The 55,622-nt window shown below is 64.3% G+C and carries 55 protein-coding genes and 1 pseudogene (1 of these 56 running past the window's edge); 38 read left to right on the top strand and 18 right to left on the bottom strand.

Features of this window, described 5'->3' with window-relative positions; translation table 11 throughout:
* The 5 genes from ptsP to AB0323_RS18150 form a co-directional block, all read right to left on the bottom strand.
* Positions 1 to 407, bottom strand: the 5' end (the start) of a protein-coding gene (ptsP, locus tag AB0323_RS18170; protein ID WP_366178575.1) for a phosphoenolpyruvate--protein phosphotransferase. 1,303 nt of this gene lie to the left of the window's left edge; only the first 407 of its 1,710 coding nucleotides appear in the window; its start codon is at positions 405 to 407; its stop codon lies off the left edge, out of view.
* Positions 408 to 441: 34 nt separating this feature from the next.
* On the bottom strand, positions 442 to 2,487 hold the full coding sequence (locus tag AB0323_RS18165; RefSeq protein ID WP_366178574.1) for a fructose-specific PTS transporter subunit EIIC: 2,046 nt from the start codon (positions 2,485 to 2,487) through the stop codon (positions 442 to 444).
* Between the two features lie 2 nt (positions 2,488 to 2,489).
* A complete protein-coding gene (locus AB0323_RS18160; RefSeq protein WP_366178573.1) occupies positions 2,490 to 3,497 on the bottom strand; it encodes a hexose kinase in 1,008 nt (335 codons plus the stop codon).
* Positions 3,494 to 4,306 carry a DeoR/GlpR family DNA-binding transcription regulator gene (locus AB0323_RS18155; protein ID WP_366178572.1) on the bottom strand — a complete coding sequence of 271 codons (813 nt, stop codon included), beginning with the start codon at positions 4,304 to 4,306 and terminating at the stop codon, positions 3,494 to 3,496. Before AB0323_RS18155 ends, AB0323_RS18160 begins: the two co-directional genes overlap by 4 nt.
* Before the next feature lie 236 nt (positions 4,307 to 4,542).
* Positions 4,543 to 4,734: a hypothetical protein gene (locus AB0323_RS18150; RefSeq protein WP_366178571.1), complete on the bottom strand. Its 192-nt coding sequence runs from the start codon at positions 4,732 to 4,734 to the stop codon at positions 4,543 to 4,545.
* Between the two features lie 719 nt (positions 4,735 to 5,453).
* On the opposite strand from AB0323_RS18150, the gene AB0323_RS18145 reads away from it, so the two are divergent.
* On the top strand, positions 5,454 to 6,191 hold the full coding sequence (locus tag AB0323_RS18145) for a GAF and ANTAR domain-containing protein (protein WP_366178570.1): 738 nt from the start codon (positions 5,454 to 5,456) through the stop codon (positions 6,189 to 6,191).
* A 9-nt stretch (positions 6,192 to 6,200) separates the two neighbouring features.
* Here the strand turns inward: AB0323_RS18145 and AB0323_RS18140 are convergent, their stop codons facing one another.
* Positions 6,201 to 6,632, bottom strand: coding sequence for an SRPBCC domain-containing protein (locus AB0323_RS18140; RefSeq protein ID WP_366178569.1), 432 nt, complete (start codon positions 6,630 to 6,632; stop codon positions 6,201 to 6,203).
* A gap of 318 nt (positions 6,633 to 6,950) precedes the next feature.
* Here AB0323_RS18140 and AB0323_RS18135 point away from each other — a divergent pair, with 318 nt between their 5' ends.
* From AB0323_RS18135 to AB0323_RS18070, 14 genes are all read left to right on the top strand, one after another.
* Positions 6,951 to 9,002: a hydantoinase/oxoprolinase family protein gene (locus tag AB0323_RS18135; RefSeq protein WP_366178568.1), complete on the top strand. Its 2,052-nt coding sequence runs from the start codon at positions 6,951 to 6,953 to the stop codon at positions 9,000 to 9,002.
* A 10-nt stretch (positions 9,003 to 9,012) separates the two neighbouring features.
* Positions 9,013 to 10,686 (top strand): hydantoinase B/oxoprolinase family protein, encoded by a 1,674-nt coding sequence (locus AB0323_RS18130; RefSeq protein WP_366178567.1) that lies wholly within the window; start codon positions 9,013 to 9,015, stop codon positions 10,684 to 10,686.
* Between the two features lie 25 nt (positions 10,687 to 10,711).
* Entirely contained in the window at positions 10,712 to 11,734 is a 1,023-nt protein-coding gene (locus tag AB0323_RS18125; protein WP_366178566.1) for a sugar ABC transporter substrate-binding protein, read from the top strand.
* A gap of 90 nt (positions 11,735 to 11,824) precedes the next feature.
* Entirely contained in the window at positions 11,825 to 13,351 is a 1,527-nt protein-coding gene (locus AB0323_RS18120; protein WP_366178565.1) for a sugar ABC transporter ATP-binding protein, read from the top strand.
* 9 nt (positions 13,352 to 13,360) lie between these two features.
* Positions 13,361 to 14,344 carry an ABC transporter permease gene (locus AB0323_RS18115; protein ID WP_366178564.1) on the top strand — a complete coding sequence of 328 codons (984 nt, stop codon included), beginning with the start codon at positions 13,361 to 13,363 and terminating at the stop codon, positions 14,342 to 14,344.
* Between the two features lie 84 nt (positions 14,345 to 14,428).
* The gene (locus AB0323_RS18110) at positions 14,429 to 15,781 is read left to right on the top strand and encodes a hydantoinase/oxoprolinase N-terminal domain-containing protein (RefSeq protein WP_366178563.1); all 1,353 of its coding nucleotides are present in this window, start codon (positions 14,429 to 14,431) and stop codon (positions 15,779 to 15,781) included.
* The gene (locus tag AB0323_RS18105) at positions 15,778 to 16,860 is read left to right on the top strand and encodes a DUF917 domain-containing protein (RefSeq protein WP_366178562.1); all 1,083 of its coding nucleotides are present in this window, start codon (positions 15,778 to 15,780) and stop codon (positions 16,858 to 16,860) included. Before AB0323_RS18110 ends, AB0323_RS18105 begins: the two co-directional genes overlap by 4 nt.
* Positions 16,853 to 18,388 (top strand): helix-turn-helix domain-containing protein, encoded by a 1,536-nt coding sequence (locus tag AB0323_RS18100; protein ID WP_366178561.1) that lies wholly within the window; start codon positions 16,853 to 16,855, stop codon positions 18,386 to 18,388. The genes AB0323_RS18105 and AB0323_RS18100 overlap by 8 nt, the downstream gene beginning before the upstream one ends.
* Positions 18,385 to 18,840, top strand: coding sequence for a GAF domain-containing protein (locus AB0323_RS18095; protein WP_366178560.1), 456 nt, complete (start codon positions 18,385 to 18,387; stop codon positions 18,838 to 18,840). The genes AB0323_RS18100 and AB0323_RS18095 overlap by 4 nt, the downstream gene beginning before the upstream one ends.
* A gap of 62 nt (positions 18,841 to 18,902) precedes the next feature.
* Complete coding sequence (locus tag AB0323_RS18090; protein WP_366178559.1) at positions 18,903 to 20,117, top strand: amidohydrolase family protein; 1,215 nt, start codon at positions 18,903 to 18,905, stop codon at positions 20,115 to 20,117.
* Positions 20,118 to 20,192: 75 nt separating this feature from the next.
* Positions 20,193 to 20,810 (top strand): phospholipase, encoded by a 618-nt coding sequence (locus AB0323_RS18085; RefSeq protein ID WP_366178558.1) that lies wholly within the window; start codon positions 20,193 to 20,195, stop codon positions 20,808 to 20,810.
* Between the two features lie 154 nt (positions 20,811 to 20,964).
* Positions 20,965 to 21,975, top strand: a complete 1,011-nt coding sequence (locus AB0323_RS18080; RefSeq protein WP_366178557.1) for a LacI family DNA-binding transcriptional regulator — start codon at positions 20,965 to 20,967, stop codon at positions 21,973 to 21,975.
* Positions 21,976 to 21,992: 17 nt separating this feature from the next.
* On the top strand, positions 21,993 to 22,730 hold the full coding sequence (locus tag AB0323_RS18075; protein WP_364542223.1) for an HAD-IA family hydrolase: 738 nt from the start codon (positions 21,993 to 21,995) through the stop codon (positions 22,728 to 22,730).
* Between the two features lie 41 nt (positions 22,731 to 22,771).
* Complete coding sequence (locus AB0323_RS18070; RefSeq protein WP_366178556.1) at positions 22,772 to 25,153, top strand: glycosyl hydrolase family 65 protein; 2,382 nt, start codon at positions 22,772 to 22,774, stop codon at positions 25,151 to 25,153.
* A 13-nt stretch (positions 25,154 to 25,166) separates the two neighbouring features.
* Here the strand turns inward: AB0323_RS18070 and AB0323_RS18065 are convergent, their stop codons facing one another.
* The 3 genes from AB0323_RS18065 to AB0323_RS18055 are packed head-to-tail and all read right to left on the bottom strand — an operon-like array spanning position 25,167 to position 27,387.
* Positions 25,167 to 26,456, bottom strand: coding sequence for a macrolide family glycosyltransferase (locus AB0323_RS18065; RefSeq protein WP_366178555.1), 1,290 nt, complete (start codon positions 26,454 to 26,456; stop codon positions 25,167 to 25,169).
* Between the two features lie 37 nt (positions 26,457 to 26,493).
* The gene (locus tag AB0323_RS18060) at positions 26,494 to 27,207 is read right to left on the bottom strand and encodes a DNA alkylation repair protein (protein WP_366178554.1); all 714 of its coding nucleotides are present in this window, start codon (positions 27,205 to 27,207) and stop codon (positions 26,494 to 26,496) included.
* Between the two features lie 33 nt (positions 27,208 to 27,240).
* Positions 27,241 to 27,387, bottom strand: a complete 147-nt coding sequence (locus AB0323_RS18055) for a hypothetical protein (RefSeq protein ID WP_364542230.1) — start codon at positions 27,385 to 27,387, stop codon at positions 27,241 to 27,243.
* Positions 27,388 to 27,519: 132 nt separating this feature from the next.
* On the opposite strand from AB0323_RS18055, the gene AB0323_RS18050 reads away from it, so the two are divergent.
* From AB0323_RS18050 to AB0323_RS18035, 4 genes are read left to right on the top strand one after another with little or no spacing between them, the layout of a single operon-like run.
* Positions 27,520 to 28,323 (top strand): hypothetical protein, encoded by an 804-nt coding sequence (locus tag AB0323_RS18050; protein WP_366178553.1) that lies wholly within the window; start codon positions 27,520 to 27,522, stop codon positions 28,321 to 28,323.
* A complete protein-coding gene (locus AB0323_RS18045; RefSeq protein ID WP_364542235.1) occupies positions 28,307 to 29,056 on the top strand; it encodes a 5-oxoprolinase subunit PxpA in 750 nt (249 codons plus the stop codon). Before AB0323_RS18050 ends, AB0323_RS18045 begins: the two co-directional genes overlap by 17 nt.
* A complete protein-coding gene (gene pxpB / locus AB0323_RS18040) occupies positions 29,031 to 29,681 on the top strand; it encodes a 5-oxoprolinase subunit PxpB (RefSeq protein ID WP_366178552.1) in 651 nt (216 codons plus the stop codon). The genes AB0323_RS18045 and pxpB overlap by 26 nt, the downstream gene beginning before the upstream one ends.
* Positions 29,681 to 30,574 (top strand): biotin-dependent carboxyltransferase family protein, encoded by an 894-nt coding sequence (locus AB0323_RS18035; RefSeq protein WP_366178551.1) that lies wholly within the window; start codon positions 29,681 to 29,683, stop codon positions 30,572 to 30,574. The genes pxpB and AB0323_RS18035 overlap by 1 nt, the downstream gene beginning before the upstream one ends.
* A gap of 270 nt (positions 30,575 to 30,844) precedes the next feature.
* Here the strand turns inward: AB0323_RS18035 and AB0323_RS18030 are convergent, their stop codons facing one another.
* A complete protein-coding gene (locus AB0323_RS18030) occupies positions 30,845 to 32,206 on the bottom strand; it encodes a DUF445 family protein (protein WP_366178550.1) in 1,362 nt (453 codons plus the stop codon).
* A gap of 50 nt (positions 32,207 to 32,256) precedes the next feature.
* On the opposite strand from AB0323_RS18030, the gene AB0323_RS18025 reads away from it, so the two are divergent.
* Positions 32,257 to 33,156 carry a glycerophosphodiester phosphodiesterase family protein gene (locus AB0323_RS18025; RefSeq protein WP_366178549.1) on the top strand — a complete coding sequence of 300 codons (900 nt, stop codon included), beginning with the start codon at positions 32,257 to 32,259 and terminating at the stop codon, positions 33,154 to 33,156.
* Between the two features lie 62 nt (positions 33,157 to 33,218).
* On the opposite strand, the gene AB0323_RS18020 is transcribed toward AB0323_RS18025, so the two are convergent.
* Positions 33,219 to 33,956: a fumarylacetoacetate hydrolase family protein gene (locus AB0323_RS18020; protein ID WP_366178548.1), complete on the bottom strand. Its 738-nt coding sequence runs from the start codon at positions 33,954 to 33,956 to the stop codon at positions 33,219 to 33,221.
* Positions 33,957 to 34,125: 169 nt separating this feature from the next.
* On the opposite strand from AB0323_RS18020, the gene AB0323_RS18015 reads away from it, so the two are divergent.
* From AB0323_RS18015 to AB0323_RS18005, 3 genes are read left to right on the top strand one after another with little or no spacing between them, the layout of a single operon-like run.
* A complete protein-coding gene (locus tag AB0323_RS18015) occupies positions 34,126 to 34,620 on the top strand; it encodes a hypothetical protein (RefSeq protein ID WP_366178547.1) in 495 nt (164 codons plus the stop codon).
* Complete coding sequence (locus AB0323_RS18010) at positions 34,617 to 35,369, top strand: AzlC family ABC transporter permease (RefSeq protein WP_366178546.1); 753 nt, start codon at positions 34,617 to 34,619, stop codon at positions 35,367 to 35,369. The genes AB0323_RS18015 and AB0323_RS18010 overlap by 4 nt, the downstream gene beginning before the upstream one ends.
* Positions 35,366 to 35,677, top strand: coding sequence for an AzlD domain-containing protein (locus AB0323_RS18005; protein ID WP_366178545.1), 312 nt, complete (start codon positions 35,366 to 35,368; stop codon positions 35,675 to 35,677). Before AB0323_RS18010 ends, AB0323_RS18005 begins: the two co-directional genes overlap by 4 nt.
* Before the next feature lie 55 nt (positions 35,678 to 35,732).
* Here the strand turns inward: AB0323_RS18005 and AB0323_RS18000 are convergent, their stop codons facing one another.
* Positions 35,733 to 36,353: a helix-turn-helix domain-containing protein gene (locus AB0323_RS18000; RefSeq protein WP_366178602.1), complete on the bottom strand. Its 621-nt coding sequence runs from the start codon at positions 36,351 to 36,353 to the stop codon at positions 35,733 to 35,735.
* A 70-nt stretch (positions 36,354 to 36,423) separates the two neighbouring features.
* Between AB0323_RS18000 and AB0323_RS17995 the strand changes: the two genes are divergently transcribed.
* Positions 36,424 to 36,750, top strand: coding sequence for a thiamine-binding protein (locus tag AB0323_RS17995; RefSeq protein ID WP_366178544.1), 327 nt, complete (start codon positions 36,424 to 36,426; stop codon positions 36,748 to 36,750).
* A 29-nt stretch (positions 36,751 to 36,779) separates the two neighbouring features.
* On the opposite strand, the gene AB0323_RS17990 is transcribed toward AB0323_RS17995, so the two are convergent.
* Complete coding sequence (locus AB0323_RS17990; protein WP_366178543.1) at positions 36,780 to 37,766, bottom strand: Abi family protein; 987 nt, start codon at positions 37,764 to 37,766, stop codon at positions 36,780 to 36,782.
* Positions 37,767 to 37,982: 216 nt separating this feature from the next.
* On the opposite strand from AB0323_RS17990, the gene AB0323_RS17985 reads away from it, so the two are divergent.
* The 3 genes from AB0323_RS17985 to AB0323_RS17975 are packed head-to-tail and all read left to right on the top strand — an operon-like array spanning position 37,983 to position 40,132.
* A complete protein-coding gene (locus tag AB0323_RS17985; RefSeq protein ID WP_366178542.1) occupies positions 37,983 to 38,666 on the top strand; it encodes an O-methyltransferase in 684 nt (227 codons plus the stop codon).
* A gap of 15 nt (positions 38,667 to 38,681) precedes the next feature.
* Positions 38,682 to 39,185 (top strand): GNAT family N-acetyltransferase, encoded by a 504-nt coding sequence (locus tag AB0323_RS17980; RefSeq protein WP_366178541.1) that lies wholly within the window; start codon positions 38,682 to 38,684, stop codon positions 39,183 to 39,185.
* 56 nt (positions 39,186 to 39,241) lie between these two features.
* Positions 39,242 to 40,132, top strand: a complete 891-nt coding sequence (locus AB0323_RS17975; RefSeq protein ID WP_366178540.1) for a fused MFS/spermidine synthase — start codon at positions 39,242 to 39,244, stop codon at positions 40,130 to 40,132.
* A gap of 74 nt (positions 40,133 to 40,206) precedes the next feature.
* Here the strand turns inward: AB0323_RS17975 and AB0323_RS17970 are convergent, their stop codons facing one another.
* The gene (locus AB0323_RS17970; RefSeq protein ID WP_366178539.1) at positions 40,207 to 41,103 is read right to left on the bottom strand and encodes a LysR family transcriptional regulator; all 897 of its coding nucleotides are present in this window, start codon (positions 41,101 to 41,103) and stop codon (positions 40,207 to 40,209) included.
* Between the two features lie 129 nt (positions 41,104 to 41,232).
* Between AB0323_RS17970 and AB0323_RS17965 the strand changes: the two genes are divergently transcribed.
* The 8 genes from AB0323_RS17965 (at position 41,233) to AB0323_RS17930 (ending at position 50,491) form a co-directional block, all read left to right on the top strand.
* On the top strand, positions 41,233 to 42,621 hold the full coding sequence (locus AB0323_RS17965; protein ID WP_366178538.1) for an MFS transporter: 1,389 nt from the start codon (positions 41,233 to 41,235) through the stop codon (positions 42,619 to 42,621).
* Complete coding sequence (locus AB0323_RS17960) at positions 42,618 to 43,361, top strand: 3-hydroxybutyrate dehydrogenase (protein WP_366178537.1); 744 nt, start codon at positions 42,618 to 42,620, stop codon at positions 43,359 to 43,361. Before AB0323_RS17965 ends, AB0323_RS17960 begins: the two co-directional genes overlap by 4 nt.
* 46 nt (positions 43,362 to 43,407) lie before the next feature.
* On the top strand, positions 43,408 to 44,550 hold the full coding sequence (locus tag AB0323_RS17955) for a GGDEF domain-containing protein (protein WP_366178536.1): 1,143 nt from the start codon (positions 43,408 to 43,410) through the stop codon (positions 44,548 to 44,550).
* 163 nt (positions 44,551 to 44,713) lie between these two features.
* Complete coding sequence (locus AB0323_RS17950; RefSeq protein WP_366178535.1) at positions 44,714 to 46,150, top strand: glycoside hydrolase; 1,437 nt, start codon at positions 44,714 to 44,716, stop codon at positions 46,148 to 46,150.
* A 44-nt stretch (positions 46,151 to 46,194) separates the two neighbouring features.
* On the top strand, positions 46,195 to 47,529 hold the full coding sequence (locus tag AB0323_RS17945; protein ID WP_366178534.1) for an extracellular solute-binding protein: 1,335 nt from the start codon (positions 46,195 to 46,197) through the stop codon (positions 47,527 to 47,529).
* Positions 47,530 to 47,575: 46 nt separating this feature from the next.
* Complete coding sequence (locus AB0323_RS17940; RefSeq protein ID WP_366178533.1) at positions 47,576 to 48,457, top strand: sugar ABC transporter permease; 882 nt, start codon at positions 47,576 to 47,578, stop codon at positions 48,455 to 48,457.
* On the top strand, positions 48,454 to 49,359 hold the full coding sequence (locus tag AB0323_RS17935; RefSeq protein WP_366178532.1) for a carbohydrate ABC transporter permease: 906 nt from the start codon (positions 48,454 to 48,456) through the stop codon (positions 49,357 to 49,359). The genes AB0323_RS17940 and AB0323_RS17935 overlap by 4 nt, the downstream gene beginning before the upstream one ends.
* A gap of 121 nt (positions 49,360 to 49,480) precedes the next feature.
* Positions 49,481 to 50,491: a LacI family DNA-binding transcriptional regulator gene (locus AB0323_RS17930; RefSeq protein ID WP_366178531.1), complete on the top strand. Its 1,011-nt coding sequence runs from the start codon at positions 49,481 to 49,483 to the stop codon at positions 50,489 to 50,491.
* Here the strand turns inward: AB0323_RS17930 and AB0323_RS17925 are convergent.
* Both AB0323_RS17925 and AB0323_RS17920 read right to left on the bottom strand, forming a co-directional pair.
* Positions 50,469 to 50,699 (bottom strand): helix-turn-helix domain-containing protein, encoded by a 231-nt coding sequence (locus AB0323_RS17925; protein ID WP_366178601.1) that lies wholly within the window; start codon positions 50,697 to 50,699, stop codon positions 50,469 to 50,471. The two genes, AB0323_RS17930 and AB0323_RS17925, sit on opposite strands and share 23 nt — an antisense overlap.
* A gap of 2 nt (positions 50,700 to 50,701) precedes the next feature.
* Positions 50,702 to 50,986, bottom strand: a complete 285-nt coding sequence (locus tag AB0323_RS17920) for a hypothetical protein (protein ID WP_366178530.1) — start codon at positions 50,984 to 50,986, stop codon at positions 50,702 to 50,704.
* Between the two features lie 253 nt (positions 50,987 to 51,239).
* Here AB0323_RS17920 and AB0323_RS17915 point away from each other — a divergent pair, with 253 nt between their 5' ends.
* Positions 51,240 to 51,911: a hypothetical protein gene (locus tag AB0323_RS17915; RefSeq protein WP_366178529.1), complete on the top strand. Its 672-nt coding sequence runs from the start codon at positions 51,240 to 51,242 to the stop codon at positions 51,909 to 51,911.
* Between the two features lie 28 nt (positions 51,912 to 51,939).
* Here the strand turns inward: AB0323_RS17915 and AB0323_RS17910 are convergent, their stop codons facing one another.
* Positions 51,940 to 52,575 carry a LysE family translocator gene (locus AB0323_RS17910; protein WP_366178528.1) on the bottom strand — a complete coding sequence of 212 codons (636 nt, stop codon included), beginning with the start codon at positions 52,573 to 52,575 and terminating at the stop codon, positions 51,940 to 51,942.
* 72 nt (positions 52,576 to 52,647) lie between these two features.
* A complete protein-coding gene (locus AB0323_RS17905) occupies positions 52,648 to 54,120 on the bottom strand; it encodes an amino acid permease (protein ID WP_366178527.1) in 1,473 nt (490 codons plus the stop codon).
* Between the two features lie 297 nt (positions 54,121 to 54,417).
* Between AB0323_RS17905 and AB0323_RS17900 the strand changes: the two genes are divergently transcribed.
* A complete protein-coding gene (locus AB0323_RS17900) occupies positions 54,418 to 55,221 on the top strand; it encodes an IclR family transcriptional regulator (RefSeq protein WP_234753996.1) in 804 nt (267 codons plus the stop codon).
* A gap of 189 nt (positions 55,222 to 55,410) precedes the next feature.
* Positions 55,411 to 55,622, top strand: a pseudogene (locus AB0323_RS17895) (urocanate hydratase); the annotation flags it as partial.

Raw genomic sequence — 55,622 nt, 5'->3', positions numbered from 1 at the left:
ACGTCCAGGACGTCGGCCACGCGCTCTGCCATGTAGCCGCCGAGGGCCTTCAATGAGTCGGCAACCGTGGCGGCTGCCTCCCAGATGGCCCGTTCAGCGGTACGTGCGCCGCCTGGGGCCTCGGGGGAGAGGAGCCTGATGGCCGATTTCACCAGCATGGGATCGGCGGCCATCAGGGCAGTTGCTTCCAGGACCTCTTTGCCTTCGCCGGACGCTGTGGCGGCTCGGGCACGGAGTTCCGCCTGCACGGCCTTGGCGGCATCCTTGATGCGCTGGCCCTGCGATTCGACGGTAACGTCCGCAGGAATGTTGACGTTCACGTGGGGCTCTTGGACCGGCTTCGGCATCTGCCGCACCGGCCCCAGAACACGCCCGGGGGCAACGCCTACACCTGAAAAGGTCTGCATGGATTAGTCCTCTATTTGCTTGCTGACGGTGGGGTCAGGCTGCGACGGCGACCGGAGTCTGCTCTGCCTCAACCGGCTTCCGGACTGCCCAGCGCTTGAGTGCGAGCAGGAGGAAAGCTGTGATGACGGCGCCGACTGCGATCGAGCCGAAGAACAACAGGAAGTTGTTCATAGCGAAGAAGACGAAGATTCCGCCGTGCGGAGCCTGAGAGGTGACCCCGAACGCCATGCTCAAGGCACCCGTCACTGCGCCGCCCACCATGCTGGCCGGGATCACGCGGAGTGGGTCGGCAGCTGCGAACGGGATAGCGCCTTCGGAGATGAAGGAGGCGCCCAGCAGCCAGGCGGCCTTGCCGTTTTCACGCTCGGCCAGGCTGAAGCCCTTCTTGTTGAGCACGGTTGCCAGTGCCATGGCCAGCGGCGGCACCATGCCGGCCGCCATAACGGCAGCCATGATCTGCCAAGGAGCCTGGTTGGCCACGCTTCCGGCCCCAAGGCCGGCCACGGCAAAGGAGTAGGCAACCTTGTTGACGGGACCGCCCAGGTCGAAGCACATCATGAGGCCCAGGATGATGCCGAGAACGATGGCAGAAACGCCCGTCATGCCAGAGAGCCAAGTGTTGAGGCCCTTGGTGATGGCAGCGATGGGGCCGCCGAGAACCAGGAACATCAGCCCGGATGCAACGATCGAGGCCGCTAGCGGGATGATGACCACGGGCATGAGGCCGCGCAGCCAGCGGGGAACCCTGAAGGTGCCGATCCAATGTGCAGTGACACCAGCCAGCAGGCCGCCGACGAGGCCGCCCAGGAAGCCGGCGCCCATGTAGCCTGCAACAGCGCCGGAGACGAAACCAGGAGCGATGCCGGGCCGGTCCGCGATGCCGTAAGCGATGTAGCCCGCCAAGGCAGGGACGAGGAAGCCAAGCGACAAGGCGCCGATCTTGAACAGCACGGCGCCTAGGTAAGCGCCCAGTGGGCCCCAAGCGTGCGCGGGGAACTCGGTGGGCAGGCTGCCAAGGGTGTTGGCGCCAAGAATCTTGTCGGCCGCACCGGCGATCTCATAGCCGCCCAACAGGAAGCCCAAAGCGATCAGCAGGCCACCACCGGCGACGAACGGGATCATGTAGCTGACACCGGTCAGCAGGACCTTCTTGACCTTGGTGCCGAAATGCTCGCTAGCGGCTTCGGATGCGTGTTCGGCGTTCTCTTCGGCACCGAAGTGCGGAACGCGGTGCGCGTGGGGGTCGGAGGAGGCGGCGATGGCTTCCTGAACCATCTTGGCCGGCTCGTCAATGCCGCGCTTTACGGGCGCGTTGATGACCGGCTTGCCGGCGAAGCGCTCCTTTCCGCGGACATCGACGTCTACTGCGAAGATCACGGCGTCCGCGGCGGCAATGACTGACGGGTCCAACGCGGTGAATCCGCCCGAGCCCTGGGTTTCAACCTGAAGGTCGACGCCCATTTCCTTGGCCGCAGCCACGAGGGAATCGGCTGCCATGTAGGTGTGGGCGATGCCGGTGGGGCAAGCCGTGACGGCTACGATGCGCTTGGGTCCAGCCGCAGAAGCGGCACGGGCCGGGGCAGCCTCGGCGACGGGTGCTGCCGACTCTGCCGCATGCGCAGCCGGCTTGTCCGCCAACGCGCCTTCAACCAGGTCGACGATGTCCTGCCCGGTGGCAGCCGCGCGGAGGGCCGCCGTGAAGTCCTTCTTGATGAGGGAGCGGGCCAGCTTGGAGAGCAGCTTCAGGTGCTCCTGGTCCGCTCCTTCCGGTGCAGCGATGAAGAAGATGATGTCCGCGGGGCCGTCCTTGGCACCGAAGTCCACTTTCTGGGAGAGCCGGGCCATCGCCAAGGCGGGTTCAGTCACGGCGACTGAGCGGCAGTGCGGGATGGCGATGCCGCCCGGTACGCCCGTGGCGGTCTTCTGCTCGCGGGCGAAGGCGTCCGCGAAGAGCCCCTCAACCTCGGAGGCGCGCCCGGCTGCAGCAACTTTGCCTGCCAGGAAGCGGATGACATCGGCGGGAGAATCGCCGAGGTTCTGGTCAAGGGAGACCAGTTGGGGGGTGATGAGCTGGGTCACTGTTAGTCCTTCTGAAGGGCCGTGATGGATACGGCGTCGGGAGTTGTTTGGTGGACCGCCGGGACAGTGGAGCCCGGCAGCGAAGCAGCGGCGGCACCATGTGCCACAGCCTGACGGAGGCAGTCCTGCGAGGTTCCGCCGTTGGTGGCGGCCAGCAGGTAGCCAGCAAGGGATGAATCGCCGGCACCAACTGTGCTGACGGCTTGGATCGGCGGATGCGTGGCAAACCACGCGCCGTCGGCGGTTACCAGGACGGCGCCCTTGGAACCGAGTGTTGCGAGTACTGCACCCACACCGCTGCCGACGACGGCGGCGGCTGCCCTGGCGGCAAGGCCCGGGTCCGCTTCCAGTTCGTCAGCCGTGTGGACGTCGGTGAGGCCCGCTGCGGCGGCCAGTTCGGCCAGTTCTTCCGCGTTGGGCTTCAAGAGATCGGGCTTGCCACTGATGTTGCCGAGTGAATCGCCACTTATGGCGGCAACCAGCGGGGCCCCGGAGGAATCGATCGCGATACGCGGCGGTCCGCCATTTGCCGGATCGTTGTGCGTGGAACGGAGCCGGCGGGCGACCGTGGCGTAAAAATCCGCCGGAACTCCTGGTGGGAGCGATCCGGCGAGTACCACCCAGCTCGCGCCACGGGAGCGGTCCAGCAGCAGCCCGATCAGGGCTTCCTGCTCGTCCAGGCTCAACTCCGGGCCGGGTTCGTTGATCTTGGTGGTGACGCCGTCCGGTTCGGTGAGCGTCACGTTGCTGCGCAGCGGCGCACTGATGGGAAGCGCCGCGTAGGGGACACCGTCGTCGAGCAGTCCAGCGAGGACGGGATCGGAATCCCCGCCAGGCAGGACGGCAACGGTGTCCAGGCCCGAGGCGACCAGCGCCCGGGAGACATTGACGCCCTTGCCACCGGAGTGCTGGTGGACGGCGACGGCACGTTGAACCTCGCCGCGGGCCAAGGGGGCTGGAAGCTCCACGGTGCGGTCCAGGCTCGGGTTGGCGGTCAGGGTGACGATCATGCGATCACCACGTCGACGCCGGCCTCGGCCAAAGCGGCGGAGAGCTCCTCGGAGGGTTCGTGGTCAGTAATCACGGTGTCCACATCTTTCAGGGCAGCGAACTGGACCAGGGTTTCCGCGTCCAGCTTGGAGGAATCCGCGAGGACGACGACGCGCCGTGCGGACGTGACGAAGGCGGCCTTGACGGCGGCTTCTTCGGGGTCAGGGGTGCTGAGCCCGAACGTGGCGTGGATACCGTTGGCGCCGACGAAGGCGATGTCCGGGCGGAGCCGGGAAGCGGCCTCGACCGTGGACTGCCCGACGGCGGCCTGGGTGAGCCCGCGGACGCGGCCGCCCAGGATCTGGAGGGCGATGTGCGGGTTTCCGGAGAGCCGTCCGGCGATGGGGATGGCATGGGTGATGACCACGAGTTCTTCACGCGGGGTGTTCCCGTTGGAGGACGCCGTGCGCTGTGCGGTGCGCTGGTCCAGCAATCGGGCGAGGGCCTCGGTGGTGGAGCCGGCATCGATCAGGATGCTCCCGGCCGCGTTCTCGGGAATGAGGGCAAGGGCGGCCTCGGCGATGCGGACCTTTTCCGGCTGGCGCTGGATGGCCCGTTCAACCACGCTTTCCTCGCGGGTGCTGAGGCGGTCCGACGGGACTGCCCCGCCGTGCACGCGGCGAAGATTGCCGGCGGATTCGAGGGCAGCCAGGTCGCGGCGGACGGTCTCCGTAGTGATGCTGAATCGATCCGCAAGGTCTGTGACGCTGACCCGCCCACGCTCGGCCACGAGCTCGGAGATCAGCTGTTGGCGCTCCTCGGCAAACACATACCCTCCATTGCGTACAAGCGATCTGGTACACCAGTGACAGCGATCACATGATGTGGAATTGCTTGACTCTATCTTTGTTCATGTTGGTCTGTCAACAGAAAACAACATAAACAAAGATTGTGGGTTTGGTTTTGCTTGGTGAGAGGTGGTTTTGGGGCGTGCTCTGGGGCGCTCTGAGGTGCTCTGGATGCCGGAATGATCCAGCAGAATCTATCGCTGGACCGGGAAGTGCCCTACGGCCACTCGATTTCGCGCGGACCGGGGTAGTCGATGGGGAGGTTGTCCGGGTCAGGGGGGTCGGGCAAACGCGACCGGGTAGAGGAATCGGCGGTTTGCCACTGCTTGTTCCTCTGTTGACCCAGCTCATCGGGCTTTTGCCGCGAGTCCTCCTCGGGGCGGCGAGGGTGTGTACTTTCAACCTTCATGGTGCTTCCTTCGGGTAATGCCGCAAGTCGTGGCTAAGCAGGTATTTCCAACTCGAACCCGCAACCGCATCTCAAGATCTTGGTGCGGAGAAGGGCTTCTTGGGGAGAACTGCGCGATCGGGGCCGGCCCGTCTGCGGTGCTTCGAAGCGTCGCAGCGCGGTTTTCACTTCACGGAGGGGTTCGCCGCAGTGGAAATAGTGTTTTCCGAACTCCAGGAGGCCATCCTGAATCCCCCGACGATTCAGGATGGCCCCCGCCTGCTGGACGGTGGCTGCATGGCTGTAGGACAACCCGCAGGAAGTGCACGTGTAGAAGACGGCAAGCTGTTGGGAAGACCTTGGAGTTCGGGCCTGGATGGATTCGATGGCCAGGTGCTTGTCTGTTCCGCAGGCGGCACACCAAAGCGGAGCAGCGCCGGGTTGATGTGGTTCGTGAGGAATCGCGGATTCGGAGAGGGTGGACATCGCCTAGCCCCGCGCCGGTAACAGGAATTTGCTCATCGGGCAGCACCTTCACGCTGAGTGACATGGCGCCCGGCTGCTTGAGCGAAAACAGGCCGAAGACCTCGGCCTTGTCCGGACTTCTGCACGGACTGTAGAAGAATTGTGCACTGCTCGTCCACTGTGCGCAAGAGCGGCGGGGCATTTGTCCAAGTGGCGGACCTTGTTTTGGCAGGCTCTTTTCCTCCATTGCCGCCCCGCTGCCCGTAGACTGAGCCATGGACGAAATAGGCTTGAACGCGTCGGTCGTGGGCCGTCTCCAGGATCTGGTCCTCGACAGCGAAGACGTTAGCGGCTTCCTCGAAGACCTTGCGGTATTCACGGCGTCGTCGGTGTCCGCTGCACGCGCTCAAGACGTCCTGTGTGGCGTTACGTTGAGCAGACGCCGCCGATCGATGACGGTGGCGGGAAGCAGCCGCGAAGCGCGCCTCATTGACGAAGTGCAGCAAGCATACGGAGACGGACCGTGCCTGGAAGCGATGAGAACCGGGAAGTCCGTACTCGTTTCTGACACATCCGCGGACTCGCGGTGGCCCGAATACTGCGCAACGATCGCCGAACGCGGGCACCTGGCCGTGCTCTGCGTCCCCCTGGGCCTGGAAGAAGGCGCGACGGCGGCTATCAACCTTTTCGCCCCGCAGCGCGATGCCTTCGACGAAGCCTCTGTACACAGCTGCGAGCAGTTCGCAAACCAGGCAGAAAAGGCCTTGAAGCTGGCTGTCCGGATCGGTGCCACGCAACAACGTGCGGAAGACCTCGAGCAGGCAATGCGTTCCCGGACCGCCATCGATCTGGCGACTGGCGTCATCATGGGCCAGAACAGGTGCAGCCAGGAGGAAGCCTTCAGGATTCTGACCAAGGCCTCAAATGGCAGGAACCAGAAACTGAGGGAAGTCGCGGAATCCCTCTTGCTGTCCTTGTCGAACGAAACGCCGGTCCTGCATTTCGAGCCTTAAGCGACTCTGCTAGCTGCGCTCCGCGATGTTTTTGACACTCTCCACGAGGCTGTCCCACATGCCCTTCGAATGCGCGGCTTCATCCGGACTGGCGTTGTTGTCCTGGGCCAAGGTCAGCTTCGTCATCCCGCCTGCAGGCTCAAGCGTCCACGTCAGGGTGTGGTAGTTCTCCGGGGTGTCGTCTTGTCCGGACAGCGGACTGAAATGGGTGTTCACCAGTCGCTTCCCGGGCTCGAATTCCAGGATGGTGCCCTTGTCTTCGTACTCCTTGCCCTTCCAGATACCGCGCCAGACGATGGGCCCGCCGACCGTCCAGTCTGTGACTACCTCTGTCCCGAACATGAACTCCTTGATGGCTTGGGGATCCGTAAGCACTGACCAGACGCGATCAGCGCTTGCCTGGATCATGATGGATGAACTCGCTGTGAAGTTGCCCGCCATATCAGTCTCCTATTCCGTGGTCGGCGCCCCGGCGCCGGCGCAACAGAGTTTACGCCCGACGTGGACAGGCCAGCGGAGGCTTGCCAAAATGCGCTTCCGAGCACGCCAAGAGATTCCGGCTGATTTCATTTAGGCTCGCAGCACATCCAAGAATTGTGGCTCTGAACTGGGGCGATAGTCAGAGTTCGATGGTCCTTAGGCAGTTCGCCTTCCGGGTGCATGCAGCATCGTGCAGTTTGCCCATGTCCGGGAAATGCCGGGTCCGTAGCGTGATGTCCCACACATTGAGTTCCCATTCAGAACCATGAGGAGACATACATGCCGAACTACAGGGTGTCCATGGACATCGGTGGAACGTTTACCGACATTGTCGCGTACGATCAGCACGCCGGAACCTATGCTGCCACCAAATCATCCACGACGCCGGGGAATCTGAGCGCGGGGGTCATTGCGGGCCTTGAGTCCATTGTCGATGACCTGTCCGACATCGAGTTCCTGGTCCACGGCACCACGCAGGGATTGAATGCCTTCCTTGAGCGGCGCGGCGTGCCGGTGCTGCTGCTGGCGACCGCCGGCGTCGAGGACACGTATCACATTGCCCGCGGCCCGCGTCTTGAGCTTTACAACGCCCAGTACCGCAAGCCTTCCCCGCTGCTCGAGCGCAAGGATGTCATCGGTGTCGGGGGGCGCCTTGACGGGCAGGGCCTGGAGATCAGGCCGTTGGATGAAGTTGCTGTCCGTCAGGCAGGGCGCCGGGCTGTGGAGGAGGGTTACGGCGCGGTCGCGGTCGCTTTCCTGTTCAGCTACAAGAACCCTGCCCACGAGCTCCGGGCCCGGGAAATCCTGCTCGAAGAACTCGGCGAGGATTTCACGGTGTCGCTGTCCCACGAGGCCGCGAAGGAATGGCGCGAATACGAGCGCACGTCCTCGGCCGTGGTCGAGGCCTATACCGGGCCGGTGGTCCGGAACTATCTCCTGGACCTGGAAGAGAAGCTCGCTGACCGGGGCGTGGAAGCTCCGCTGCACATCATGCAGTCCTCCGGCGGGGTGCTCACGGCCGAGTCCGCGCGGAAGCGGCCCCTGCAGACGCTGCTCTCGGGCCCGGTCGGGGGCGCCATGGGCGATGTCGAGCTGGCCGGTGTTTCGGGAAACCGCAACCTGATCGGCGTGGACATGGGCGGGACGTCCTTCGATGTTTCCCTGGTGGTGGACGGCAAGCCCGACGTCTCCACGGAGGCGCATCTGGAAGGCCTTCCGATGCTCATGAGCGTGGTGAACATCCACACCGTGGGTGCCGGCGGCGGCTCGGTCGCCTGGCTCGAAGCCGGTGGCCTGCGGGTCGGGCCGCGTTCCGCGGGAGCCACGCCCGGGCCTGCCTGCTACGGCCGCGGAGGCACGGAACCCACCGTCACCGACGCCAACCTGGTGCTCGGGCGCGTGGACCCGGACTGGTTCGCCGGCGGACAGGTCGCCCTGGACCGCGAAGCGGCGATCACCGCCCTCAAAACGGTGGGCGACCGGCTCGGCCTGGACCCGGTTGCGATGGCCGAGGGGATCTGCGACGTCGCGAACTCCCAGATGGCCCAGGCGATCCGGACCATCACGATCTCCCGCGGGATCGAACCCCGCGACTTCTCCCTCGTGGCCTTCGGAGGCGCCGGCCCCATGCACGCCGTCTTCCTCGCCAAGGAACTGGGCATCCCGGAAACGGTCGTTCCCCGGTTCCCCGGCGCGTTCTCGGCCTGGGGCATGCTGCAGACCAACATCCGCAAGGACTTCTCGGAGCCGTATTTCTACCTCGACGAGGATATCGACGCCGCCCACATGGCCGGCGTGCTGCGGTCCATGGAGCGTGAGGGCCTGGGCTCCCTGGCCTCCGAGGGGGTACCGGAGGGCAGCCGCCTCACCAACGCATCGGTCGATGTCCGCTACCAATCGCAGGAATTCTCCCTGAACGTTCCGCTCGCCTCCGCTGACGAACCGGAAACCACCGGTTTCGTTGCCGCTTTGTCCGCGCGTTTCTCCGCGATGTACCACGAGCGCTACGGGCATTCAAACCCCGGGGCGCCCATCGAAATCGTAGCGCTGCGGACACAGGCCGTGGGCGACCTGGGCCGACTTGAAGCGCCCCGCTTCGCCACCGCACGGGGCCCTGAGTTCAAGCACGATATCCGCCCGGTGGTCTTTGACCACGTCGAGCACGACACCATCGTGGCCCGCCGCGACGACCTGGCCGCCGGCCACGCCTTCGAAGGCCCCGCCATCATCGTGGAGCAGACCGCCACCACCGTGGTGCCCCCCGGCTTCGACGTGACCGTCGACGAATTCGGCTCCCTGATCATCCGCACCCAAGACGACGAAGGAAACTGAGGCACCACCAATGACCATCACTGCAGTCAAGACCCTGGATCCGGTCACCGTGGAGATCATCCGCAACGCTCTCACCAGCGCCGCGGACGACATGAACGCCACCCTCATCCGCTCCGCCTACTCACCCATCCTCTACGAAGGCGGGGACTGCGTCGTGGCCCTGCTGGACACCGGGCACCGCGTGCTCGGACAATCCGCCGGGCTGCCCCTGTTCCTCGGCAACCTCGAAACCTGTTCCATCGCGGTCGAAGAACTGTACGGGCGCGAGGTCTGGAAGGAAGGGGACGTCTGGATCCTCAACGATTCCTACCTGGGCGGAACCCACCTGAACGACGTCACCATCTTCGCCCCGATCTTCGACGACGGCGAGGTGGTCGGCTTCGCGGCCACCCGCGCGCACTGGATGGACATGGGCTCCAAGGACGTCGGCGGCTCCATGGACGCCACCGACATCTTCCAGGAAGGCTTCCGGATGGGCCCGGTCAAACTGATCGAGGCAGGCATCGAAACCTCCGTGGTGGACCTCATCCGGACCAACGTCCGCTTCCCCTACCAGACCATCGGCGACATGCACGCGATGATCGCCGCCCTCCGGATGGGCACCACCCGCATGAAGGAACTCGTGGGCCGGTACGGCATGGACCAACTGGACGCCGCCCGGGACGAGATCTTCCGCCAGACCGAGGAAATCGAACGCGAAACCGTCCGCAACATCCCCGACGGCGTCTACGAAGCCGAAGGCGTGCTGGACAACGACGGCATCAACCTGGAAACCCCGATCCCGATCAAGCTCAAGATCACCGTCTCCGGCGACACCGTTGACTTCGACGTCACCGGATCAGCGGACCAGACCACGGGACCGGTCAACTGCGGCGCCGCCCAGGCCGTCTCGGCCCTGCGGGTCGGCTACAAACTCCTGGTCAGCCCCGAATCCAACTCCAACGGCGGATCCTTCCGGCCCCTGACCACCCAGGTGCGGTCCGGCTCCGTTCTGGGCGCGGTCGCGCCCGCACCGTGCCAATGGTACTTCTCCCACCTCGGCCTACTGATCGACCTCGTGTCCAAGGCCATGGCCCCGGCCATGCCCGAACGCGTCGCCAGCGCCAGCCACGGCGACTCGATGATCATCACCGCCGCCGGCTTCGATCCGCGCTTCGGCCGGAACTTCGTCACCATGGAAGCCACCCTGGGCGGCTGGGGCGCCTGGCAAGGCACCGACGGCGAATCCGCCATGATCAACAACGTCAACGGCTCCCTCAAGGACCTGCCCATCGAAATGCTCGAGACCCGCTACCCGTTCCGCATCAACGAGTACTCCATCCGCCCCAACTCCGGCGGCCCCGGCCAATACCGCGGCGGCAACGGAGTCATCCGCGAATACGAATTCCTCGCCGACTGCGTCGTCGGGCTCTGGTTCGAACGGTCCAAAACCCCCGCCTGGGGACTCTTCGGCGGCTCAGACGCCCAAGGCCCCGAGGTCGTCTTCAACCCCGGCCGCAGCGACGAGGTCCGCACCCTGAAAGCCAACGCCCGCAAAGTCAAAGCCGGCGACATCGTCCGGCTCGCCGTAGGCGGAGGCGGCGGCTTCGGAGACGTCTCCCACCGCTCCCGCGAAGAGATCACCTACGACATCGTCAACGGCTTCATCACCGAGGACTTCGCCAAGAGCCACTACGGATACTAAGCCCCGCCCACAGAAAGACACCCCAATGAAAAACATCAAGCAATCAGCCGCAGCCGCGGCGCTCATCGGGCTAGCCCTCCTGACGTCAGCCTGCAGCCCACCCACGCAAGCGGCCGCAGGACCAGCTTCAACGGCGGACGCCGGTAAACCCCTCAACGTCGGATTCTTCGGCTTCGCCAAGTCCAACGGCTTCGCCCAAGGAACCTTCCTCGGCGTCCAGCAGGCGGCCAAGGCCAACAACGCCAGCGCCACGTTCGTAGATCCGAACTTCAACGCCCAGACCCAGGTCCAGCAGATCCAGGACGCCGTCACCTCAAAACAGTTCGAGGTGATGGTTGTCCAGGCGAACGACAACCAGGCCCTCATCGCCCCACTGCAGCAGGCCGTCCAAGCCGGCATAACTGTGGTGGTCGAGTTCTCGGTTGTCGGCCCGAAGTTCGACACTATCCAGCCCCAGGTCCCGGGCGCAATCAGCATCGTCGACCTTCCCACCAGCAACGGCAAGATGCTCGGCCAGATGGGCAAGGATGCCTGCGCCAAAGTCGCCAAAGACACCTGCAAGGTGGCCTACCTCGAGGGATTCAAGTCCCTGCCGCTGGACAACGCCCGGACCGAAGCAGTGAAAGCTGAGCTGGCCACTGATCCGAAGGTCAAGCTGGTGGCCAGCGTCGAAGGTGGATACACCCAGGACAGCGGCCGGCAGGCGTTCCAGAACGTTTCCCAGGCCAACCCGGACGTCGATGTCGTCATCGGCGCATCCCAGGCGATCACGGGTGCGGCGGCCGCGGCCGGCAATAGCAACATCAAGTTCATCGGCAACGGCGCGTCCACTTCGAATGTCGAGGCTGTCCGGTCCGGTAAGTGGTTCTCCATTTACGTGAGCGACGTGGTGGCGAACGGCGCCAAGGCCACGGAACTCGGCCTTGCCAAGGCCCGGGGACAGCAGGTGGAAACGGCACTGGACGAGGCGAGCTTGGCTCCCAACAAGGCCAAGGGCACGAAGGAAGCCCTCGACGCCGTGAACTACGTCTCGAAGTACTCGGACTAGCCGGCTTATCCCCCCGCGTTGTCGTGTCCTGCCGGGGCTGAGGTCCCGGCAGGACCGGCCAAAACTTCCATTCCATCTCCCGAGGTCAAAATGGCTATACAACAGTTGGATTCACCAGAGCGAGTCAATCGGAGCGCCGCTCCGGAAATCACCGTCTCCGGAATCGGAAAGCGGTACGGTGCCAGCACTGTCCTGCGCGATATCACGTTGTCGGTGGCTCCGGGGGAAATCCACGGCATCATGGGGGAAAACGGTGCTGGCAAGAGCACGCTGCTGAAGATCCTCGGCGGCGCCATTGCGGCAGATTCCGGCGTCGTCAAGCTTGACGGCCGGGAGGTGAAAATCACCGAGCCCCGGGACGCCATCGCACAAGGAATTTCCCTCATATCCCAAGAACTGGCACTCATTCCCGGCCTTTCAGTGCTGGAGAACGTCTTCCTGGGCCGATGGGCCAACACGGGAAGTCTGCTCCGTTCGCGGCGGGACGCCGATCACTTGGATCGACTTCTGGCCGAGACCGGCTTTGAGCTTGACCCCCGGGCGATGGCAGGGGACCTCCCCATCGGTCAGCAGCAGCAGGTCGAAATCCTGAAAGCCCTCGCCCGTGGCGCCAAGGTGCTGTGCATGGATGAGCCGACGGCGGTCCTGAACGAGGCGGAGAAAGCACAGCTGTTGAAGGTGATCAGGAACCTCGCGCGTTCAGGCACCACCGTCATCCTCGTATCGCACTATCTGGAGGAAGTCCTGGGTTTGGTGGATCGCGTGACCATCCTCCGTGACGGACAGCACATCACCACCGAAGACGCCTCGATGCACACGCCGGAGTCGCTCGTCGGCTTGATGGTCGGCAGGGAGGTCGATTTCCTCATCCCTGAGGTTCGGCCGGTGCCTGCGGAAGCAAAAACGGTGGTCCAGGTGGCGGGACTGAGCAGCTCAAAAGTGCAAGACGTCTCCTTCACGGTCCGCCAGGGCGAAATCCTGGGCATCGCGGGCCTGGTCGGCAGCGGCCGTAGCGAGACACTGCTTGCCATGTTCGGTGCTGATCGAATCACCGGTGGACATGTCCAGGTCAACGGCCGACGCCTGCGTGCCAACTCCATCCGGGAAGCCATCAAAGCCGGAATGGCCCTCGTCCCCGAGTCGCGGAAAGAACAGGGACTGGTCATGTCCCGACCGGTGGAGGAAAACATCGCCCTTTCCACCTTGTCGGGCCGATCATTGAGCGGTTTCGTCAGGGTAGCCCGGGAAAAGGCCGCCGTATCGGAGATCAGCCATTCCGTCGACCTGCGCGGCGCCCGCCGCGGCTCGCTGATCGCCGATTTGTCCGGAGGAAACCAGCAGAAGGCGCTCTTCGCCAAGTGGCTGCTCAATCCTCCGGCGGTGCTGCTGGTGGACGAACCCACGCGTGGTGTCGACATCGCGGCCAAGGCGCGCATCCACGGCATGATTGCCGACCTCGCAGCAAAGGGCACGGCTGTCGTCGTCGTCAGCTCCGAACTCGAGGAAGTCATCGGCCTGTCCCACCGTATCCATGTCATGAGGCAAGGCCGCATCGTTGCTGAATTCGACCGGAACGCCTCCCGCGATGAAGTTATGACTTCCGCATTTCTGAAATAGGTGAATCTAATGACCACAGTTACCGTTGCCGGGTCCCAGCCGGCCGAGAAGAAATTCAAGCTCAACGTCAGGGATTTCGGGATCGTCTTCGGACTGATCGCCATCATGCTGTTACTGGCCCTCAATACCGGAACGTTCCTGACGGGCCGAAACTTCATCAACCTGTTCGACCAGGCCGCCATCGTGGGACTGTTGGCCGCTGCCGCCACACTGTGTATCGTCAGCGGTGTCTTCGATCTCTCCTCCACCGCAAACCTGGCGGTCTCCGCCATCGCCGGAGTGATGATTACCCAGCACTTTGGGGTGATCGCGGGATTCTTCGGCGCATTGTTGGTGGGAGCCGCACTGGGAACCGTCACCGGCCTGATCGTGGTCAGTACGAAGGTGAATTCCTTCATAGGCACGCTGGCGGTAAGCATCATTTATCGCGGCCTGGCCATCGTGATCACCGGCGGAGCCATCGTCTCGCCGCTGCCCGAACAACTTGCCGCCTTCCAGACGTGGACCTGGCCGAGCCTCTTCGGCCTCACTGCCGGCTCTGTGCTCATGGTTGCCATGACGATCGTCCTGGGCATCGTCCTCTGGCGCACTACGTTTGGACGCAGGATTTACGCCGTGGGCGGCAATAAGGAAGCGGCACGCCTTAGCGGTATCCGCACCGGTTCCATCCACGTCGCCGTCTTTGCCATCAGCGGCCTGTGCTCCGCGATGGCCGGCATGATTCTTGCTTCACGCGCAGGCTCAGCACAGCCAGCCATGGCCATCGGCATCGAACTCACGGCCATTGCCGCCGTAGTCATTGGAGGCACCAGCATTCTCGGCGGACACGGCGCCATGTGGCGGGCCTTCGTCGGAGTCATGATCCTGACCGTCATCGGCAACGGCTTCAACCTGCTCCACTGGGACACCACCTACCAGCAGGTTGTCACCGGCGTCCTCATTCTGCTTGCAGTCGCCGCAGACGGATTGTTCTTCCGCAAGCGCACCGGGTAGGCCCTCATGGGGGGACGCTATATACATGGAACATGGTCGTGACCTGTTGAGGGAGCTGCCGCAGGCTGAACAGGAGGCCGAACAATGCGCATAGGGCTGCGGTTGCAGGGAACAAGCTGCAGGGCCTTGGTGCTGGACGGGCACAGCGTGGTGGCTGCCGCGGCTGCGTCGCGATGCAGCACGATTGCGGAGGCAGTCGACACCACCTTCGAAAAGCTTCGTCACGAGCTTGGTGCGGAAGCTACGGAAGTCACGGACATTACCGCCGACGCCGGACCTGTCCTCGCAGCACGGAAACTAGCCTCGGTCATCGCGATCCGGATCTCGCCCCGCCCACCTGCGGACGCGTTCCACGTGACTGGGCTGCCGGCACTCGTCGAACCCGTGGTGGCCCGGACCGTACACGTCGGCGGAGGCCACGACCTGAGGGGACGCCCCCTCGCTCCGCTCGGGTTGGAGGCTTTCCTGGCCGAACTTCCGGACATCCTCTCCCGAGAAGTACGGAACATTGCAATCACTTCCGTGGGGTCGACAGCGTCGAAGGATCACGAAACGCGCATTGCCGATGCCATCTTGTCCAGTGACAGCGAAATGCGCATCAGCATCTCCAGCGACTTCTATTCCAGCGTCTTCCGCGACCGTGACTACACAGCCATCCTGAACAGCGCCCTCATGGAAACAGGGGAGGGCCTGGCGGCGATGCTCGAAGCGTCGGGACGGCGGCATTTTCCCTCCGCCACGATGTGGTTCGCCAAGAACGACGGCGGCCGTGCGCCGCTTGCGCGGCTGGCTGTGATTCCGATTCACGGGTTGCGCCCCGAACCCGCCATGCAGATCCTCGGCGCGGCTACCTTGGCCGGCGCCCCGGACGGGGAGGTCGTCATCTGCGCGGACTCCGGGGTCACTGTGGGCCAAATCCGCGGGGGCCTCCCTGCTACGCGAAGCGTCATCCGCCAAGGGTACGAGGCGAGCCTCGCCAGCAACGCCGCCGTCGTCGAACCGTACACGGCCGACCATCCGGTCCGCCCTGAGGTCCCCTCGGTGATTGCCGACCTCCGAAGCGGGCAGGACACCCCGCTCCCGTTCGGGCTGGTTCCCACGCTGGCAGCTGCGCACGACGCCGCGCAGGTGGGGTCCGCCGTCGCGCCCCTGACCGCCTGGATCGACAGGTTGGAGACGGTAAGCGGGCGGGCGGACCTCCAGTTGGTGCAGCGTCGCGCGGAAGAAGATGCCGAGTCGGCAGCCGTTCAATTGGGGGCGAGTCCGGGGCTCACGCGGATCATTGAATCGAACGTGTACGCCATGCCCTACGGCAACCCCGGCATCGTGCGGATCAGGGTCCAAGCTGCTGGCGAAGTCTCCGGGGACACCATTGAAGATGGCGCCGAAATTCAAGTGCGGGCACCTTTCGGGGCGGAAGAGGGTGCCACCCGATGAGCGCCCTGCTGACGGCGCGGGATGTCCGGCACCTGCGGACGGGCGCCCACTTCCTGGCCTGCACCATCGACCCGACAGCCATCTACGTTTACGCGGAGATGATCGAAAAGGCCATGGAAAACCGTGCTTTGGAACTCATCTCGATTGACGAGCTGGCCCCCGATGACCTCGTGGTTGCGGTGGGAATGGTCACTCAGGGTCTCTTGATCGCGGATATGCCTCCAGTCGGCGATGAGTTCACGGGGTGCATCCGTGCCATCGAGGCCACGCTCGGCCGACAGGTACGGGCGATCTATTCCTTAGCCGCCGCCAACATCAACGGAATTGTTCCCCTCATGGTCGGGCTGCAGTCCTCGCTGCCGGTGATTGATTCCGACCCCATGGGCCGTGTTTTTCCCTTGATCAGCCAAACAACGCTGAACATCGGCCACGTCCCCATCAGTCCGATCGCCCTCATGGGAGTTACCGGCGAACGGGCTGTGGTGGAGGCTGAGAACCCGCGGCGGGCCGAAACCCTGGTGCGGGCCCTCGTCACGGAGATGGGTGGGTGGGCCGCTACAGCCATGTATCCGTGCTCAGCGGGCCAAATGCGCGAGCACGGAGTCCACGGCTCCATCAGTCGGATGATCCGAATCGGGGAGATTCTCGACGCTGGAACCTCGGTCGAACGCAAGTTCCAGCAGCTCGCTGAATTTCTGGGGGCCACCCGGATTGCCCGGGCCCGGGTGAGCCACGTCGAAGGACTGTCGCGCCCTTCGGACCTGGGCCTTCCGGCGCTGCCGTCGAGCGTTACGCTCTTGGACGAACGATCCGGGCAGATCATCCGCTTGGAGATCCAGAATGAAATCCTGTTGGTCCTCGTCGACGGCGCCATCGCTGCGGCCGTCCCGGACATCGTCTCGCTGCTTAACTCCGAGCACGGCACGGTCGTCAATATCGACGATGTGCGGGTGGGCGATGTCATTGACGTCTTGAAGATCAGGGCTGCGGCGCAGTGGTACTCGGAGGCTGGCCTTGATCTTGCTGAACCAAAGGCCTTTGGTATTCCGATCGAGCACCCAAGGCGGCAACATGCGTAGATCGAAAAGCGAGAGCCATCTGGATGTCGCCGGACTCCTGGCGCACGGCTCCCTCCGCGGCACCACTCCGCTGTATCTCACCCCGTCCAGCGCGGCAATCGAAGGCGTCGTCCTTGTCTCCCGGCTTGATGCCATCCAGCGGGTGCGGCCCAACACGGTCATCGTCCTGTCAGCGGAGATGGGCTCCGGCGGCTGGCTGGTATCCGCAGCCCTGCGGCACGCCTGGGAGCGCAAGGCCAGCGCCGTCGTCGTCGCTGGAAGTACCTACTCCAGCGCGGTGATCGGCCTCGCCGAGCGGCTGGGTATCACCTTGCTGGCCGCCGAGGGCGAGACGTCGGGCATCGCCCTCGCACTGGCCGCTGAAATCGGCGCTGCCCTGTCTGTGGTGGACGCTGAGCTGGCGCGGTTTGCCCGAGCGGTCGCGAAGGACACTACCTTGGGATCTGTCTTGAAGACCATCTCCAGGGAGCTGGACGGTATTGAAATCTTGCTGGAGTACGACGCCGTGAGCCTGGCGTCCGCGGGAACGCCAACCCGGGAGGCAGTCGAAATCATCACCGTGGATGTTCGCGGGTCGAATACCTCCATCCCGTCCAGGCTCACCGCGCGAGTGCCAAGATCCGGAGTCCACAACCTGCAGCTCGTCCGGTCGATCCTCGAGGTGGCCACGCCGTCGGTAAACGCTGCGTGGTTGCTGGGCGATGTCCTCGACACCGCGCGTGCAGTACCCACGGCGGCACTGGTCGGCTTGAACCACGACCCCGATTCCTCCTGGACCACGTTCGTGGAACGTCACCGGCACTTGCTCTTCCAGCTGGGCTGGCGCGGGGAGGAGCAATATGTGGCCGTGTGGATCCGCAGGGCGTCGTTGGAACCCCATCGTCCGGAGCTTACTGCGGTGCTGCGGCTGCTCTGGCGGAAAGTCACAGTCCGCAGCCCCTTGGCCGAAGTCCAGGGTGGCTGGCTCGCCCTTGTTCCCGCCGGATACCAAGAGGCGGCGGATCAGCTCGAAGCGCGGATCCGGGTCCGTCTCGGGAAGTCTTTGGCGGAACTGGGCCTGGGGGCGGGACTCTCCCGCTGGCGCGAGGAACCCGCGGCACTGCCGAATATCGTCCGTGAATCCCGTTTGGCCGCTGAATCCGCTCTCTCGACCGGACCCGGCACGGTGGCGGGCTTTGGCAATCTTGACGTCGCGGCGGCCGCGACGTTCGTCGATGAGGACTCGGTCCTGCTCGTGGCCGAACTGACGCTGCCGCTGCTCATGGCCAGCCCGGACAGGGACCTCGTCATTGCGGCTGCGGGGGCCTTCCTCGACCACCACGGCTCCGTCAGCCTCGCAGCAAGCTCCCTTGACCTGCACCGGAACACCCTGCAGAGCAGGCTCAACCGTGCCCGCGAACTGGGCGTCCCCCTCGACATCCCAGCCAAGCTTCTGTCCGTCCATCTCATTCTCAGCACACTTCGCCGCTCAATCCACAGTAAAACGAGTTCCGCCAATCCCGGCACAAACCAGAAAGGACTCCCATGAGTTCCCAGTTCGACAACTTTGACGATGTCTATGCCGCCGCGCAGGAAAGGCCCGGCGTCATCCTGTTCACCGCTTCCGTCATCGCCGACGCAGGCACCAGCATGGCGCGCATCTATACGAGCCACCCAGGGGTCTACCCCGTCGGCGGAAGGAAGACCCTGGACGGGGACACCAACCCGGTGTGGCTCGAGCAGGTCCTCAAGGGCCAGCAACCGTTCCTTGGGGTGGACAAGGACGCAGTCCGGGCGTTCTTCTTCGACTCCGCAACCATTGAGTCGCTGGGTTGCGGTGCCATCGTCAACGTTCCAGTGGTAAGCAACGGAGAGACCATCGGATCCATGAACTTCCTTGCCCCCGAGGGTAGCTATGGTCAGTCATCGGTGGATGCTGCCGTGGAGATCGCCCAGCGCTCCGTGCCGCTGTTCGAACAAGCGCTCACCACCACCAACTAATCCTTCGCGGGCGGCCGCCAAGGAGCGGCGCCCGCGAAAACAGCTGAAAGGGCCTTCCACAAGTGACCAACACGACGCCGGGAACACTGACCGTCCGTAACGCCCTCATCTTCGATGGTGAGACCCGGAACCTGCTCGAAGGTTCCATCACCGTCCGCGAAGGCCGGATCACGGAAGTGGGGCGGGACGTGGAAGAGGCCGGAACAATCGTTGACGCCGGCGGCGGTACCGTGATTCCCGGGCTCATCGATGCGCATTTCCATGCCTATGCGCTCAGCTTGACTGCCGCCAAGAACGAAACAGGGCCCTTGAGCTACTCTGCGCTCGCAGGGGCCCGGCGACTCGAGGCGGCCTTGAACAGGGGCTTCACGAGCGTCCGTGACGTGGCCGGGGGAGACATAGGCCTTGCCAATGCCATCGACGAAGGCTTGTACGCAGGTCCGAGGTACTTCTTTACCGGACCTGCCCTGAGCCAGACAGGTGGCCACGGTGACATCCGGGCCGCGGACGACGGCGGTTGCTTCCATGGCGGCCACATGTGCGAAGTGGTGGACGGTGCGGATGAGCTGCTGCGGGCCGTGCGCAACCGCTTCCGCACCGGAGCCACGGCCATCAAGCTCATGACGTCCGGCGGAGTCATTTCCCCCGTGGACCCCATCAGGGTTCCGCAATACAGCTCGGCCGAAATCCGCACGGTAACGGAAGAGGCGTCCCGCCGGGGCAGCTATGCGACTGCCCACGCTTACTCGCCCGAGGCCATCCGTCATTCGGTGCTCAACGGGGTGCGCTGTATTGAGCACGGCAATCTGTTGGACGCTGAAACTGCCCGCTTGATGGCTGACCACGAGGTCTACCTGGTACCAACGTTGGCGACCTACGACGCGATGGCCCGGCGTGGCGAAGAAGTCGGTCTCACGGAGGTAGGGGCGGCCAAGAACCTGGAAGTGCTGAATGCCGGCCGGAACGCCGTCGAGCTGGCCCGCCACGCGGGAGTCCGGATTGGATTTGGTACGGACCTCATGGGGGAGTTGGAGGATGAGCAATTGGCCGGGCTCCGCCTGCAATGCGAAGCATTGGGTGTCTACGATGCGCTTCGCTCGGCAACATCGACCAACGCAGCCCTGTTGCGTCGCGATGACCTGGGCCGTATAGCCGAAGGAGCCTTGGGAGACTTGGTCATCCTGGACGGAAATCCCGTCGACGACCCGTCGGTGCTCTGGGACGAAAGCCGCACGCGTACAGTCATCAAGGCGGGACAGATCATCACAAGGCAGTAGCCAGCCGCGCACCGGGCTCCGAGGCCCGTGCGGTCCAACAGGCCACCGTCCCACCCGCCCACTAAGCTGTGGCCCATGGAAACAGTCGTCTGGTCCAAACCGGAAAAGGAGCGAGCAGGGACGCCGCTCCTCGTGATGATGCATGGGTACGGGACGGACGAACAGCGGATGGTGGATCTCTTTCCCCAGCTCCCCGAAGAATTCACCTGCGCCGCGCTCCGTGGGCCCATGCCGATCGGCGACCACTACGGCTGGTTCCTGCTGGACTACTTCCTGGCCAATGACTTTGCGGACGTCATCACCGCCACCAACAAGGTGTTCGCCTGGATTGACTCAGTCAAACGCAACCACAGCAGCGTGAGCCTCCTGGGCTATTCCCAAGGCATGGCCATGGCCAGTACGCTCCTGCGGCTTCGTCCGGAAGGCTTCCAAGCGACCGTGGGCCTCTCCGGATTTGTGCTGGAAAACGACCTCCTGGCGCTCAGCGAATCCTTCGGCTCGCCACCGCCTTTCTTCTGGGGCAGGGACAAAGCCGATCCCGTGATCTTCAATGATGCCATTGAGCACACGGCGGATTGGCTCGAAAAAAACGCCGCACTCACCGCGCGAACCTACCCCGGGATGGGGCACCGGATCGAGGCCCGGGAAATGGCGGATGTCAGCGCGTTTCTGAGGTTTTACGTCCTCCGTTGAGGTGAGGTCTGCGTCACATTCGGCGATGCTGGAAAACAACTCTTGATTGCCAAAATTGTAAGCGCTTACACTCTTCTTCGGCGGTGCAAGGATGTGGCGCTAAATCCAGAAGATGAAAGGGTTGAGGCCGTGTTGAATGGTTAAGGCTCACCGCGTGACAATCCAGGACGTTGCCGTCCTCTCGGGCTTGTCCATCTGCACCGTTTCACGCGCTCTGCGGAACCTGCCGAACGTGTCCGAAAAAGCGCAAGCCAAAGTCGCCGACGCCGTCGCCAAGCTCGGCTATAAGGCATCCTCCGCGGCAGCCCGCCTGGCCGGCGGAAATACCGGTTCCATCGCCATCATTGCTCCCACCGCCACCGCCTGGTTCTTCGCCCAGGCCGTCGAAGCGGCCGAGGAAGTGTTCGGAGACAGCGGTTTCGACACCGTCCTGGTGAGCCTGCGCGGCAAGTCGAGCGTCAAGCGGAAGATTTTCGGCGATCTCCTTGGGCTATCCCAACGCGTGGATGGCGTGCTGCTCCTCAACGTCGATTTGAGCGAATCCGAGGTTGCCCTCCTGGCGGCGTCCGGCCTTGCAGTTGCGAGCGTGGGGATGACTTCCGTACCGTGGGACAACGTAGGGATCGACGACGAACTTGCGGCTTGGCAGGCCACCTCACATCTGTTGGGGCTGGGCCATTGGGATCTGGCGGTGCTTTCCGGCCGTGAAACCCGGGAGAATTCCGTGCGGACGTCCAGCGACAGGCTCAAGGGATTCAGCCGGGCATTGAAAGACCATCACCTGACCGTTCATCCGGACTTGGTCATCAACTCGGACTCCACCATCGACGGCGGACGCAAGGCCATGAATGAACTCATTGCCCATCGAAGCCTTCCCACGGCGGTCTTTGCGGACTGTGACGAGGCGGCCTTTGGAGCCCTGATGGCCATGCGCGAGCATGGGCTGTCTGCGCCGAAGAATGTCTCCGTCATTGGAATCGACGACCACCCCATGAGCTGGTTCCTTGGACTGAGCACAGTGGCGCAGCCAGTGGCGGACCAGGGTGCCTTCGCCGCCAATCTGCTGGTGGACCGCCTCCAGAACGCCGACGCCCCCAACGAACCCTCCAACCATTTCCTTGACACGAAACTCATTGAACGCAAAACCACGCGCCGCCAGCGCTGAACGGACCACTCCACACCATGACTGATACCCGAGCAACCCAGAAGACCGCCTGGACGGGCGCTACTGCCCTCCTTTTCGACCTCGACGGCGTGCTGACGCCGACCGCCGTCGTGCATGAGCAGGCCTGGCAGGAACTCTTCGACGGCTACCTGGCCGAAACAGGGCATCCGGAGGGTTACCAGGAGAGCGACTACTTCGACCACATCGACGGCAAGCCACGCTTTGATGGAGTACGGGATTTCCTCACCTCCCGTGGAATCACCTTGCCGGAAGGACCCACAGACGACGATCCCGCCAACACGAGCGTGCAGGGCCTGGGCAACCGCAAGAACCGGATCTTCAACGAGATCGTGGATTCGCGCGGCGTCGAGCCTTACGCGGGCTCTGTCCGGTTCATCCACGCAGCCTTGGAGCTGGGACTCAAGCTCGCCGTCGTGTCCTCCTCCCGCAACGCGCCCGCCGTCCTGAAGGCGGCCGGACTGGATGGCTACTTCCCGGTGGTGGTCGACGGCCAGGTGGCGGCCGCCGTCGGGCTCCCCGGCAAGCCGGATCCCGCGACGTTCCGTTACGCGGCCGAGCTGCTGGACGTTCCGCCGGCAGGCTGCGTCGTCGTCGAGGACGCTGTGTCCGGCGTGCAGGCCGGGAGCGCCGGGAACTTCCGCGCGGTGATCGGGGTGGACCGGGGGGCCGGCCACCAGACCCTGCTCGACGCCGGCGCGACGTTTGTGGTCGACGACCTCGACGATCTTCTCTAAACAAGCCGTTTCACCAGAAACAGAAGGAACCCAACAGTCCCATGGCACTTATCAGCTCCGACCGGCTGCGATTCCCGTGCGAACCGTGGAAGCTCGTGGAGAGCATCCACGTTCCCGGTGACGCCGGTACGCTCGAAACCCTCTTCAGCCTCGGCAACGGCCACCTGGGCATCCGCGGCGCCCATTGGGCGGGAGCGGACGCCGAGCTCCCCGGAACGTTCATCAACGGTTTCCACGAAACGTGGGACATCAAGCACGCCGAGAACGCGTATGGCTTCGCCCGCATAGGACAAAGGATCGTGTACGTCCCGGATGCCAACAACTTCAACGTTGTCATCGACGGCGAACAGCTGAGCCTCGCCGAGTCGACGGTGCAGAATTACCGCCGAAGCATCGACTTCGCCACGGGCGTGTACGAGTGCGCCATCACGTGGGAGTGCCGTTCCGGCGCCATCGTCACCACGCTGGAGCGCCGCGCCGTCGGGATCGATTCCAGGGGTTCCCTGGGCATCGAGCTGAGCCTCATCGCAGATCGCCAGGTTTCCGCTGACATCACGTCCTTGGTGATCAACCGGCAGGACCAGCCTGTGGAGGACCACTCGGCCCACGACCCCCGCCGTTCCGGCCGCCACGCGGGCCGCGTTTTGCTCCCGCTCCACCTCCAGGGCTCCGACGGATCCCTGCGCATGGCCTGGGAGACCGCCGAATCCCGGCAGCGCATCGGCATGGCCGTGGACCATTGGATTTCCGCGGAAGTCCAGCCTTTCGAAACCGTGGTGGGGGAGGACGAGTCCACGGTCCGCTACGTCATGGCCGTGAATGAGGGCGAGACCTTCCGTTTGGAGAAGACCGTCAGCTACGTCGTGAAACGTGCCGACGCAAGCGCAGCGGAGCCCGGCGAGATCCTGGCTTCGGACGCCGAGTTGGGACTCGTGCCGTTCGACGCGCTCCTGGCCGAAGGCGCGGCCCACTACCGTGATTACTGGTCCGCAGCGGACATCACCATCGGTGGCCAGCCCGAACAGCAGCAGGCCGTGCGCTGGAGCCTGTTCCAACTTGCCCAGGCCACCGCGCGTGCCGGAGTCGCAGGCATCCCGGCCAAGGGCGTGTCCGGCTCAGGCTACGAGGGCCACTACTTCTGGGACCAGGAGGTGTACCTGCTGCCGTACCTGACGTACACCAACCCGGCCGCCGCCCGCCAAGTGCTGGAATCCCGCCACGCCATGCTTCCCGACGCCCGGATCCGGGCCAAGGAACTGAGCGTGGAAGGTGCGCTGTTCCCGTGGCGCACCATCAACGGACACGAGGCCAGCGCCTACTACGCCGCGGGCACCGCGCAGTTCCACATCGCCGCCGCCATAGCCTTCGCCACCAACCGGTACCAATGGGCCAGCGGAGACGCCGGCTTCCGCGCCGAAGTGGGCGCCGATCTGTTGATCGAAACGGCCCGCATGTGGGCCTCGCTGGGCTTCTTCGGCAAGGACGGCTTGTTCCACATCCACGGCGTCACCGGCCCGGATGAATACACGGCCGTGGTCAACGACAACCTCTACACCAACGTCATGGCCCGCTTTAATTTGCGGGCCGCCGCGGCACTGGAACACCCGGACGTCCCGGAGACCGAGCGGATGGTATGGCAACAGGCCGCCGCGCGCATGTCCCTTCCCTACGATCCGGACATGCAGATCTACAGCCAGGACAACGACTTCATGACCCTGGAGCCGTGGGACTGGTCCACGCCGCGGTCCAAGTACCCGCTGTTGCTCAACTTCCACCCGCTGGTGATCTACCGGCACCAGGTCCTCAAGCAAGCGGACACGGTCCTGGCGATGTTCCTGCAGTGGCAGGACTTCACGGCCGAGGAAAAGCAGCGCGCGTTCGACTTCTACGATCCCATCACCACCGGCGACTCCACCTTGTCCGCTTGCGTGCAGGGCATCATGGCGGCCGAAGTGGGCTACTCCGACGTCGCGCTCAAGCACTTCACCGAGGCCTTGTTCATCGACCTGGACAACACGCACAACAACACCGTTGACGGCGTCCACATCGCGTCCACCGGCGGCATCTGGAGTTCCTTGGTGTGCGGTTTCGCGGGTATGCGGGACCAAGGCCAGGTCCCGCACTTCGATCCGCGGTTGCCGGCCGAGTGGGACAGCTTGTCCTTCCGGCTCAAGATCCGCCGGCGGCTGTTGTCCGTGGAGCTGCGCCCCGGGTCCATCAGCCTTGCGCTGGTTCCGGATGCAGGTTCAGCGGCCGACGCCGGTACGGCACCTTTGGAGGTCAGCGTGCGCGGGGAGCGGGTCGTCGTCGGCGTCGAGACCGTCACGGTGCCGCTTGACGACGTGCCGGTCCCCGCACCGTCGGTCTTCCCGAGCCTCTTCCCGACGGCGGGACTTCCCGTGATCGGGAGCGCGCGGGTCTGATCCCAACGGCTCCCTACGCGGGACGAGGATGGGCATCTTCGTCCCGCGTAACGGGACCGCGCAGGAAGTCCTCGATCGCGTCCGCCGCTGCGGGCGCCCCGCCGGCACCGCGGACCCGTGCACTCATCGCCTCGAGGTTGCCGCGGATCGCCTCGTCGCCGCTGACAGCAATGACGGTTTCCCGGATCAGCTCGGGAGAGAGCCCTTCCTGTGGGAGGCGGCGTCCGAGTCCCAGATCCTCTACCCGGCGGGCATTTGCGCCCTGTTCGGGCTGCAGCGGGAAGGCTACCAACGGCACCCCGAAATAAAGCGCCTCCATGGTCGAGTTCATCCCGGTGTGGGAAACGAACGCATCGGCACGGGGTAGGACTTCCAGTTGCGGAAAGAAGGGGCGCACCTCAAAGTTTTCCGGGATCTCTCCCAGCTCGGACTCCTGGACGCGCTCGCCGATTGCCATGGCGACTTGCCAGTGCGTGCCTGCAAATCCGTCCAGGCACATCCTGAAGAAGTCCGGCCGGTCATTCAACGGCGTCGTGCCCAGCGAGACGAACAACAGAGGCCTGTCCTTCGTCCGCGGCTGCCAGGCCTCCTCTTCGTTGCCCCGCGCGCCAAGGCATGGCCCCACGAAATGGAACCTTGCATCGAAAGTCTCTCCCAAGGGCTGGAATTCCCTCGGGATGAAGGAGATGTTCAACGACGCCGGGGGACCTCCCATGAATTGCAGATGGCCTACGCCATGCTCGGCCGCGAATTCATTGATCCTCTGATTCGCCTGTTTCCATGCCTCGACCATCCTTGGCGGCGGCGGGCCCGGCATGAGATCCCGCATCGAGAAATGTTCATTGGTGGCATAGCTCGGAAGCAACGCAATATCGGGCAAGGCCAGCTTCGCTGCAGCCATCTTCCCCGAGAGCGTCATGGCGTCGTAGCACAGCCCATCCGGCGGATCCTCGCCTAGCCGGGCCAGCAGGGCCGGGAATTCTTCCGTTGCACCCTTGAGGATCCGCTCAAGAAGTCCCGCCATCATTCCGGACGGCATTCCGGCGAACATCCCCGCCATCGGTGCCGGTGCCGGACCGCCTCCTGCCGGGCTGCCATCAGTGGAACGCCCGCGCGGAGGGAGGAAGGCCGCCAGGTCCTCTCCACTGGGAAAGAATGCGGCGCCGGCGGATTCGACCGCCTTCGCGTACTTCGCGGACGTCGCATAGGTGACCCGGTGTCCTCTGCGAACCAGCTCGGCAACCACTGGCAACGTCGGGTTCACATGGCCCGCTGCGGGCAGACAAATGAAGGCTATGTGCACGCAGCCAGTCCTAACTGATCACGGGACACCGGATGTTTCATTTGGAAAGGTCGGTGCCATGGACGCTGCGCCGGCGCGATTTCAGCCCGGTCTCCAGCTTGGTCCGTACCTCGCGCTTCACGCGGGCCGCAAGCTCGGTCTCATGCATTTCCAGGAACGTTCGGACGGCGCGCGGATCCCACGGCACCAAGGACCGCAATGCCCAGCTGACTGCCTTGACGACGGTGTCGTCCCGATCGTTGATCAAGAGGCCGACGACGCCGAGCGTCCGTTGCGTATCCCCTGTTCCCCAGCGTGACCTCGTGTTGAGCACGGTGGTGGAGACAAGCGCTATGCGCCGCCACCAGTGGTCCGGGCTCCGCGCCCAGCGGTCGACATTGGCGTCCGAGATGAGCCCCTCGCGCCACGCGGGTCCCACCAGTACGGTCGCGAAAGCATCGGCCTGGCCCCAAGTAGAGATGCCTTCTCCCAGGTGTTCAAGCCGGGCCGGCGTGAGTTCAGCGAAAGCCGCCCGATGGGCATTGATGAACTCCCATCCCTCCCAATCAAAGCCGGCTTGCACAAGCCCTTCGGCCAGACTGAGTACGACGGCGGCGTCCATCGTGGCGATTTCCGCGGAAACCCTGCGGCGGACGGTGCGGAAGCTCGCGGCGTCGTGCTTCTCCAAAGCGCGCAGTTCCTCGAGGACGCGCGCCAACAATTGCCCCGGTTGGGTATCCCCCGGGGAGACGAGTACCCCGTGCGAAGACACTTTCAAGCCCCCGATTTCGCAGGCTGAAGGCTACTATGCGGGAGCGTCGTCGGTATCCGGCCCTTCGGCAGGTTCCTGGCTGTGAAGGCCGGTATCGTGGGGCACCCAGCCCTCGGTTTCCCCTTCGGCAGGGGCGTCGCTGTGATGGCGGACCTCGTTGGGATCTGCTGTCTTGCTCATTCCGGATACTCCCTGTCCTTCGTTGGACTGTTCCCGCGAACGCCTTAAAGTCTACGCCGGGACAGGGGCGTGTGGCCTAGGCTAGGCAAGGAACTACCGAACGAATTCAACGGCTGAATGCAGAGGTGAAGAATGGCAAAGCGACCCAACCAAGCAGTAAAGATTGCGCAGGAAACGGCCCACAACGCCATGTTCGACGCCAGTGGCAATGCAAAACCCGGTGTCCACAACGTGCTGCTCCGGGCCGTCGAGGTCCAACGTCCCCTTGTCCTGGCCAACCTGCGCCGCCTGCAACGCAAACACCCGCAGGCCACCGCGGCGCAGCTGGCCGCCAAACTGGAGCGCGACTACCTTGCCGCAGTCACTGGCGGGGGTGCCGCCGTCGGGGCAACCGCCGTCGTGCCCGGTATCGGCACCGCAGCCTCGCTGGGACTGTCCGCGGTTGCCACCATCGGCTTTCTGGAAGGGACCGCGCTGTACGCCGCTTCCCTGGCCGAGCTCCACGGCATCCGCCTGACCGATCCGGACCGGGCACGAACCATGGTCATGGCCATCATGCTCGGCGAGGAAGGCACCGCCCTGTTGGGTGCGCTGAGCGGACAATCGCTCGGCAAGGGCAAAGGTGTCACGCAGGCCTGGGGCAAGACCCTCACCAAAAAGGTGCCCGGCGGAGGATTCGGAGTCGTTCGCGACGCCATCCAGCGCGCCTTCCTCAAGCGACTCGTCCAGCGCCAAGGCGCAGCTTTCCTCGGCCGTGCGCTGCCTTTCGGCGTGGGAGCCGTGGTGGGCGGAGTCGGAAACCGCGTCATGGGCCGTGCCGTAGCGGCCTCGGCGAGGGAAGCATTCGGTCCTATGCCGGACATCATCCCGGGCGAGCTGCTTCCAGCCGCCCGGCAGAACGCGCTGGAAGGCGGAAATAGTGGATCTCAACGCTGATTCGGGGGAGTCGTTCGGCTCCTGGACCATGGGGAACGACGCTTCAATGTTCCGGATTGTCAGCAGCGCCAACGTGGCGTGCGGCTTCCACGCCGGAGATCCGGTGACCATGCTGGACAGCTGCCGTGCCGCCTTCGAGCTCGACGTCAGGGTCGGCGCCCACGTGGGCTACCGCGACCTGCACGGCTTCGGCCGCCGATCGATGGACATGTCCTTCGATGAGCTCTTCGGCGACGTCCTTTACCAGCTCGGTGCCCTGGACGGCATGGCCCACGCAGTGGGCGCCTCCGTGGACTACGTCAAACCCCACGGTGCCCTGTACAACAGGATCGTCAACGACGTCGAGCAGGCCGAAGCGGTGGTGGCCGCGATTCACGCCTACGATCCCGGACTACCTGTCCTTGGCCTGCCGGGCTCCGCACTGTTGCGCCTGGCCGAGGAATCCGGGCACCCGGTGTTCCGGGAGGCTTTCGTGGACCGCGGCTACATGCCGGACGGATCGTTGGTGCCGCGCTCGCAGGATGGCGCAGTGGTCCACGACCCCGCCGCGGTAGTTGAGCGGGCCGTGCGCTTTGCCGTACGGGGCGAGGTGTTGGCTGTGGACGGCACGGTGGTGCCGGTGAATCCCGATTCATTGTGCATCCACGGTGACACCCCTGGCGCGGTCGAACTGGCTGCGGCGGTGCGCGCTGGCCTTGAGGAAGCTGGTGTGGAGATTGAATCCTTCGCTTGAGGTTCTGCCCTGCGGCGACAGCGCCTTCTTGGTGGAACTGCCGGAGCTTGCCGCTGTCGTCGCGTACTACCGCGGGCTGACCGGGCCCGGCGCGTCAGCCGGCGTTTCAGCGCCGCAGGGGATTATCGACGTCGTGCCGGCCGCCCGCACCGTGCTCGTCACCTTCGACCCCGAGACGATCCGCCCCTCGGAAGTCCGCGACTGGCTGGAGTCCGCAAAACCGGCAGAGGGGATCTCCGGCTCGGGCAGCGAAGTGACCATCGAGGTCTCCTACAGCGGCCCCGACCTTGCGGAGACGGCACAGTTGCTCGGCATGAGCGAGGCCGAAGTGGTCAAGCTTCACACCGGCTCGGCGTGGACAGCCGCCTTTTCCGGCTTTGCGCCCGGCTTCGTCTACCTGGTCACTACGCATGAGCGGCTCCGCGTTCCGCGTCGGAACACTCCACGCACGGCCGTGCCGTCTGGCTCTGTTGGCCTTGCAGGCGAGTTCAGCGGCGTCTACCCGCGATCCTCTCCAGGTGGTTGGCAACTGATCGGAACCACGACGGCGGCCCTATGGGATCCGTCCAAGGCCGAGCCCGCGCTGATCCGGCCGGGTGACCTGGTCCGGTTCGTGGAGGCCTGATGGGGATCGTTGTAGTGAACCCTGGCCCCCTCACTCTTGTGGAAGACCTTGGCCGGCAGGGTTGGGCTTCCTTGGGGCTGAGCCCTTCCGGTGCCCTCGACCGGCAATCACTTCGCCTCGCCAATCTGCTGGTGGGGAATCCTGTGCAGGCGGCCGGATTGGAGATATTGCTGGGCGGGCTTCGCCTGCGGTTCGTCACGGCGTCGACAGTCGCGGTGGCAGGCGCCGAGGGAATCGTGACACTCAACGGTGCCGAGATTCCGCTCAACCAAGCCGTGCGGGTGGCTCCGGGTGCGGTACTGGACTTCGGTGCTCCGCTGTTCGGGCTGCGATACTACCTCGCAGTGCAGGGCGGCATCGATTCCCCCAAGCTCCTTGGTTCAAGCAGCACGGACATGCTCTCTGGTGAAGGTCCCGCACCGTTGACATCAGGTGCGCAGTTGGGAACCGGACACGTTTCCGCAGGCAACGGCCTGGTTTCTGGAGCGGGTTCCGGGACCGTTAACAACGCCCATCCCCTCCCTCCCATCCGCCGCGCTCCTGATCCTGGGCGCGCCATCACAGCCCGCGTGGACCGCGGCCCCCGTGCGGACTGGTTCGACGACGACTCCTGGCGCCGCCTTGTCAGCCAGGAATGGACGCTGTCGCCCGACTCCAACAGGATCGGTGCCCGGCTGGTGGGCCGCCCGCTGACCCAGACCCGGCTCGAGGAACTGCCCAGCGAAGGCATGGTGCTCGGCGCACTTCAAGTGCCGCCGTCGGGCCTTCCCACGGTATTCCTGGCTGATCATCCCGTGACGGGTGGCTACCCCGTGATTGCCGTGGTGCGTCGCACGGACCTGGACTTGTTAGGCCAAGCCCGCCCCGGCCAGAGGATCCGGTTCCTGGACTGAGGGTCCGCCTCCACCGGACATCCGCCTTGCTGCCTGCCGGGTGCCCACGTTGGACATGCGCCGCCTTCGCCGCGAGGAGTGGACATGTCGGGATTATGTCCACTGGCCAGGGGCAGGGGTGGGCATGTCCCTTCCTGACTGCCCCTGACTGCCGGAAGCCCACGCTGGACATGCGCCTTCCTGGGTACGTGGAGTGGACATATTGGCATTATGTCCGTTGCTTGCTGCAAGCGGTGGGCATGTCCCTTGCTTGGTGCCGGCCGAACCCCGTCAGCCGAACACCAGATGCGCCACGGCGAAGATTGCCAGCCCGGCCAGTGACCCCACCACCGTGCCGTTGATGCGGATGTACTGCAGGTCCTTGCCGACCTGGAGTTCGATCTTTTGCGAGGTTTCCTCGGCATCCCAGCGCGCCACGGTGTCCGTGATGACCCCCGCGATGTCCGAGCGGTACGTTTTGACGAGGTACCCGGCAGCGTCACCGATCCAGGCATTGACCTTGCCGGCCAGCTCGTCATCGCTGACAAGCCGCGAACCGAAATCCCGGACGGCGCTCTTGAAACGCTGCGTCAATTCGCTGTCCGGATCGTCGACGGCGGTGAGCAGCGCGTTCTTGATGGTGCCCCACGTGCGGGAGGCAAGTTCCCGGACCTCGGGATCGCCAAGGACTTGGGTCTTGATTGCCTCGGCCCGGGCAATCATTGCAGGATCGTGCTGAAGATCCTGGGCAAGATCGCCGAGGTATGTATCGATCGACTGGCGCACTTGATGATCGGGATCCTGCTGCACCGCCTTGATGAACTTGGCGATTTCGTTGTAGACCCGGTCGCCCACGATGTCATCCACGAAGGACGGAACCCAAAGCGGCGAACGGTCGGACACGAGCCGGTTCACCGTGGAATGGTTCGCTTCCACCCAATCCGCCGCCCGGTCGACCAGCAGATCGACGAGCTTGTGGTGGTGGCCCTCGGCAAAGATCCGTTCGGCCATCCGGCCCACGGGCGGTCCCCAGGGCGGCGTGAGCAGGTGCTTGCGGACCATGCCCTCGATCACTGCCTGGACGTCGTCGTCGTTCAGCACGGTGAACGCTCCGCGGATCAGTGCTGAACCTTCCTTGGCGATACGCTCCGGGCCGCCCGGGGAAGCGAGCCACTTGCCAGCTTTCCGTGCGATGTCCACGCTCGCGAGCTTCTCCTGCACCACCTGCTCGGACAGGAAGTTGGTCTCAACGAATTCCCCGAGTGAGGCGCCGATCTGGTCCTTGCGCCGCGGAATGATGGCCGTGTGCGGGATTTTCAGGCCCATGGGGTATTTGAACAACGCAGTGACGGCAAACCAGTCGGCCAACGCTCCCACCATGCCGCCCTCGGCAGCGGCCCGCACATATTCCAGCCATGGATACTGCCTCTGCAAGGCGAAAGCGCCGGTGAAAACCACCGCCATCACAATCAGGAGCGCGAGCGCCACCGATTTCATCCGACGCAGGGCAGCGGCCTTTTCGGCGTCACCGTCTCGTTGCCCGACGCCGGCCGCAACCGTGGAGCTGTTCCCGGCACCTGTGTGCCGGGCCGCCTCCATGGTCGGGTCGCTATTGCTGTCCGTCACCGGGATTTGTTCAGAGTTCACCTGCATGTGCCCAGCGTAGCCCCGTCGCTGTCATGGGCGTGGGCTACCGTATCCCCATGACGAATGACGAGCCCGGTCGCCCGGACCAAAGCACGGAGCAAAACACGCGGCCCATGGTCTACGCCCACCGCGGAGCGAGTGCCGCATTTGCGGAGCACACGCGCGCAGCATACTTGAAGGCGATCGCCGACGGCGCCGATGGCGTCGAGTGCGACGTCCACCTGACCCGGGACCAGCACGTTGTCCTGCTTCACGACGCAAATTTGGACCGTACCTCGGACGGCACCGGCCCCGTGGCTGAGAAGACGCTCGAGGAACTGCGGCAGCTGGATTTCTCCTCCTGGAAGGGCGCCCGGATTCCGGACCAGTACGGCGCAAAGTCGGACCAGCTGCTGACGCTCCCGCAGTTGCTGGACATCCTGCGCGATGCCGGCAGGACAATCGGCCTGTCCATTGAGCTCAAGCACCCGAGCCCGTACCAGCTCAAGCTTGAAGACCGCGTGCTCGAGCTTCTGCGCAGCCAAGGCTGGAACGCAGAGACGTCCATGCTGGACAACATCCAGGTTTCCTTCATGAGTTTCAGCCCGGATTCGGTCAAGCACCTGCTCCGGTTCGTTCCCGCGGAGCACATCTGCCAGCTGGTGGACGACGTCACGGTGGAGGAAATCCGCGATGAACTGGGCCTGGGCGTCATCACCGGGGGAGCGGTGGCCAACGTGATGAAGGCAGCCCAGCAGGAAGGCGAGCGGATCCTGGACGACTGCGAGGTGGGACTGGCCGGCCCGGGCATCGACTACGTCCGCAAGCACGCCCGCACCGTCCAGCGATGGCTTGAATCTGGCCGCCGCTTCCGGGTGTGGACCGTCGACTCGGAGAACGATGTGGCCCTCTGCCAAGGCCTTGGCATCCACGAAATCACCACGAACAAGCCGGCGCAGGTCCTGGCCCAACTTTAGGGCAGCCCAACTGACTCGCAGTTGTTGTCGTTCTGGGCCCTCAGAACGACAACCACTGCCAGTCAGATGACCGTGTTGCTCAGGGTTCCGATGCCGCCCAGCGTGATGTCCACCCGGTCGCCGGGCTGGACAGCCACGAAGGTGTTCGGGGCTCCCGTCATGATGATGTCTCCCGGCTCCAGGGTCAGCCACTCGGTGACGTAGACAAGGCAATCCGTGATGGAGGACGGCAGGTTGAAGGAACCGGACCGGGCCTTGACCTCGCCGTTGACCACAACCTCGGTGCTGACGTTGTCCGGGTCCTCGATCCCGGTTTCGATCCACGGTCCGAGCGGCGTGTAGTTGGTGCCGGACTTGCCTTGGAAGAGCTTTTCGTCGACCTGGTTTTGGTCCACATTGGTGACGTCGTTGACCACTGTGTAGCCCAGGACGTGGCTCAAGGCGTTCGCAGCTGTGAGCTTCTCTGCCCGCTTCCCGATGACGGCGGCCAACTCGCCTTCCACGTTCACCGTACCCGCGTTGCGCACAGCCACGATGTCGTCACCGGGGCCGGCGATGCTGTGGACCGACTTGTGCCAGGCCTGGATGGGCAGCGCGTGGTTGTTGTTCCCCAGGTTGTGCCCGATTCCGAGCACCACCGAAGGCCGCACCGGGGCGAGGAACACGGCGTCGTCCGCGGAACTGGATTCTCCGGTAAAAGAAAGGACCTCGGCAAAGGGATCCTCGATGTGGTCCCAGCTTTGGTCGCGCAAGACTGCGTGCTTCGGGCCGGAAGGGGTCTGTAGTCGGGCGATGCGCATGGAACTCCTCGTTGAATTACTTGGCGGTGGACGGTGCGGGGCACGGCCTCAAGAAAAAAGATACATCATACTGAACTTAGTCCAGCATTCTGAACGACCCGGAAACTGTGTTGCTTTGCCCGTCAGCACCCGGTTACCGCGCCGGGCAGGGCTGTGGTTGCATGAAGACATGCCTTTTTCATGGTCCGCCCGGACAACCCAGACAATCTCCGCGGCGGCCATGAGTGCACTGTTACTCGTGAGCGCCAGAAAGCATTTCCAGCAGCCGAAGTTCTTCGCTCCCGTCGTCCCGGACTATCTCTGCCGCGAGGACTATGCGGGCGAAGACACCGAACTCGACGTGGGCCAAGTCAGAGCCAAGGCGACCGCACCGCGGAACGGCGCCTTGGCGGTCATGTCCCGGGAGGAATGGATTGCGGTGAGCGGACTGCTTGAGGCGGCGGCCGCCGTCGGGCTCCTCATCCCTCCCACGCGAAAGGCCGCAGCCTGTGGCGTCACGCTGATGTTCACGGCATTCCTCGCCGGCCACGTCGACGCGCTACGCCGCGCATACTCTGCTGCCGGGACCCCGTCCGCGCGGCGGATTCACACGCTACGCCTGCCCTTGCAGGTCCCCTTGATCCTGTGGGCTTGGAGTTTGGCCGGAGCGAAACGGGCCGCATGAAACTCCTCGAATCCCCGGCGGTGAAGGTGGGCCTCTCCATCAGCATCGCAACAGGCCTCTACGGCATCTCCTTCGGGGCGTTGGCCTCGGCGTCCGGGTTCAGTTTCTGGCAGACCATGGCGTTCAGCCTCCTCATGTTCAGCGGAGGCTCCCAGTTCGCCTTCATTGGCGTCGTGGCAGGCGGCGGTTCAGGCATTGCCGCCATGACTGCCGCCGCGCTGCTGGGCTTGCGCAACGGCATCTACGGGATGCAGATGAACGCACTGTTGCGCCCCGGCGGTTGGCTCAAATACCCGCAAGCCCACATCACCATCGACGAATCCACGGCCACCGCCTCTGGCCAGGGCGACCCGGATGAACAGCGCCGTGGCTTCTGGACCGCCGGCGTGGGGATCTTCGTGCTGTGGAACATCTTCACGGCGTTCGGTGCCCTGGCCGGCGACGCCTTGGGCGATCCCAAGCAGTGGGGGCTCGACGGCGCCGCCGTGGCAGCGTTCCTGGGCCTGCTTTGGCCGCGGCTCAAGGGCCGTGAGCCGTGGGCGATTGCCGCGGCGGCCGCCTTGGCAACCATCATCGCGGTCCCGTTCGTTCCGGCGGGCGTGCCCATCCTCGTGGCCGCCGTCGTGGCCGGGGCCATCGGCTGGTTCAGCCACGGACTCAGTGACGAAGGCATGGAGCCCGACGTCGATCCCTACCCGCACGGTCATTCAAGCGCGGACCCTGCCAGCCGCGAAAGGACCGCCGAATGAACCTCTGGCTCTGGATCCTTATCGCCTGCGGACTGGCGTACCTCACAAAGCTTTCCGGCTATTTCGTGCCGGCGAAACTGCTGCGGAGTCCACGGATGATGCGCGTGGCCGGCACCATGACCATCGGCCTGCTGGCGTCCCTGACCGTCGTCAACGCTGTGGCATCCGGACAGTCCCTGGCCTTCGATGCCCGGCTCGGTGCACTGGCGGCGGGGGCCGTCGCGCTGTGGCTTCGGGCCCCGTTCCTTGTGGTGGTCATCGTCGGATCGGCGGCTGCCGCCTGCCTGCGGCTGCTCGGCTGGCGCTGAACCGCCACAGGCGGTTCCAGCCGCCGCTGCGGCGCGCAACGCCGTCGGGCGCCGGTTACTGGAAAGTCATCCCGGGGATGGGGGTTTGCTGCGGCAGCGGGCGCGACGGGCGTTCAGTGCGGATGGCGTCCTCAAGCAACGCAACAGGCCGTTCCCAAGCGCGGGACCCCGGCTCCATGGTGTCGACGGCGCCGATGAGCATGGCAACAAGGCGCACCATGTCCTCGATGGAAATGTCCCGGCGCAGCGAACCCTGGCCCTGGCCGCGGCTAAGCAGTTCAGCCATGGAATCGATCAAGCCGCCAGTGATGCCGACCAGGAGTCCGCGGCGGCCGGCGACGGCGCCAAGCAGGTTCGCATCTTCGCTGGCAACCTGCACCACGGCGTCGATCACGTTGATGAGCCCGACGGCGGCATCCATGCCCGCGAGGGCATCTTCCACGACCGGGTCCACATGAAGCCTGAGTTGCCGCGACAAGGCGGCCAGGACGAGTTGTTCTTTGTCGGCGAAGTTGCGGAACAAGGTAGCCGGGCCAACACCTGCGGTGGTGGCGATGGTCTGGAGGGGAACCTCCGGGCCCAGTTCGCGGAAGCACTGGCGCGCTGCCGTGATGATCTTGTCTACATTGCGCGCAGCATCAGCTCTAAGTGGCTTGCGTTCCAAGGGCCGGTCCATGATGCTCACAGTAGCAACGGAGGGGCTCCAATCACTTTTGTGACATTCTTGCGCGTGAAAGACTGGATTCATGTTGCTTGCCTTTTCAGTTGCCCCGTCCGGCCAGCCCGCTGCTGGCACCGTATCCGTTGATGGCTCGGTGCACGACGCCGTTGCCGAGGCCGTGAAGATCGTCCGCGAATCCGGGCTCCCCAACCAGACGGACTCGATGTTCACCACCATCGAGGGCGAGTGGGATGAGGTGTTCGACGTCGTCAAGCGCGCCACCGAGGCCGTGGGCAAGTACGGAAGCCGGGTGTCCTTGGTGATCAAAGCCGATATCCGGCCGGGATACACGGGGGAACTAACGGGCAAAGTCGAGCGGCTGGAGAACGCGATCAACAAGGCAGGCGAATAGTCCACGACGTTCTGCACGTCGATCTTCGCTTAGGAAATGTGCCGGGACCAGAAGGTGTCCAGTGCCCAGTTTTCGGGCACGCCCATCCCTGCGAGGTTCATCCGCGGGCGGGCGCTGACGAGACTATGGAGGCGTCGCGCCCAGCTGCTGCGCGGTGATACTGCGTCGAGCACGGACTGCAACGAGACTAGGACGGGATAGAGGCGCTTCCTCGACCGCTCCGGCAGGGCGTCCTCACCCCTCAGCCAGGAGACTGCGGGCGTGGTCGGGATTGCGGGGTAGACACCGAGGCCGACGTTCCACAGACGCCCGTGGTGCGCGCAGATGTTCCGTACGCGGACATAGCTCTGCAGCCAAGACTCCAGCACCGGTGCAGTTAGGCCGATGCTCCTCGCGACCGCGGTCCGATCGGAGCGCAGACCCAGGTTGCGGTACACACTGCTGAGTTGGCCGATGGTCAGCGTCTCCACCATGAGCCATGATGGCGGCAGGTCGGGCGAGCCGTAGGTTGTTAGGTAGTGCTCGAGAGCCGAGCGATGGACAAGCGGGTCCTCGGTCGCATCCGGGGACCCACGCAGTCGCTCCGCGCACGTGTCTCTGACGATCCGCAGCAGCCCCGCGTGCCTGTCGCGGTGTTGGAACCGCGCTGAGTCCATGTACCAGTGCGGATCCCCGTACGTTGTCGACATGTGGTCCGTGAGCGCCGCGCGCACGGCGATCTCGACGCGCTCCAGCGCATCCATGACCAGCAACCGGAGCGCGCGGTCGAACGCGTAGAGGTCGAGCACGTCATCGAACGCGGCCCCCGCTCGGAAAAGGTGATCGGGCCGCCCCTGCTGGAAGGGAATCGTGTACGGCGAGAGTCGGTAGTAGCCGATATGCCGCAGGTACCTGGCCGCCCTGCTGGCATCGGGGATCCGCAGCCCGCGCTCGGAGAGTCGGCCCACGAGCTCGTCGAGCGTCATCGGCGGCTTGGTGTAGCTGAACCGGCCGCGTGGACGCGGTGGTCGGGACATCGGCACTCCTCTTGGCCCGTGGCAAAGAAAATCCCCCAAGTGCGCATCGTGGAGAGGCGTGGGGGATGTAGTGCGGCCAGTGTAGCACGGTCATCGAGTTGACAAGATGTGCCTCCGCATAACAAATCTTGCTATACCGCCCGGAATTGAACCAGCGAGTGCGTCCTCCTATGGCCGGTCCTTCCCTCCGCCCGTGCCCGGTGCCAGACTTGGGCCATGTTTGAACACAAGGCCCAGCCTGGTTGGGTGGCCGTCGAGGAATACTTGTCCACCGCCGTCGTCCGCCCGAACGCCGCGCTCAAACACGCGGTGCAGTCCGCCCTCGACGCCGGGATGCCGCCTATCGAAGTAGCGCCCAACGCCGGCAAGCTCCTCAAGATGCTGGTGCAGCTGTCCGGTGCGCGGCGCGTGCTGGAAATCGGTACCTTGGCCGGCTTCAGCGCGATCTGGATGGCCCAGGGACTGCCCGACGACGGCCGGCTGGTCACGTGCGAATACCTCCCGAAACACGCTGAAATCGCCCGTGCGAACGTGGACATGGCCGGGATCGGCCACAAGGTAGACATCCGGATCGGCCCGGCGTTGGAGACCCTTGCGGCGCTGGCCGAAGATCCCGAGCGTGACGGGCCTTTCGATTTCGTCTTCATCGACGCCGACAAGGAGAACGACTCCAACTACCTGGACTGGGCGATCCGGCTCGGGAGGCCGGGCACGGTGATCGTGATGGACAACGTCATCTGGGAGGGCGCCATCCTGGATCCGTCCATGGATGAAGTGAACGCTCCGGGCATCGTCGGGGCACTGGAGATGATGGGCAAGGACCCGCGCCTCGACGCGACGGCAATCCAGACGGTCGGATCCAAGGGATGGGACGGCTTTGCGATAGCCCGGGTGGTGTGACGCTAGGCTGTGCCAATGGAATTCACCCTTCGTCCGGCCACGGTGGACGACGCCGAGCCCCTGACACGAATGCACGTGGCTGCCTGGCGGGAAAGCTACGGGCACCTCTTGCCTGAGGAGTTCTTCGCTCTCCATGAGGCCACCATCAACACGCGGATCGAGAGGCAGCGGGAAGCCTTGGCGGGCTCGTACAAGCCGATGCTCGCCCACGACGCCGACGGCGCCTTGGTGGGCATCGCCTTCGCCCGCGAAGCACCGGATGAGGACCGGCCCTGCGAGCTGCAACTGCAGGTGATCTATACGTTGCGCCGCGTGCACGGTTTGGGCGTGGGGCAAGCATTGGTCGACGCCGTGATCGGCAACTCGGCCGCGTTCCTTTGGGTGCTTGAAGACAACCCGCGGGCCCAGGCTTTCTATCGCAAGAACGGCTTCCGGGCCGACGGAACACGTCAGCTCCTGCCGCCGGAATGGCACGAACTACCGGAAATCCGGATGGTGCGTTCCGCCGTCGGGGGCTGAACGCAAGGCGGCTGCGTCAACTAGGGTTGAAGCATGACCGGAAGAAGGCAGCTGTAGTGGCGAAGCGTGGCAAGGGCAGGGGCGCCGGGCAAGCTGCCGGGGTCATTGAGGTGCCCGCGGGCACGAAGCCGAACGGTCCCGTGGAGGGCGTTTACTACATCGACACCGGCGACTGCGAACTCGTCGCCGACCCGGACAACTCCAACGGCTGGCTCCTGAAGATCAACGGCGTCATGAGCTCGCACATCGATGTGGCAGAGCCGCTGTTCCTGGACTTCGAGTACATGCGCTGGATTGCGGCCCTGGTGGAATCCAAATGGCCGCCCGAGTCCAGGCCGAAGCTTCGTGCCCTGCATCTCGGCGGCGGAGCATGTTCCCTGGCCCGGTACTTCCACGCCGCCTACCCGGATGCACGCCAGGTGGTGGTGGAGCTCGACGGCAAGCTGGCCGAATACGTGCGCGGCTGGTTCGACCTCCCGAAGGCCCCGCTGCTTCGAATCCGTGTGGGCGAAGCCAGGGAAGTCACGGAAGGCCTCACTCCGGACACCCGCGACCTCATCATCCGGGACGTTTTTGCCGGCGCTTTCACTCCAAGGGCGCTCACAACGCGCGAATTCAACGATCACGTACAGAGGGTGCTGGCTCCGGGCGGGCTCTATGTGGTGAATTCCGGAGATTCCCCGGACCTCAAGAACGCCCGCGAAGACGCCGCCACGATCGCAGACACCTTCGCGCACACCATGATCATTGCCGACCCCGCGATGCTCAAGGGCCGGCGGTACGGAAACATGATCATGGCCGGCAGCCACGAGCCCTTCGGCGACGATCCCCAACTGGCCCGGAAGCTGCTCGGCGGGGCGGTTCCCGCGCATATCTGGAACGATGCCAAGGTCCGGGCATTCGCCGTCGGCGCCCAGATCCGGCACGACCCCCGGCCAGCAATCTGACCCGGGCTTGTATGTGAGCGAGCGTCGGCCGGGGAGGGCTTGTATGTGAGCGAGCGTCGGCCGTGGAGGGCATCTCAGCGGCGGGCCAGCAGCAGCTCGCGGTGGGCGGCCGTCTCCTCCTGCAGGGCGTGCACGACCGCGGCAACGGCGGGGCGGCGCATCGAATCGGGCCTCAGGACCATCCAGTAGGGGAGCAGCTCCGCGAAATCCGAGGGCAGCAGCCGCACGAGGTCCGGGTGCCGGTCCGCCATGAAGCACGGCAGGAAGCCGATGCCGGCCCCGGCACGCGTCGCCTCCACATGGACGAAGACGTTGGTGGAGCTCAGGCCGTCCCGCATGGACGGGACCAGCCGGCGTGGGGCATCGAGGTCGTCCACTTGCAGCATGGAGTCCACGAAATAGACCAGCTGATGCCGCGTCAACTCGTCCACTGTGGCGGGCACGCCGTGAAAGGCCAAGTACTCGCGCGAGGCGTACATTCCCAGCATGTATTCGCCCAGCAGCACAGCCTCGGCCCGGTGCACCTGGGGTTCGCCCACCACCACCTCGAGGTCCAGGCCGGAACGCTGCTGAAGCGCCCGGCGGGTCACGGTGATGATCTCCACGGTGAGGCCGGGATGCGATCGCCGCAAGCGCGCCACGGCCGGTGCCGCGATGTACGCGCTGAAACCGTCGGTTGCTGTCATGCGTACGACGCCGGCAATGGGGTCCGGCGCGCGGTCCTCCGGTCCCAGCGTGCCTACCGCCGCTTCAATCCGCTCCGCCACGCCCACGGCCTCGGCTCCGAGCTCTGTGATTTCCCAGCCACCTGCCGCCCGCGCGAGGACCCGCCCGCCGAGCGCCTTCTCGAGCGCGGCGATCCTGCGGGAAACGGTGGTGTGGTTCAGGCCCAGGGCTTGGGCCGCCGTCGTGAACTTCCCTGAACGTGATACCGCGAGGAGGACGAGAAGGTCGTCGGGATTCGGATTCATATCTGCAATTCTGCACACACTTGGTGCCATTTTGGTTATTGAAGCACCGAAGTTGTGCGGCAATACTCATTGGAGCATTTCGTGTTGTGGATCACAGCACGTGTCAGCGTGGACACTAAGGAGATGGACATGAGCGTAGGACAACGCTCCGCAGCAGGCGCAACTGGCAACGGGCCAGGAAACAAGGGCGCAGGCCTCAAGAAGATCGTCGCCGCCTCGATGGTGGGCACCGTGGTGGAATGGTACGAATTCTTCCTCTACGCCACCGCCGCAACGCTGGTTTTCGGCAAGTACTTCTTCCCGCCCACCGGCAACGAGCTCGACGGCATCATCCAGGCGTTCCTGACGTACGCGGTGGGCTTCGTGGCCCGGCCCCTGGGCGGCATCGTCTTTGGCCAGATCGGCGACAGGCTCGGCCGCAAGCCCACCCTGCAGCTCACCATCGTGATCGTCGGCGTGTCCACCTTCCTTATGGGCTGCCTCCCCGGCTTCGCCAACTTGGGTTACTGGGCGCCGGCCATGCTCGTCGCACTCCGCTTCATCCAAGGCTTCGCGCTGGGCGGCGAATGGGGTGGCGCGGTGCTGCTGGTGGCGGAACACAGTCCCAAGGAGTCCCGCGGATTCTGGTCAAGCTGGCCGCAGGCCGCGGTTCCCGTCGGCAACCTCCTGGCCACGCTGGTCCTCTTCATCATGTCCACGACCCTCAGCAGCGCAGCGTTCCTGGGCTGGGGATGGCGTGTGGCCTTCTGGCTCTCGGCGGTGATCGTCTTCGTGGGCTACTACATCCGCACCCACGTGACCGAGGCCCCGATCTTCCTTGAGGCGAAGGCCCAGGTGGAGAAGGAGCAAGCCATCAGCTACGGCGTCGGGGAAGTCATCCGCAAGTACCCCAAGGGCATCCTGCAGGCCATGGGACTCAGGCTCGCCGAGAACATCATGTACTACCTCGTGGTGAGCTTCTCCATCGTCTACCTCAAGAGCGTGGACAAGTACGACACCTCGTCCTTGCTGCTTGCCCTGCTGATCGCACATGTCGTCCACTTCCTCGTGATCCCGCAGATCGGCCGGCTGGCAGACAACTGGGGGCGCAAGCCGGTTTACCTGATCGGGGCCATAAGCGGTGCCACCTGGCCGTTCTTCGCCTTCCCCATGTTCGACACCAAGAATCCCGTGGTGATCGTTGCAGCCGTGACCATCGGCCTCTGCCTGCACGCCTTCATGTATGCAGGGCAGCCGGCCATCATGACCGAACTCTTCCCCACCCGCATGCGCTACTCGGGCGTCTCCCTCGGTTCGCAGGTCACCTCGATCTTCGCCGGTTCACTGGCTCCGCTCCTGGCGACACAGTGGCTCAAGGACACCGGATCCTGGATGCCTACGGCCATCTACCTGGTGATCTCTTGCGCCATCACCGCCGTCGTGGTCCTGACGCTCAAGGAGACCCGCGGGGTGGCGTTGGAAGACGTTGACAACGCCGACGCCGTTCGCCACGGCCTGCCCATCGGTGCCCGAGCATGACCCTGGAAGGCCGCAAGGCCCTGGTCACCGGCGGGGCGGGCGGAATCGGGGCAGCATGCGCCACGGCCCTCGCCGCGCGCGGTGCGAAGGTTGTGGTGGCCGACGTCGATGCCGCCGGAGCCTCAGCGCTCGCCGACAAGCTGGGCGGCACCGCCTGGGCTGTCGACCTGCTCGACACGGAGGCCCTCGCCGGACTCAGCCTGGACTGCGACATCCTCGTCAACAATGCCGGTGTCCAGAAGGTTGCCCCCATCGAGGAGTTCGAACCGGCAGACTTCCGCCGCATCCTGACGCTCATGTTAGAAGCCCCTTTCCTGCTCATCCGGGCAGCGCTCCCGCACATGTATGCCAACGGATTCGGCCGGATCATCAACATTTCCTCGGTCCACGGCTTGCGGGCGTCGGCGTTCAAGAGCGCGTATGTCTCGGCCAAGCACGGGCTCGAGGGGCTCAGCAAAGTGACGGCCCTCGAGGGCGGCCAGCACGGGGTCACCTCGAACTGCATCAATCCGGGATATGTTCGTACGCCGCTGGTCGAGAAGCAGATCGCGGATCAGGCACTGCTGCACGGCATCCCGGAATCGGAGGTCCTGGCGAAGGTCATGCTGACGGAGTCCGCGGTGAAGCGCCTTGTGGAGCCGGAGGAAGTAGCGTCACTGGCCGCGTGGATAGCGTCCGACGACGCCGGTATGGTCACCGGGGCCAGCTACACGATGGACGGGGGCTGGTCCGCCCGCTAACCACGCCCCCTGATGTCGTAGGCTGGTGCCCACGAGGGGAGCGAATATGGGTCTCGATCCGGCCAGCTTGAAGATAGCTCTGGGCATTGTCGCGTTTACGCTCTGTCTGCTGTTTTTCGGATCGTTCCGCCGGACCCGCTCCGCGTACAGCGGGTGGTGGTGCCTCGCCCTCGTTTTCCTGCTCTCGGGGAACATGGCATACCTGCTCGCCGGGACTTCCCAGCAAATCTGGGCTGGTCCCCTCGGCAACGCGTTGCTGGTAGCCGGGGCGTTCAGTGTATGGGCGGGCTCGCGTTCCCTGCGCTTGCTTCCGACGCCGCGATGGCAGCTCCTCGCCGGACCCGTCGCCACAGCTGTGGCCGCCGCGCTGGAGAGCCCGGCCACCAACGCGTGGTCCGGTGGCCTGGTGTACTTGGCCATGATGTCCTTGGGCATGGGTTTGGCAACAGTTGAACTTTGGCGTTTGAAGCCCAGCGTTTCACAGGCCTACCGCTCCTTGGCGCTCGCCGCGGGAGTGCTGGCCTCATTCTTTTTCTGCCGGGGGATTGCCTACGTCGTGGAAGGGCCCAACGGTCCGGCTTTAGCTACCTATCTCAGCTCGGCAACCACCAGCGTGGTCACCATCGTGCTTCTCGTCACCGTGTCGTTCAGCATGACGGCGCTGAGTAACGAGCAGCTCATCAACGGGCTCAACGAACGCGCCACCCGGGACGGCCTGACGGGGCTCCTCAACCGCACCGCCTTCATGGAGCTGGCCACCCAGGAAATGAGCAGGCTGAACTCCGCGGGATCGATCTCCACCTTGATCCTCGCCGACCTCGACCATTTCAAGGCCCTCAATGACAGTCACGGCCACGCTGCCGGTGACGTCGCCATCCAGGCCTTCGCCGCCGCGTGTCAGGCCTCGGTCCGCCACACAGACCTGGTCGGGAGGTACGGCGGAGAGGAATTCACCATCCTGCTTCCAGGGGCCGACGTGGAGAGTGCCGAAATCATTGCCAACGAAATCAGCCGCCGTCTGGCCTCGGCAACAGCACCGGACGGCGTCACCTTCCCCACCGTGAGCTATGGCATCGCCCCCAGCACCGTTGCCAACGCCGAGGTGGCCCGCATGATCGTGGCGGCAGACCAGGCCCTGTACCAAGCCAAGTCCCTTGGACGGAACCGCGCGGTCTGCGCAACTGCCTAGCTGCGTACCCAGCCGTCGTACGTTGACGCCCGCACCGCAGAGCCGACCCCGCAGTGTTCGGGCCAGTCCGTCAAAACAATCTGCTTAAACGCTTGATCAAAAATGTGACCTCGGTTACGCTTGCAGTGATCAAACGCTTTAGCAGAAATGGACATCAACGCCGATGACTTACTCAGTCTTCTTCCAACCCGCCGATGGATGGGTTGGAGACGTGATCCCGTTCCAGAAAGACGGGGAGTTTTGGCTTTTCTATCTGCACGAGGTGCGGAGCGACCCGAAGCCGGGAACGTCCTGGAACCTCGTGACTACCAAGGACCTCACCCGGTTCGAGGACCAGGGAGTGTCGCTGCGCCATGGCGGGGAGGGCGAGGCCGACTTCAATGCATACACGGGCAGTGTTGTGTGCGACGAGTCCGGAATACACCACCTGTTCTACACCGGACAGAATCCCCGGCACCTCGGCTCCGACGGGGCCCCGCTGCAACTCGTCATGCATGCCACGAGCACGGACGGAATGCTGACGTGGGTCAAACATCCGGAGCTGACCTTCGGCGCCCCGGCCGGCTACGAATCCGGCGACTGGCGGGATCCGTTCGTCTTCAAGGACGAGGCAAGCGGTTTGTGGCGGATGCTGCTGGCAGCTCGGCACGCGGACGGTCCGGAGCGCCGGCGCGGAGTAATCGCCCAATGCGTCTCCCCGAACTTGATGGATTGGGAGCATGCCGAGCCGTTCTGGGATCCCCGCCGGTACGTCACGCACGAGTGTCCGGAGGTTTTCGCCTGGGGTGACTGGTGGTACCTGGTCTATTCGGAATTCTCCGAGTCCTTCACCACCCGGTACCGCATGGCGAAAAGTCCCGATGGGCCATGGACCGTGCCGGCCCGGGACAGCGTTGACGGCCGGGCCTTCTATGCATCGAAGACGGCAGGGCGGGATGGCCGCCGGTTCTTCTTCGGCTGGATCGCCAGCAAGGAGGACAACCGCGACGACGGCGCCTGGCAGTGGGCGGGTACGATGTCCGTCCTCGAGGCCCGCCAGAACGACGACGGCACTCTCGCGTTTTCCTTCGCCGACGAACTTGTCGAGAGCTTCTGGGACGACATCCCGGTAACGTTCGGCAGCGACCTTCCGGCGGCGCTGCATGCTCCCGACGGGTACACGGCCATGGTGTCCGATGAGGTGCTCCCTCGGCAGTTCTACGCCCGGGCGGTGTTGCAGATTGAACCCGGTACCACCGAATGCGGCTTGCTGCTCCGCTCAAGCGCGGACGGAGACGAGTCCTACATCATCCGCCTGGAACCGAAGCGCGGCCGCCTGGTGTTTGACCGATGGCCCCGCGAAATCAACGGCGACGCGCAATGGCACATCTCGGGGGACGTCCCCTTCGAGATCGAACTGGAACGCCCCTGCGAGCTCGTCCCCGGAGAACACACCCTCGAACTTGTCGTAGACGGGGACCTCTGTGTCGCCGTCGTCGACCGGCAGGTCGCCTTGAGCACCCGGATCTACGGGCTGCCGGACGGCCGGATCGGCGTTTTCGCCGGTGAAGGCACCATCGCTCTCACTGACCTTGAGATACGTAAGCGCACAGACAACTAAATACCCAGCGCCAGACCTCCGTTCAAATCAAAGGAGATTTCCCCATGAAGAAACTCATGCGAACAGCCGCCGTAGCAGCGGCCGTCACCCTCGCCCTCGCCGCATGTGGCAGCGGCGGCGGCAAACCCGCAGCCAACGTCAGCCCCACCGGCGAAATCAAACCGCGGCAAATCTCGTGGCTTCTGTCCCGGCCAGCTGACGGTGCAGTCATCAACATCATGAAAAAGATCGCCGATGAGTACGCACAGACCCATCCCGGCTTTTCCCTCAATCTGATCACCACCCCAGACCGGCCCTCGTACATCCAGAAGTACGAAACCCTCGCCGCGGCAAACAAGCTTCCGGAGCTGTTTGATACGGACGCCACCCCCTTCGCCCAGCAACTCGCCGAGAAAGGCACGATGGTCGATGCCGAGAAGCTGCTCAAAGACCTCGGTGTCTACGACACTTACCGGACGAACGCCCTGAATTACCAACGGTTCGACGACGGATCGCTCTACATGATCCCGTTCCAGTTCGAGCTCGAGTACTTTTGGTACAACAAGGCTCTCTTCCAGCAGGCTGGAGTATCAGTGCCGAAGTCACTCGACGACATCCCCGCGATGTGCACGGCCCTGCGCATGGCCGGCATTACGCCCCTCGCCCTGGACGGCCAGGACCAGTGGCCGCTTGAACGCTACGTCTCCTACCAGCCCTTCCGCGACGCCGGACCCGACTTCGTGCAGAAGCTCAAGAAAGGTGACGCGAAGTTCAGCGACGCCACCGGCCAAAAGACAGTCAACTGGATAAGCCAGCTCGGTGGGGCCGGTTGCTTCCAGGACGGGTTCTCCTCGCAGGGCTACTCCGACGCCCAGAACCTCTTCACCTCCGGCAAGGCCGCCATGTACAACATCGGCACATGGGAACTGTCCAGCCTCGCGACCGACAAGCTGAATCCGGCGGTGCGTAACGACGTCGACTACTTCACGCTTCCGGCCACGCCAAGTTCCGCCACGGCCGCCAACGAGTACGTGGCAACGTCAGGGATCGGCATGGCGGTCAACTCAAAGACCTTTGACCCGCTCGTGAGCGACTTCCTGAAGTTCGCCCTCGCCAAGTACCCTGCCGAGTACGCGGCCACGGGCGCCCTCTCGCCGACGACGAACGTCCAGACGACGATTCCAGCCAACGCCACGCCACTGTACAAGAAGGCAATCGACCAGGCGAAGGATCTCGGATCGAAGCTCGCGATGCCGTGGGACACGCAGCTTGATCCGACCACCAACAGCAGGCTGCAGCAAGAGCTCGTGCTTTTGGCCCAGGGCAATGTCAAGCCTGCCGAGTTCACCAGCACGATGGATAGCACCATCGCACAGAACGCTCCCAAGTTCTTCAAATAACACGCAGCGGTGGGGGGCCCAGGCCCCCCACCCGAAAGGCACTCCCATGCTTCCCAATCGATCACGACTCTCGGTCCTGGTCTTCCTGCTCCCGCCGCTGCTTCTCTACGGCGTCGCGGTGCTGTTCCCGATCTTGCAATCGCTGTTCCTCAGCTTCTTCTCCTGGAACGGCATCAGCGACATGGAGTTCGTGGGCTTCGCGAACTACGTGCACATGCTCACTGGTGACGGTGTGTTCTGGCGTTCCTTCTTCAACGCCCTCGGCTACCTCGCCATCTGCCTTGTCCTCCAGTTGGGCGGCGCGTTGTTCGTCGCCAGTCTCCTGACCTCGCTGCGAAGAGGCCGCGAGCTCGTCAAGACCCTCTATCTCCTGCCTGCGGTGATCTCGACGGTGGCCATCGCCTTCCTCTTCGTACGGATCTACTCGATCGATCCGGTGGGGCTTCTCAACCAAGTACTCGGCTGGATCGGTCTCGGCGGCCTCGAACGCCCCTGGCTCTCGGACATCAACACTGTCCTCGCAGCAGTTTCAGCACCAGAAGGCTGGCGGTTCACGGGACTCTACATGCTCATCATCTACGCCGCGCTGCTCGCCGTCCCGCAGGAACTTGAAGAGGCGGCGCGCCTGGACGGAGCCAACCGATGGCAGCTGTTCACCAAGATCAGGTTCCCCCACATCCGGCCCGTGTGGATCACCACCACCATCATGGCCACAACCTATGGCCTGCGCGGATTCGATATCCCCTACCTCATGACCAATGGCGGCCCCGGACAGTCCTCGGAGCTCCTGACTACCTACATGTACAAAACCGCGTTCACCAGCACCGACTTTGGCTACGCGAGCACCATCTCTGTGTTCATCGTCGTCGAGTGCCTCGTCGCCGTCGGATTCATCCTGCTCATGCTCAAACGAAAGGCTGACGCATGACCGCGCAAACAGCCCCGGTTACCCGGCCGGTCCCTGCCCCGCCAAGCAGCCCGGCTCCCCGACGGCGCCGGCGCAAGCCAAACGTCTTCCGAAGCTTGTCCAGGGTGCTGATCGTTCTCATCGTGGTCGTGCAGGTCTACCCCCTCGCCTGGCTGTTCCTCACGAGCCTGCGCAACGAGCATGACTTCGCCACGGGGGATCCCTTCGCACTGCCGAGCTCCATCAGCTTCGACAACTATGCCCGCGCGTTCCAGACCGGCAACCTCGGACAGAACATCCTGAACAGCTTCATCGTCACGATGGGTGCCAACCTCCTGATCGTCCTGCTGGGGATGATGGCGGCGTATGCGTTGCAGGTCCTCGGATTCCGGTTCAGCAAGTTCGTCCGTGGCCTCTTCCTGATCGGCATCATCGTGCCGGTGCAGATCGCGCTTGTGCCGCTGTTCATCGACTACTCGTCCGTGAACCTGCTGGACACCTACCAATCGATGATCATCCCCTTGGCTGGATTCGCCCTTCCGATGTCGATCTACCTCTTCTCGTCATTCTTTGAATACATTCCCAGGGAGACCTACGAGGCGGCCTCCCTGGACGGTGCTGGACCGTACCGGATCTTCGGGCTGATCACCCTTCCGCTCTCGACCAATACGGTCGTGACGGTGGTCCTGGTGAACAGCATCTTCATCTGGAACGATTTCATCTTCGCGAACACGTTCGTTCTTTCCGAAGGGCTCAAGACCATCCCGCTGGGGCTGCAGAACTACATCGGAGCGATGGGCAAGGTCGACTGGACTGCAACGTTCGCCGCTGTCTGCATTACCATCACTCCTTTGCTGCTCGTGTTCCTCGTCCTCAACAAAGCGATGATCCAGGGCCTCGAGAGCGGGGCGACGAAGGGGTGAGGAAGCGGCCACTGGATAGACTGTGAGGGGAGGGCCAATGACGTCTGAAAAAAGCTTGAAAGAACCCGAGGTTAACCCCTCGCATCCACCGGCGACTCCGAGGACGAGTCATCCGGTCACGATGCGTGAGGTAGCGGAAGGGGCTGGAGTCTCCGTTGCTACGGTTTCCCTCGTTGTCAACAACAAGAAAGACGCCAGGATCGGCGCCGGGACCCGCAAACGGGTCTTGGACACCATCCGCGAACTGGGGTACCGCCCAAACGCCCTCGCCAAGAACCTCGTGAGCGGCAGTTCACGGTTCATTGGCCTCGTCGCTGACGCGATCGCCACAACCCCCTTCGCGGGGCAAATCATCCACGGAGCACAGGACGAAGCCTGGAAACACGGATTCGTGCTGCTGGTCGCCAACACCGAGGGCGACGAGCCCGTGGAAAAAGACGCTATCTCAATGATGCTCGAGCACAAGGTCCGCGGCATCCTGTACTCCACCTGGTTCCACCGCCCCACTGAGATACCTGCCGCTTTGCAAGAGACAGACTTCGTGCTGGTGAACTGCTTCTCCCCGGACTCCGACGCCTTGGCCGTGGTCCCGGATGAAGTCCACGGCGGACGGGAAGCCACCGACATCCTTGTGCGCAAGGGTCACCGGCGGATCGCGTTCATCAACGCTACGATTCCCGCGCCGGCGAAGGACGGACGCCTCCAGGGCTACCGGGACGCGCTCGAAGCTGCAGGGATCGCATTCGATCCTCACCTCGTGTTCGACGCGTATCCTGACCAGGAAGGCGGCTACGGAGCAGTCGAGGAGCTCCTCAAACGGGACGTCACGGCAGTCTTCTGCTACAACGACCGCATGGCCATGGGTCTCTACGACGGGTTGAAGCAACGGGGTCTATCCATTCCGGATGACATGGCCGTGGTGGGTTTCGACAACCAGGAAGTCATCGCCGCCCACATGCGGCCACCGCTGTCCACCGTCGCGCTGCCGCACTATGAGCTTGGGGCCGCGGGTGTGCGCTTGCTCCTCGGCGTCGACGAACCGGCCGGCAGCCCGGTGGTAAAGCTTGAATGCCCGCCGGTGGAACGCGACTCCGTTGGACCGAATACCCTCACGCGTTCCCGCTTCCCTTAGACGGGTTCTGCCCGGCCTCGTCCACGGCGGAATGCTCTATGTAGGACTCCACCGCCGACTCCGGAACGCGGTAGGACCGCCCGAACCGCACCGCATGGATGGCGTGCGAGTTCACGAGGCGGTAGACGGTCATTCTGGATACCCGCAGGGCCTCCGCAACCTCGGCGATCGTCATGAAGCGGTTGGCCGGAACGCCGGCGGCGGACATATTCACCACGGCCTCCTCAATTGGCGGTAGTCGTAGAAGACCAGGGTGCCACCCGTTGGCACGACGGTTCGCAAGCCAATCGATGAGCCGTTGATGACGACCACCACGCCTTCCTGGGACCCGTTGAAGGGATCGTCCCCAGCTACGTAGTCGCCCACCTTGAAACGGGAGGCAGCCGTTTTGGTCTGCTTGGATGCCCTGGAAAATACCTGGAAAAGTCGCGAGGCCAGCGCATGGCGGCGCTGCTTGCGCATCCGGGCGGCGTGCGTTGAGTAAGGATCGAACATCGGAATCACTCCTTGCAGTCGCGATCTTTCAACGGTAGGCGCCGACCCCACAAGACACATGAGTGACTTTCACCCGTTACGGCACATTGGCCACTCACGTCACTTGGACCACTACTCGGACAAAGACCCCAGGATGAGCAAGTGGTGGCCCCACTGGTCCGCGCAAAAGACGGGTAGGGGCTACGCATGCCAGGCCGGGCGAACAGTTCCTACGCTCAAAGCACATGTTCCGTCAGGTCCGGGAGGGGGAACTATGCGACGAGCTGCAAGAGCAGGAATCGTCGTTGCGGGCGTGGTGGCAGTCGGACTTGCTGGGGCGATCACCCTCAACGCCACGCAGACGTCGTCGAACTCCGTCGCCGGCGCCACGCCGTCGGCTGCCGTCAGCGCGCCGGCTTCGGCGCCGGGTGCCAGCAAGACGTCGGCCGCGACGCCGGGTGCCACCGCTTCAGCGCCAGCCGCCAGCACTTCCGCCAGCGCTGCGCCTTCGGGTCAGGCCCCGGCCGCCCCGCCCGCGACGAGTGCTAAGCCCGATGCCCCGGTTCCACCGGCACCCGCGGCTCCTGCTCCGGCCCCCGCGGCGCCTGCTCCTGTGGCACCGGCTCCGGCGGCACCGGCTCCTGTGGCACAGGGCCTCGACGCGGCCGGAATCCAACGCATCAAGGACACCTGCACAGCCCGGCTGCAAAGCGATGCCGCGCACTCTTCGATTGTGACCGGAACGGTGGTGCCCCGGCCATTCACTGTGGTCTCCATCGCCTATTCCGGGAACCCCGTGCAGTCAACGGCGGCCTCGGGCCTGGCGTCGTACGACATCCTCATGAAGATCACCACCAAGCTTGTCGATGGTCCCGCCCAGGACAGCGTGCGCGTTTGCCGGGTCTACGACGCGGACTCGCACGTGGATTGGCTTCCTGCCGGCTGACTCCGCGGTTGCCTCGGGTTCCAAGGCGCTAAGACTTGGCGCCTGTGAGCGCCAGGGTTCCGCCGAGCCCGATCATCATGACCCCGCCCGTGACACCCAGGGTGGAGATCCGCCGCGGGGAGCGGGCAAACCAGTGGCGTGCCGTACCGGCTGCGAGGGCCCAGATACTGTCGGAGATCAGGGCGATCACTAAGAAAACAGCTCCGAGTTCAGCAAGCTGCAATGGAATGCCGCCGCTGGCGTATTCAACGAACTGGGGCAGCACGGCCACGAAGAACACGATCGACTTCGGGTTGCTCGCACCCACGATGAAGCCCTCGCGGATGAGCCGCCACATGGACCGCGACGGCGCCGGGCCGGCCGCCGTCGAACGCCCGCCGCGGTGACGGATCGCCTGCACCCCGAGGTAGACCAGATAAGCTGCGCCGCCGAACTTGACGATGGTGAACAGCATGATCGACTGCGCCAGGACCGCGCCGACCCCCAGCGCAACTGCGGTGATCTGCGGAACCATGCCAAGCGCGTTTCCGAGGACGCTGAGGAGCCCGCCTTTGCGGCCGAGGGCGAGGGAACGTCCAATCACGAACAGGACGCTGGGACCGGGGACTGCGATCAGGACCAGTGCGGCCAGCGCAAACGCCAGGAGGTTGGTGAACGGAACCATGCCTGATGATAGCGCTGGCCTGCGGTGACGGTCGATGGTTAGCGGCGGGCCGCCGTCGTCGGGGAGTGTCCGCTATGAGCGCCCGGCCACCACGGGGATCGAGGCTGTTTCGTCGACGAGCTCGGCGCGCACCCGGCCGCCACCTCGAACCCACAGCTTGTAGGCCAGCACCAGCAGCCCGAGCCACACGGCGCCTACGTACAAGGCCACTCGGGTGTCCTCAAAGACGCCAAGGATGACGATTACCAGGGCCATGAAGGCGATGGTCAGCACGGACGCTGTCGGCCACCACGGCGACGCGAATTCCGACGCCGGGAGCCCCTTGCGCTTGATCTCGCGCTTCATGGCCACGTGCGAGGCGAGGATCATGACCCACACCCACACTGTCGCGAAGGTGGCGATGGAAGCGATCACGAGGAACACGTCCTCGGGGATTACCGCGTTGAGCACAACGCCCACCAGCAGGATGCCGCCCATGAGGACCACGGTCATCCAGGGAACACCGTGCCTTGAGATCTTGCCGAAACTCTTCGGAGCATGTCCTTGCTGGGAAAGCCCGAAGAGGATGCGTCCGGCGCCGAAAATGTCGCTATTGATGGCTGACAGAGCCGAGGTGATCACCACGGCGTTGAGGATGTGGGGCGCCGCGGGGATGCCGAGGCCGCTGAAGATCTGCACGAACGGGCTGCCGTTGTTCCCGATTTCGTTCCAGGGGAACAAGCTCATGAGCACGCCGAGCGTCAGGACGTAGAAGAGCAGCACGCGCACCGGCACGGTGTTGACGGCCTGCGGTATGACCTTCTTGGGGTCGGCGGCTTCGCCTGCCGTGATCCCGATAGTTTCGATCCCGCCGAAGGCGAACATGACGACGGCGAACGAGGCCAAGAGCCCGCCGAAACCGTTCGGGAAGAGGCCGCCGTGGTCAACGAGGTTCCCCAGCCCCGGTGCCGCACCGCCATTGCCGGAATGGAAGCCGAACATGATGATCGCAGCGCCGCCCGCAATCATGGCGATGATCGCCACCACCTTGATGAGCGAGAACCAAAACTCGAGCTCCCCGAAGACCTTGACGCTCAGGAGGTTCATGGCGCCAAGGAGGAGGATGATCGCCAGGACCCAGATCCATCGGTCCACCTGTGGGAACCAGAAGCCCATGTAGATACTGAACGCCGTTACGTCCGCGATCGCCACGATGGCCATTTCGAAGACGTAGGTCCACCCGGTGATGAACCCTGCCAGCGGTCCGAGGTAGCGGCTGGCGTACTGGCCGAACGAGCCGGAGACGGGGTGGCGGACGGCCATTTCGCCGAGGGCACGCATCACCATGAAGACGGCGGCTCCACCGATCATGTATGCGAAGAGAACCGACGGGCCGGCCTTTTGGATCGCAGATGCGGAACCGTAGAAGAGGCCTGTCCCGATGGCTGAACCGAGGGCCATGAATCGGATGTGGCGGACGTTGAGGCCACGGCTGAGAACGGCGGTGACGGCGCCTTCGACGACTTTGGCGGCCGGCGTCCTGACGGCTGTTGGGGCTTGCTGCATGCGAATACCTTCTCGTCATTGGGAGGGGGACTGTTAACCAGCAGATCATTCCGGAGCGTCCTGTGATGGGTCTCACGGCGCATCGTTGTCTCGGTTCTCAGACGCTGTGCCACTCAGCGGTTGATGGCTGGCCGTCCTGTGCGCAAATGTCTGGTATTCCAGACAGCTTAATGTTCTTATTGGTTTTCGGATCCGCCCCACGGGGCGCACGCTTAAGTACGGGATCCCGGACACCCACCCTGCCGCCTTTGTGGCGGAGAGGCGGGCCGGGCATTACCGTGCACTCGAAGAGGATCCATGACCATACAGCCGTCCACTCAAGGCCGGGCCGCTTCCAAGGTCCCGGCCGCAGAGAATACCCTGCGCATCCTGAAGTTGCTCGCTTCCCGGCGTGGCCCGATGGCAGCGTCCAACATCGCCACGGCGCTGGGCCTGCCCCGGTCCAGTGTCTATCACCTGCTTGGCGTCATGGAGGCGAACGGCTTCGTCCTGCACCTCCATGAGGAGCAGCGCTACGGGCTGGGCATCAGTGCCTTTGAACTCAGTTCGGCATACTCGCGCCAAGAGCCCTTGTCGCGGCTCGGCCGCCCCATGCTTGCTGCCCTCGTGGATGCGATCGGCGAGAGCGCACACTTGGCGGTCCTGCACGGCCGCGACGTGCTCTACATCGTGGAGGAACGGGCCAAGAACCGCCCGTCCCTCGTGACCGACGTCGGGGTCCGGCTTCCCAGCCACCTCACCGCCAGCGGGCGCGCGATCCTGGCTGCGCTGCCGAAATCGCAGGTCAGGGCCCTGTACCCGAATGCTGCCGCCTTTACTGCCCGGCACGAGATGGAATCGCCCATCATGAAATATTCGGCCTTGTCCTCGCACTTGGACCAGGTCCGGCAGCGCGGCTACGCCACCGAACACGGCGAAGTCACGCCGGGCTTCGGCTCGGTGGCGGCCGCCGTCACCGACCATTTGGGATGGCCGACGGCGGCAGTCGCCGTGACATTCCTCGAGGACAAGGTGCCGGTCGAGGAATGGCCCGCCCTCGCCGCCCGAATCCAGAAAACGGCGGACGAACTGTCGATCCGCATCCACGGCCGCCCCTCCTAGCCTGCCCCCGCCCAACTAGCTCGCAGTTGTTGTCGTTCTGGGCGCTCATAACGACAACAACTGCGAGTTAGTTGAGTCTGGTATTCCGGACAGCACCGTCCATAAAGCCGTTCCAAGAGGGTTGCGGAGGGGCTCTACTGGATACAGAAAGACTTCCACCTAGCAACCTCCAGAGACAAAGGAGTCATCATGGCACCCGCCGATTTCACTACCGGAGCCCGTCCTGTCCGGGCCGCGCGCGGCACCGAGCTGACCGCGAAGAGCTGGCAGACCGAAGCGCCGTTGCGCATGTTGATGAACAACCTGGACCCGGAGGTCGCCGAGCGTCCGGATGACCTGGTCGTGTACGGCGGCACGGGCCGGGCCGCCCGGTCCTGGGCCGCGTTCGACGCGATCACCCG

This window comes from Arthrobacter sp. NPDC080031 (assembly GCF_040702485.1).
Lineage (GTDB): Bacteria > Actinomycetota > Actinomycetes > Actinomycetales > Micrococcaceae > Arthrobacter.
Note: the sequence above shows the minus strand (reverse complement) of the source record. Positions and strands in the feature narration are given on the sequence as shown.

What these genes read in the sequence shown, in the direction of transcription:
- AB0323_RS18160 (WP_366178573.1), bottom strand. Translation starts at nt 3,497, where the DNA reads ATGATCGTCACCCTGACCGCCAACCCGAGCCTGGACCGCACCGTGGAG.
- AB0323_RS18150 (WP_366178571.1), bottom strand. Translation starts at nt 4,734, where the DNA reads ATGAAGGTTGAAAGTACACACCCTCGCCGCCCCGAGGAGGACTCGCGG.
- AB0323_RS18145 (WP_366178570.1), top strand. Translation starts at nt 5,454, where the DNA reads ATGGACGAAATAGGCTTGAACGCGTCGGTCGTGGGCCGTCTCCAGGAT.
- AB0323_RS18140 (WP_366178569.1), bottom strand. Translation starts at nt 6,632, where the DNA reads ATGGCGGGCAACTTCACAGCGAGTTCATCCATCATGATCCAGGCAAGC.
- AB0323_RS18135 (WP_366178568.1), top strand. Translation starts at nt 6,951, where the DNA reads ATGCCGAACTACAGGGTGTCCATGGACATCGGTGGAACGTTTACCGAC.
- AB0323_RS18130 (WP_366178567.1), top strand. Translation starts at nt 9,013, where the DNA reads ATGACCATCACTGCAGTCAAGACCCTGGATCCGGTCACCGTGGAGATC.
- AB0323_RS18125 (WP_366178566.1), top strand. Translation starts at nt 10,712, where the DNA reads ATGAAAAACATCAAGCAATCAGCCGCAGCCGCGGCGCTCATCGGGCTA.
- AB0323_RS18120 (WP_366178565.1), top strand. Translation starts at nt 11,825, where the DNA reads ATGGCTATACAACAGTTGGATTCACCAGAGCGAGTCAATCGGAGCGCC.
- AB0323_RS18115 (WP_366178564.1), top strand. Translation starts at nt 13,361, where the DNA reads ATGACCACAGTTACCGTTGCCGGGTCCCAGCCGGCCGAGAAGAAATTC.
- AB0323_RS18110 (WP_366178563.1), top strand. Translation starts at nt 14,429, where the DNA reads ATGCGCATAGGGCTGCGGTTGCAGGGAACAAGCTGCAGGGCCTTGGTG.
- AB0323_RS18105 (WP_366178562.1), top strand. Translation starts at nt 15,778, where the DNA reads ATGAGCGCCCTGCTGACGGCGCGGGATGTCCGGCACCTGCGGACGGGC.
- AB0323_RS18100 (WP_366178561.1), top strand. Translation starts at nt 16,853, where the DNA reads ATGCGTAGATCGAAAAGCGAGAGCCATCTGGATGTCGCCGGACTCCTG.
- AB0323_RS18095 (WP_366178560.1), top strand. Translation starts at nt 18,385, where the DNA reads ATGAGTTCCCAGTTCGACAACTTTGACGATGTCTATGCCGCCGCGCAG.
- AB0323_RS18085 (WP_366178558.1), top strand. Translation starts at nt 20,193, where the DNA reads ATGGAAACAGTCGTCTGGTCCAAACCGGAAAAGGAGCGAGCAGGGACG.
- AB0323_RS18075 (WP_364542223.1), top strand. Translation starts at nt 21,993, where the DNA reads ATGACTGATACCCGAGCAACCCAGAAGACCGCCTGGACGGGCGCTACT.
- AB0323_RS18070 (WP_366178556.1), top strand. Translation starts at nt 22,772, where the DNA reads ATGGCACTTATCAGCTCCGACCGGCTGCGATTCCCGTGCGAACCGTGG.
- AB0323_RS18055 (WP_364542230.1), bottom strand. Translation starts at nt 27,387, where the DNA reads ATGAGCAAGACAGCAGATCCCAACGAGGTCCGCCATCACAGCGACGCC.
- AB0323_RS18050 (WP_366178553.1), top strand. Translation starts at nt 27,520, where the DNA reads ATGGCAAAGCGACCCAACCAAGCAGTAAAGATTGCGCAGGAAACGGCC.
- AB0323_RS18035 (WP_366178551.1), top strand. Translation starts at nt 29,681, where the DNA reads ATGGGGATCGTTGTAGTGAACCCTGGCCCCCTCACTCTTGTGGAAGAC.
- AB0323_RS18030 (WP_366178550.1), bottom strand. Translation starts at nt 32,206, where the DNA reads ATGCAGGTGAACTCTGAACAAATCCCGGTGACGGACAGCAATAGCGAC.
- AB0323_RS18025 (WP_366178549.1), top strand. Translation starts at nt 32,257, where the DNA reads ATGACGAATGACGAGCCCGGTCGCCCGGACCAAAGCACGGAGCAAAAC.
- AB0323_RS18020 (WP_366178548.1), bottom strand. Translation starts at nt 33,956, where the DNA reads ATGCGCATCGCCCGACTACAGACCCCTTCCGGCCCGAAGCACGCAGTC.
- AB0323_RS18015 (WP_366178547.1), top strand. Translation starts at nt 34,126, where the DNA reads ATGCCTTTTTCATGGTCCGCCCGGACAACCCAGACAATCTCCGCGGCG.
- AB0323_RS18010 (WP_366178546.1), top strand. Translation starts at nt 34,617, where the DNA reads ATGAAACTCCTCGAATCCCCGGCGGTGAAGGTGGGCCTCTCCATCAGC.
- AB0323_RS18005 (WP_366178545.1), top strand. Translation starts at nt 35,366, where the DNA reads ATGAACCTCTGGCTCTGGATCCTTATCGCCTGCGGACTGGCGTACCTC.
- AB0323_RS18000 (WP_366178602.1), bottom strand. Translation starts at nt 36,353, where the DNA reads ATGGACCGGCCCTTGGAACGCAAGCCACTTAGAGCTGATGCTGCGCGC.
- AB0323_RS17995 (WP_366178544.1), top strand. Translation starts at nt 36,424, where the DNA reads ATGTTGCTTGCCTTTTCAGTTGCCCCGTCCGGCCAGCCCGCTGCTGGC.
- AB0323_RS17990 (WP_366178543.1), bottom strand. Translation starts at nt 37,766, where the DNA reads ATGTCCCGACCACCGCGTCCACGCGGCCGGTTCAGCTACACCAAGCCG.
- AB0323_RS17985 (WP_366178542.1), top strand. Translation starts at nt 37,983, where the DNA reads ATGTTTGAACACAAGGCCCAGCCTGGTTGGGTGGCCGTCGAGGAATAC.
- AB0323_RS17980 (WP_366178541.1), top strand. Translation starts at nt 38,682, where the DNA reads ATGGAATTCACCCTTCGTCCGGCCACGGTGGACGACGCCGAGCCCCTG.
- AB0323_RS17970 (WP_366178539.1), bottom strand. Translation starts at nt 41,103, where the DNA reads ATGAATCCGAATCCCGACGACCTTCTCGTCCTCCTCGCGGTATCACGT.
- AB0323_RS17965 (WP_366178538.1), top strand. Translation starts at nt 41,233, where the DNA reads ATGAGCGTAGGACAACGCTCCGCAGCAGGCGCAACTGGCAACGGGCCA.
- AB0323_RS17960 (WP_366178537.1), top strand. Translation starts at nt 42,618, where the DNA reads ATGACCCTGGAAGGCCGCAAGGCCCTGGTCACCGGCGGGGCGGGCGGA.
- AB0323_RS17955 (WP_366178536.1), top strand. Translation starts at nt 43,408, where the DNA reads ATGGGTCTCGATCCGGCCAGCTTGAAGATAGCTCTGGGCATTGTCGCG.
- AB0323_RS17950 (WP_366178535.1), top strand. Translation starts at nt 44,714, where the DNA reads ATGACTTACTCAGTCTTCTTCCAACCCGCCGATGGATGGGTTGGAGAC.
- AB0323_RS17945 (WP_366178534.1), top strand. Translation starts at nt 46,195, where the DNA reads ATGAAGAAACTCATGCGAACAGCCGCCGTAGCAGCGGCCGTCACCCTC.
- AB0323_RS17940 (WP_366178533.1), top strand. Translation starts at nt 47,576, where the DNA reads ATGCTTCCCAATCGATCACGACTCTCGGTCCTGGTCTTCCTGCTCCCG.
- AB0323_RS17935 (WP_366178532.1), top strand. Translation starts at nt 48,454, where the DNA reads ATGACCGCGCAAACAGCCCCGGTTACCCGGCCGGTCCCTGCCCCGCCA.
- AB0323_RS17930 (WP_366178531.1), top strand. Translation starts at nt 49,481, where the DNA reads ATGCGTGAGGTAGCGGAAGGGGCTGGAGTCTCCGTTGCTACGGTTTCC.
- AB0323_RS17925 (WP_366178601.1), bottom strand. Translation starts at nt 50,699, where the DNA reads ATGTCCGCCGCCGGCGTTCCGGCCAACCGCTTCATGACGATCGCCGAG.
- AB0323_RS17920 (WP_366178530.1), bottom strand. Translation starts at nt 50,986, where the DNA reads ATGTTCGATCCTTACTCAACGCACGCCGCCCGGATGCGCAAGCAGCGC.
- AB0323_RS17915 (WP_366178529.1), top strand. Translation starts at nt 51,240, where the DNA reads ATGCGACGAGCTGCAAGAGCAGGAATCGTCGTTGCGGGCGTGGTGGCA.
- AB0323_RS17910 (WP_366178528.1), bottom strand. Translation starts at nt 52,575, where the DNA reads ATGGTTCCGTTCACCAACCTCCTGGCGTTTGCGCTGGCCGCACTGGTC.
- AB0323_RS17905 (WP_366178527.1), bottom strand. Translation starts at nt 54,120, where the DNA reads ATGCAGCAAGCCCCAACAGCCGTCAGGACGCCGGCCGCCAAAGTCGTC.
- AB0323_RS17900 (WP_234753996.1), top strand. Translation starts at nt 54,418, where the DNA reads ATGACCATACAGCCGTCCACTCAAGGCCGGGCCGCTTCCAAGGTCCCG.